General features: G+C 64.7%; 53 protein-coding genes and 1 tRNA gene (2 of these 54 running past the window's edge). 18 read left to right on the top strand and 36 right to left on the bottom strand.

The window, feature by feature from the left end; translation table 11 throughout:
- The 8 genes from JJT62_RS06890 to JJT62_RS06860 form a co-directional block, all read right to left on the bottom strand.
- On the bottom strand, positions 1-476 hold the 5' portion of the coding sequence (locus JJT62_RS06890) for a phosphorylase (protein ID WP_202071959.1). 331 nt of this gene lie to the left of the window's left edge; the window shows 476 of its 807 coding nt (coding positions 1-476); the start codon lies at positions 474-476; its stop codon lies off the left edge, out of view.
- A gap of 90 nt (positions 477-566) precedes the next feature.
- On the bottom strand, positions 567-2,192 hold the full coding sequence (locus tag JJT62_RS06885; protein WP_202071958.1) for an ABC transporter ATP-binding protein: 1,626 nt from the start codon (positions 2,190-2,192) through the stop codon (positions 567-569).
- Positions 2,193-2,222: 30 nt separating this feature from the next.
- On the bottom strand, positions 2,223-2,447 hold the full coding sequence (locus JJT62_RS18970; RefSeq protein WP_210340583.1) for a hypothetical protein: 225 nt from the start codon (positions 2,445-2,447) through the stop codon (positions 2,223-2,225).
- 245 nt (positions 2,448-2,692) lie between these two features.
- A complete protein-coding gene (locus JJT62_RS06880) occupies positions 2,693-2,920 on the bottom strand; it encodes a hypothetical protein (RefSeq protein WP_202071957.1) in 228 nt (75 codons plus the stop codon).
- A gap of 32 nt (positions 2,921-2,952) precedes the next feature.
- Positions 2,953-4,116, bottom strand: coding sequence for an ABC transporter permease (locus tag JJT62_RS06875; RefSeq protein ID WP_202071956.1), 1,164 nt, complete (start codon positions 4,114-4,116; stop codon positions 2,953-2,955).
- A gap of 4 nt (positions 4,117-4,120) precedes the next feature.
- Positions 4,121-5,233 (bottom strand): microcin C ABC transporter permease YejB, encoded by a 1,113-nt coding sequence (locus JJT62_RS06870; RefSeq protein ID WP_202071955.1) that lies wholly within the window; start codon positions 5,231-5,233, stop codon positions 4,121-4,123.
- A 402-nt stretch (positions 5,234-5,635) separates the two neighbouring features.
- Entirely contained in the window at positions 5,636-7,579 is a 1,944-nt protein-coding gene (locus tag JJT62_RS06865) for an extracellular solute-binding protein (RefSeq protein ID WP_202071954.1), read from the bottom strand.
- A gap of 155 nt (positions 7,580-7,734) precedes the next feature.
- The gene (locus JJT62_RS06860) at positions 7,735-9,864 is read right to left on the bottom strand and encodes an exopolysaccharide transport family protein (RefSeq protein ID WP_202071953.1); all 2,130 of its coding nucleotides are present in this window, start codon (positions 9,862-9,864) and stop codon (positions 7,735-7,737) included.
- A gap of 73 nt (positions 9,865-9,937) precedes the next feature.
- Between JJT62_RS06860 and JJT62_RS06855 the strand changes: the two genes are divergently transcribed.
- Positions 9,938-11,122, top strand: a complete 1,185-nt coding sequence (locus tag JJT62_RS06855) for a cellulase family glycosylhydrolase (RefSeq protein ID WP_202071952.1) — start codon at positions 9,938-9,940, stop codon at positions 11,120-11,122.
- On the opposite strand, the gene JJT62_RS06850 is transcribed toward JJT62_RS06855, so the two are convergent.
- A complete protein-coding gene (locus JJT62_RS06850; protein WP_202071951.1) occupies positions 11,029-12,579 on the bottom strand; it encodes a hypothetical protein in 1,551 nt (516 codons plus the stop codon). The two genes, JJT62_RS06855 and JJT62_RS06850, sit on opposite strands and share 94 nt — an antisense overlap.
- A gap of 235 nt (positions 12,580-12,814) precedes the next feature.
- Between JJT62_RS06850 and JJT62_RS06845 the strand changes: the two genes are divergently transcribed.
- Positions 12,815-14,164: a lipopolysaccharide biosynthesis protein gene (locus tag JJT62_RS06845; protein ID WP_202071950.1), complete on the top strand. Its 1,350-nt coding sequence runs from the start codon at positions 12,815-12,817 to the stop codon at positions 14,162-14,164.
- Here the strand turns inward: JJT62_RS06845 and JJT62_RS06840 are convergent.
- Genes JJT62_RS06840 through JJT62_RS06830 form a run of 3 tightly spaced genes read right to left on the bottom strand, consistent with a single transcriptional unit; the run spans position 14,152 to position 17,109 of the window.
- Positions 14,152-14,421 (bottom strand): hypothetical protein, encoded by a 270-nt coding sequence (locus JJT62_RS06840; protein ID WP_202071949.1) that lies wholly within the window; start codon positions 14,419-14,421, stop codon positions 14,152-14,154. The genes JJT62_RS06845 and JJT62_RS06840 overlap by 13 nt on opposite strands.
- A 55-nt stretch (positions 14,422-14,476) precedes the next feature.
- Positions 14,477-16,003 carry a hypothetical protein gene (locus tag JJT62_RS06835; RefSeq protein WP_202071948.1) on the bottom strand — a complete coding sequence of 509 codons (1,527 nt, stop codon included), beginning with the start codon at positions 16,001-16,003 and terminating at the stop codon, positions 14,477-14,479.
- Positions 16,000-17,109 (bottom strand): glycosyltransferase family 4 protein, encoded by a 1,110-nt coding sequence (locus JJT62_RS06830; protein ID WP_202071947.1) that lies wholly within the window; start codon positions 17,107-17,109, stop codon positions 16,000-16,002. The genes JJT62_RS06835 and JJT62_RS06830 overlap by 4 nt, the downstream gene beginning before the upstream one ends.
- Before the next feature lie 296 nt (positions 17,110-17,405).
- Between JJT62_RS06830 and JJT62_RS06825 the strand changes: the two genes are divergently transcribed.
- Positions 17,406-18,854 carry an NAD-dependent succinate-semialdehyde dehydrogenase gene (locus JJT62_RS06825; protein WP_202071946.1) on the top strand — a complete coding sequence of 483 codons (1,449 nt, stop codon included), beginning with the start codon at positions 17,406-17,408 and terminating at the stop codon, positions 18,852-18,854.
- Between the two features lie 7 nt (positions 18,855-18,861).
- On the opposite strand, the gene JJT62_RS06820 is transcribed toward JJT62_RS06825, so the two are convergent.
- The 4 genes from JJT62_RS06820 to JJT62_RS06805 all read right to left on the bottom strand — a co-directional run bounded on the left by JJT62_RS06820 (position 18,862) and on the right by JJT62_RS06805 (position 22,458).
- On the bottom strand, positions 18,862-19,215 hold the full coding sequence (locus JJT62_RS06820) for a hypothetical protein (protein WP_202071945.1): 354 nt from the start codon (positions 19,213-19,215) through the stop codon (positions 18,862-18,864).
- 377 nt (positions 19,216-19,592) lie between these two features.
- Positions 19,593-20,345, bottom strand: a complete 753-nt coding sequence (locus JJT62_RS06815; RefSeq protein ID WP_202071944.1) for a DUF2076 domain-containing protein — start codon at positions 20,343-20,345, stop codon at positions 19,593-19,595.
- A gap of 301 nt (positions 20,346-20,646) precedes the next feature.
- A complete protein-coding gene (proB, locus tag JJT62_RS06810; RefSeq protein WP_202071943.1) occupies positions 20,647-21,777 on the bottom strand; it encodes a glutamate 5-kinase in 1,131 nt (376 codons plus the stop codon).
- A gap of 381 nt (positions 21,778-22,158) precedes the next feature.
- The gene (locus JJT62_RS06805) at positions 22,159-22,458 is read right to left on the bottom strand and encodes a hypothetical protein (RefSeq protein WP_246744749.1); all 300 of its coding nucleotides are present in this window, start codon (positions 22,456-22,458) and stop codon (positions 22,159-22,161) included.
- 167 nt (positions 22,459-22,625) lie between these two features.
- Here JJT62_RS06805 and JJT62_RS06800 point away from each other — a divergent pair, with 167 nt between their 5' ends.
- Positions 22,626-23,543 carry a phytanoyl-CoA dioxygenase family protein gene (locus tag JJT62_RS06800; protein WP_202071942.1) on the top strand — a complete coding sequence of 306 codons (918 nt, stop codon included), beginning with the start codon at positions 22,626-22,628 and terminating at the stop codon, positions 23,541-23,543.
- A 38-nt stretch (positions 23,544-23,581) separates the two neighbouring features.
- Here JJT62_RS06800 and JJT62_RS06795 read toward each other — a convergent pair whose 3' ends face one another.
- The 3 genes from JJT62_RS06795 to pal form a co-directional block, all read right to left on the bottom strand.
- Positions 23,582-23,851 (bottom strand): hypothetical protein, encoded by a 270-nt coding sequence (locus JJT62_RS06795; protein WP_202071941.1) that lies wholly within the window; start codon positions 23,849-23,851, stop codon positions 23,582-23,584.
- 256 nt (positions 23,852-24,107) lie between these two features.
- Positions 24,108-24,183 (bottom strand) — tRNA-Trp (locus JJT62_RS06790).
- 72 nt (positions 24,184-24,255) lie between these two features.
- The gene (pal, locus tag JJT62_RS06785) at positions 24,256-24,786 is read right to left on the bottom strand and encodes a peptidoglycan-associated lipoprotein Pal (RefSeq protein ID WP_202071940.1); all 531 of its coding nucleotides are present in this window, start codon (positions 24,784-24,786) and stop codon (positions 24,256-24,258) included.
- Between the two features lie 329 nt (positions 24,787-25,115).
- Between pal and JJT62_RS06780 the strand changes: the two genes are divergently transcribed.
- Entirely contained in the window at positions 25,116-25,565 is a 450-nt protein-coding gene (locus tag JJT62_RS06780) for a hypothetical protein (RefSeq protein ID WP_202071939.1), read from the top strand.
- Positions 25,566-25,786: 221 nt separating this feature from the next.
- On the opposite strand, the gene xseA is transcribed toward JJT62_RS06780, so the two are convergent.
- From xseA to glmM, 4 genes are all read right to left on the bottom strand, one after another.
- Positions 25,787-27,331 carry an exodeoxyribonuclease VII large subunit gene (gene xseA / locus JJT62_RS06775; protein WP_202071938.1) on the bottom strand — a complete coding sequence of 515 codons (1,545 nt, stop codon included), beginning with the start codon at positions 27,329-27,331 and terminating at the stop codon, positions 25,787-25,789.
- A gap of 71 nt (positions 27,332-27,402) precedes the next feature.
- A complete protein-coding gene (locus JJT62_RS19080) occupies positions 27,403-27,846 on the bottom strand; it encodes a transposase (protein WP_202071937.1) in 444 nt (147 codons plus the stop codon).
- A 183-nt stretch (positions 27,847-28,029) separates the two neighbouring features.
- Positions 28,030-28,902, bottom strand: a complete 873-nt coding sequence (locus JJT62_RS06765; protein ID WP_202071936.1) for an outer membrane protein — start codon at positions 28,900-28,902, stop codon at positions 28,030-28,032.
- A 205-nt stretch (positions 28,903-29,107) separates the two neighbouring features.
- Positions 29,108-30,454 (bottom strand): phosphoglucosamine mutase, encoded by a 1,347-nt coding sequence (glmM, locus tag JJT62_RS06760; protein ID WP_202071935.1) that lies wholly within the window; start codon positions 30,452-30,454, stop codon positions 29,108-29,110.
- Positions 30,455-30,609: 155 nt separating this feature from the next.
- On the opposite strand from glmM, the gene arsC reads away from it, so the two are divergent.
- Together arsC and JJT62_RS06750 are read left to right on the top strand one after the other, a co-directional pair.
- On the top strand, positions 30,610-30,960 hold the full coding sequence (arsC, locus tag JJT62_RS06755) for an arsenate reductase (glutaredoxin) (RefSeq protein ID WP_202071934.1): 351 nt from the start codon (positions 30,610-30,612) through the stop codon (positions 30,958-30,960).
- Positions 30,961-31,114: 154 nt separating this feature from the next.
- Positions 31,115-31,390 carry a PilZ domain-containing protein gene (locus tag JJT62_RS06750; protein WP_202071933.1) on the top strand — a complete coding sequence of 92 codons (276 nt, stop codon included), beginning with the start codon at positions 31,115-31,117 and terminating at the stop codon, positions 31,388-31,390.
- 484 nt (positions 31,391-31,874) lie between these two features.
- Here the strand turns inward: JJT62_RS06750 and ftsH are convergent, their stop codons facing one another.
- From ftsH to ybgF, 3 genes are all read right to left on the bottom strand, one after another.
- The gene (gene ftsH, locus JJT62_RS06745; protein ID WP_202071932.1) at positions 31,875-33,794 is read right to left on the bottom strand and encodes an ATP-dependent zinc metalloprotease FtsH; all 1,920 of its coding nucleotides are present in this window, start codon (positions 33,792-33,794) and stop codon (positions 31,875-31,877) included.
- A 142-nt stretch (positions 33,795-33,936) separates the two neighbouring features.
- Entirely contained in the window at positions 33,937-34,920 is a 984-nt protein-coding gene (gene tilS / locus JJT62_RS06740; RefSeq protein ID WP_210340582.1) for a tRNA lysidine(34) synthetase TilS, read from the bottom strand.
- Between the two features lie 13 nt (positions 34,921-34,933).
- Complete coding sequence (gene ybgF, locus JJT62_RS06735; RefSeq protein WP_202071931.1) at positions 34,934-35,950, bottom strand: tol-pal system protein YbgF; 1,017 nt, start codon at positions 35,948-35,950, stop codon at positions 34,934-34,936.
- A gap of 142 nt (positions 35,951-36,092) precedes the next feature.
- On the opposite strand from ybgF, the gene JJT62_RS06730 reads away from it, so the two are divergent.
- The 3 genes from JJT62_RS06730 (at position 36,093) to JJT62_RS06720 (ending at position 39,422) form a co-directional block, all read left to right on the top strand.
- Entirely contained in the window at positions 36,093-36,962 is an 870-nt protein-coding gene (locus tag JJT62_RS06730) for a thermonuclease family protein (protein ID WP_202072038.1), read from the top strand.
- Positions 36,946-38,415, top strand: coding sequence for a M48 family metalloprotease (locus JJT62_RS06725; RefSeq protein ID WP_202071930.1), 1,470 nt, complete (start codon positions 36,946-36,948; stop codon positions 38,413-38,415). Before JJT62_RS06730 ends, JJT62_RS06725 begins: the two co-directional genes overlap by 17 nt.
- A 119-nt stretch (positions 38,416-38,534) precedes the next feature.
- On the top strand, positions 38,535-39,422 hold the full coding sequence (locus tag JJT62_RS06720) for an RNA polymerase factor sigma-32 (RefSeq protein ID WP_202071929.1): 888 nt from the start codon (positions 38,535-38,537) through the stop codon (positions 39,420-39,422).
- A gap of 67 nt (positions 39,423-39,489) precedes the next feature.
- Here JJT62_RS06720 and JJT62_RS06715 read toward each other — a convergent pair whose 3' ends face one another.
- The 4 genes from JJT62_RS06715 to JJT62_RS06700 form a co-directional block, all read right to left on the bottom strand.
- A complete protein-coding gene (locus JJT62_RS06715) occupies positions 39,490-39,702 on the bottom strand; it encodes a hypothetical protein (RefSeq protein WP_202071928.1) in 213 nt (70 codons plus the stop codon).
- 332 nt (positions 39,703-40,034) lie between these two features.
- On the bottom strand, positions 40,035-40,253 hold the full coding sequence (locus JJT62_RS06710) for a YdcH family protein (RefSeq protein WP_202071927.1): 219 nt from the start codon (positions 40,251-40,253) through the stop codon (positions 40,035-40,037).
- Between the two features lie 83 nt (positions 40,254-40,336).
- Entirely contained in the window at positions 40,337-41,764 is a 1,428-nt protein-coding gene (locus tag JJT62_RS06705) for a protein adenylyltransferase SelO (protein WP_202071926.1), read from the bottom strand.
- Between the two features lie 301 nt (positions 41,765-42,065).
- Positions 42,066-42,662 (bottom strand): TIGR00730 family Rossman fold protein, encoded by a 597-nt coding sequence (locus JJT62_RS06700; protein WP_202071925.1) that lies wholly within the window; start codon positions 42,660-42,662, stop codon positions 42,066-42,068.
- Positions 42,663-42,788: 126 nt separating this feature from the next.
- On the opposite strand from JJT62_RS06700, the gene JJT62_RS06695 reads away from it, so the two are divergent.
- Positions 42,789-44,678: an ABC transporter ATP-binding protein/permease gene (locus JJT62_RS06695; protein ID WP_202071924.1), complete on the top strand. Its 1,890-nt coding sequence runs from the start codon at positions 42,789-42,791 to the stop codon at positions 44,676-44,678.
- 334 nt (positions 44,679-45,012) lie between these two features.
- On the opposite strand, the gene JJT62_RS06690 is transcribed toward JJT62_RS06695, so the two are convergent.
- The 3 genes from JJT62_RS06690 to JJT62_RS06680 all read right to left on the bottom strand — a co-directional run bounded on the left by JJT62_RS06690 (position 45,013) and on the right by JJT62_RS06680 (position 45,995).
- Positions 45,013-45,300: a hypothetical protein gene (locus JJT62_RS06690; protein ID WP_202071923.1), complete on the bottom strand. Its 288-nt coding sequence runs from the start codon at positions 45,298-45,300 to the stop codon at positions 45,013-45,015.
- A gap of 108 nt (positions 45,301-45,408) precedes the next feature.
- On the bottom strand, positions 45,409-45,804 hold the full coding sequence (locus tag JJT62_RS06685; RefSeq protein WP_202071922.1) for a PIN domain nuclease: 396 nt from the start codon (positions 45,802-45,804) through the stop codon (positions 45,409-45,411).
- A complete protein-coding gene (locus tag JJT62_RS06680; protein ID WP_202071921.1) occupies positions 45,801-45,995 on the bottom strand; it encodes a type II toxin-antitoxin system VapB family antitoxin in 195 nt (64 codons plus the stop codon). Before JJT62_RS06680 ends, JJT62_RS06685 begins: the two co-directional genes overlap by 4 nt.
- Positions 45,996-46,138: 143 nt before the next feature.
- On the opposite strand from JJT62_RS06680, the gene uvrB reads away from it, so the two are divergent.
- Positions 46,139-48,712, top strand: coding sequence for an excinuclease ABC subunit UvrB (gene uvrB / locus JJT62_RS06675; protein ID WP_202071920.1), 2,574 nt, complete (start codon positions 46,139-46,141; stop codon positions 48,710-48,712).
- A 9-nt stretch (positions 48,713-48,721) separates the two neighbouring features.
- Here the strand turns inward: uvrB and JJT62_RS06670 are convergent, their stop codons facing one another.
- Positions 48,722-50,026: a hypothetical protein gene (locus tag JJT62_RS06670; protein ID WP_202071919.1), complete on the bottom strand. Its 1,305-nt coding sequence runs from the start codon at positions 50,024-50,026 to the stop codon at positions 48,722-48,724.
- A gap of 474 nt (positions 50,027-50,500) precedes the next feature.
- Here JJT62_RS06670 and infA point away from each other — a divergent pair, with 474 nt between their 5' ends.
- Both infA and JJT62_RS06660 read left to right on the top strand, forming a co-directional pair.
- A complete protein-coding gene (gene infA / locus JJT62_RS06665) occupies positions 50,501-50,719 on the top strand; it encodes a translation initiation factor IF-1 (protein WP_016920926.1) in 219 nt (72 codons plus the stop codon).
- A 25-nt stretch (positions 50,720-50,744) separates the two neighbouring features.
- Positions 50,745-51,383, top strand: a complete 639-nt coding sequence (locus JJT62_RS06660) for a Maf-like protein (RefSeq protein ID WP_165050130.1) — start codon at positions 50,745-50,747, stop codon at positions 51,381-51,383.
- Between the two features lie 7 nt (positions 51,384-51,390).
- Here JJT62_RS06660 and JJT62_RS06655 read toward each other — a convergent pair whose 3' ends face one another.
- Positions 51,391-51,720 carry a hypothetical protein gene (locus JJT62_RS06655; protein WP_202071918.1) on the bottom strand — a complete coding sequence of 110 codons (330 nt, stop codon included), beginning with the start codon at positions 51,718-51,720 and terminating at the stop codon, positions 51,391-51,393.
- A 68-nt stretch (positions 51,721-51,788) separates the two neighbouring features.
- Positions 51,789-52,934, bottom strand: coding sequence for an alanine racemase (alr, locus tag JJT62_RS06650; RefSeq protein WP_202071917.1), 1,146 nt, complete (start codon positions 52,932-52,934; stop codon positions 51,789-51,791).
- Positions 52,935-53,373: 439 nt separating this feature from the next.
- Between alr and JJT62_RS06645 the strand changes: the two genes are divergently transcribed.
- From JJT62_RS06645 to sdhD, 4 genes are all read left to right on the top strand, one after another.
- Positions 53,374-53,586: a hypothetical protein gene (locus JJT62_RS06645; RefSeq protein ID WP_202071916.1), complete on the top strand. Its 213-nt coding sequence runs from the start codon at positions 53,374-53,376 to the stop codon at positions 53,584-53,586.
- A 140-nt stretch (positions 53,587-53,726) separates the two neighbouring features.
- Entirely contained in the window at positions 53,727-54,938 is a 1,212-nt protein-coding gene (locus JJT62_RS06640) for an MFS transporter (RefSeq protein WP_202071915.1), read from the top strand.
- A gap of 197 nt (positions 54,939-55,135) precedes the next feature.
- Positions 55,136-55,543 (top strand): succinate dehydrogenase, cytochrome b556 subunit, encoded by a 408-nt coding sequence (sdhC, locus tag JJT62_RS06635; RefSeq protein WP_202071914.1) that lies wholly within the window; start codon positions 55,136-55,138, stop codon positions 55,541-55,543.
- A gap of 12 nt (positions 55,544-55,555) precedes the next feature.
- Positions 55,556-55,778, top strand: partial view of a succinate dehydrogenase, hydrophobic membrane anchor protein gene (sdhD, locus tag JJT62_RS06630; RefSeq protein ID WP_202071913.1) — the 5' portion only. Its footprint extends 173 nt past the window's final position; only the first 223 of its 396 coding nucleotides appear in the window; its start codon is at positions 55,556-55,558; its stop codon lies off the right edge, out of view.

Raw genomic sequence — 55,778 nt, 5'->3', positions numbered from 1 at the left:
CGCTTGTCATAGGCGTCGTTCATATTGATGACGGCCTTGCCGTCGGCCGGCGCGCCGATCAGCGGGTTGAGGCCGGTGAAATTGATATGGTCGGTCACGAGCACGATGCTGCTCGGCACGAGGTCGGCCTGCACCGATTGAACGAGCCCCGTGCAGAGCACGCTGCGCACGCCCAGAAGCGCGAGGGTCTCCATCGGTCCGGCCATGAGGCTCGGATCGCCGGTTTCGTGGAAGGTCGAGGTTCCCTTCAGCAGCACCGCCGGGGCGCCGTCCACCATGGAGACGATCAGCTCGCCGTCCTCAAGGCCAGGAGCGACGGGAAAGCCCGGCAGCTCGGCATAGGCGAAGGTGGCGACGCGCTCGCCAATATCAGCAGAGCTGAAAAACAAACGGCTCAAAATGATCGCGCTGTCGACCGCGCCGATGTCGCAACGCGATCTGATAATTGCCGCAGCTTCTTCAGCAGGGGCGCTCATAGGAACCTCTATTGTCCAAGAATCGCTTCGAACTCTGCCTGGGATTGTCGCAGCGCCCGCGGCGGCGATCAAGCATGGCGACAGCGGAGATCAAGGGAGCTCTCGATCGGAGAGCGCCGGTTTTTCGCGGAAGGCCGCCGCAAAGAGCGCGCGCGTATAGTCGCTTTCCGGCTCAGCGAAGAGCTTCGCCGCCGGGCCGGATTCGACGACCTTTCCGTGCCGCATCACGATCAGCTCGCCGGCGAGCGCCTTCACCACCCGCAGGTCATGGCTGATGAAGAGATAGGCTAGGCCGCGCCGTCTTTGCAGATCGCGCAGCAGATCGATGATTTGCGCCTGCACGGTCATGTCGAGAGCGGAGGTCGGTTCGTCGAGCACGACGAATTTCGGCTCCAGAACGATGGCGCGGGCGATGGCGATGCGCTGACGTTGGCCGCCCGAGAACTCATGCGGATAGCGATCCATGGTCGCGGGATCGAGGCCGGTTTCCGTCAAGGCGCGCGCGACGATTTCGCGGCGCTCGTCGAGCGTCAGCTCGGGCCGCTGCACGGTCAGCCCTTCCGCGACGATATCGGCGACCGACATGCGCGGAGACAGCGAGCCATAGGGGTCCTGGAAGACCACCTGCATGTCGCGCCGCAGTGGGCGCATTTCCGCAACGCTCTTGCCGTCGATGCGCGCGCCCAGAAAAACGATCGGCCCCTCCGAGCGGATGAGGCGGAGCATGGCGAGCGCCAGCGTGGTCTTGCCGGAGCCGGACTCGCCCACGACGCCGACCGTGCCGCCTTCGCGCACCGTGACGCTGACGCCGTCGACGGCCTTTACGTGATCAACGGTGCGGCGCATGAAGCCGCGCTTGATCGGGAACCAGACGCGCAGATTGTCGGCCGAGACCACGATCGGCGCCTTCTCGTCCTCGACGATGGGATCGCCCTTTGGCTCGGCTGTGAGCAGCGCTTTCGTATAGGGATGGCTCGGCGTCTCGAAGACTTCCGCGACATCGCCGCTTTCGACGATCCGGCCCTTCTGCATGACGCAGACTGTGTCGGCGAACCGCCGCACGAGATTGAGGTCGTGCGTGATGAACAGGATCGCCATGCCATAGGTCTGCTGCAGACGTTCGAGCAGCGCGATGATCTGCGCCTGCACGGTGACGTCGAGCGCCGTCGTCGGCTCGTCGGCGATGAGGAGATCCGGCTTATTGGCGAGCGCCATGGCGATCATGACGCGCTGCCGCTGGCCGCCGGAAAGCTGGTGCGGATAGGCGCCGAGCCGCGCCTCGGGGTTCGGGATGCCGACCTCGGTCAGCAGCTCGACGACGCGCTTGCGCAAGGCCTCGCCCCCGCGCATGCCGTGCAGCTCCAGAATTTCGGCGATCTGCTGCTCGATGGTCTGCAGCGGATTGAGCGAGGTCATGGGCTCTTGAAAGACCATGGTGATCCGCGCCCCGCGGACGGCCCGAAGCGCGCCGTCGCTGACTTTCAGCATGTCCTGGCCGCCGAAAAGCGCCTCGCCGGTCGCCATGGCGCCGGGTGGCAGGAGCCGCACGATGGAGAGGGCGCTGATGGATTTGCCCGAGCCCGACTCGCCGACGAGCGCCAGCGTCTTGCCGCGTTCGAGCGAGAAGGAGACGTGGTCCACGGCGATGGTCTCGCGCCCGCCTTGCAGGAAGGCCACCGAGAGGTCGCGGACGTCGAGGAGGGGGGAGGCGGTCATGGGCGTCGCTTTAAATTCGTTCATCGGCGCTCACGAGTTGTTGGACCAGGCGTCGAGGATGCGGTCGACTCCCGACCGGTTCGGCTCGACGAAAGTCATGCCGTGCGGCGGTCTGATCCTCTTGTCGCCAGACAGGAAGAAGTCGCATTGCGTGTGGATCGCCGTAACGACATGGATAGCGTCTGGCAAGCGATGGGGCGCAGCCTGCCGCAGGTCGGCGGTCTCGATGAGGATTTCTCGGGTTACGGGCCGCAAATCTACGAGGCGGCTCCAGACAAGTAGGTCGAGATACAGGCGACGCCATTACCCCCAAGGGTAGAGTCCCCGCGCGTGAGGTAGGGGCAAGAAGCTCTGCAAGCGTGAGTTCGCTCGTTACAACTGAAAGCGGCCTTTCCCGCAGAGCAAGCAGGAGATTTTGAACAGGCTCGGCCTCAATCTGAGGCAATTCGAACCCGGCGATAAATGCGTTTGTGTCCATATAGACCAGAGGCGCGGGCACGTCAGGGCGCGCCCCATTCGTCCCGCATGGCGTCCATATCCGCATTTATCTCGCGCTGAGACGCATAGACGTCTCGGCGCAATGCGAACATTTCTTCCAAGGACATGACCTTCTCGGGCCGATCCTCGGCTTCCAGCGTGACGGTAACCTGAGAGCACGGGTCCAGGCCGGCTTTCAGCTCTTCTGGCAGTTTCTCCGCCGGGAAGTGCCGTCGCACGATCTTGTTCATGGCCTTGGCCTCCTGAGGCATCCTACCACGGGTCACTGGAAATTCTTCCTCGGATCGAAGGCGTCGCGCACGGCCTCGCCGATGAAGACGAGCAGCGACAGCATGAGCGCGATGATGGCGAAGCCGGTGAGCCCCAGCCACGGCGCCTGGAGGTTGGATTTGCCTTGCAGCAGCAATTCGCCGAGCGAGGGTGAGCCGGGCGGCAGGCCGAAGCCCAGGAAGTCCAGCGCCGTCAGCGTCGTGATCGACGAATTGAGGATGAAGGGCAGGAAGGTCAGCGTCGCCACCGTGGCGTTGGGCAGGAGATGCTTCACGATGATGCGGAAATTCGACAGCCCCAGCGCCCGAGCGGCGTTCACATACTCGAAGTTTCGCGCCCGCAGAAACTCGGCGCGCACCACATGAACGAGCGACACCCAGGAAAACAGCAGCAGGATACCCAGCAGAACGAAAAAGCCCGGCGTCAGGAAGGACGAGATGATGATGAGCAGATAGAGCTGCGGCAGCGACGACCAGACCTCGATGAAGCGCTGGAAAACGAGATCCACACGCCCGCCGAAATAGCCCTGTATGGCCCCCGCCGCGACGCCGATGATCGAAGAGATCGTCGCGAGGATGAGCCCGAACAGCACCGAGATACGGAAGCCGTAAAGAAGCCGCGCCACGACGTCGCGCCCCTGATCGTCCGTGCCCAGCCAGTTATATTCCAGCGCCGCACAGCCCCGGTTGGCTTCGCCCGGGTGCAGGCCCTTGGCGACGGCGGCTTCGCATTGCTTCTGCGTGAGCATCCAGGTCGGCGGCGAAGGCGCCGGCACCGGCAGCTCGAGATTATGCGTGTCGTAGGAGTAGTGGATCGGCGGCCAGAGCATCCAGCCATGCGCCTCGATCTCATTGGCGATCACCGGATCGCGATAATCCGTGCGGGCGAGGAAGCCGCCGAACTTCTCTTCCGGATAGGAGACGAAAGCCGGGAATAGAAGCTCGCCCTTGTACCAGGCGACAATCGGCCGGTCGTTGGCGAGGATGTTGGAGAGGAGCGACATGACGAAGAGCGTCATGAAGATCCAGAAGGACCAATAGCCCCGCTTATTGGCCCTGAAACTGGCCAGCCGGCGTTGGTCGAGCGGCGACAGCCGCAGCAACCCGTTACGGGCGATAGGCGGGGCAAGCCTTGTGTCTGTGTCGATCACGCTCATCGGCTCAAACCTCGCGCGTCTCGAAATCGATCCTTGGATCGATCCATGTGTAGGTGAGGTCGGAGATCAGATTTACGACCAGGCCAAGTAAAGCGAAGATATAGAGATTGGCGAAGACCACCGGATAATCGCGGTTCACGATGCTCTCGAAGGAGAGATAGCCAAGCCCGTCGAGCGAGAAGATCGTCTCGATCAACACGGAGCCAGTCAGAAAGGCATGCACGAAGGCGCCAGGAAAGCCGGCGATGACGATCAGCATGGCGTTGCGAAACACATGGCCGTAGAGAACGCGGTTCTCAGTCAAGCCCTTCATGCGTGCGGTCTGGACATATTGCTTACGGATTTCATCCAGGAAGGAATTCTTGGTCAGGAAGGTCTGCGTCGCAAAGGCGCCGAGCGTCATGGCGCTCACCGGCAGCACGATATGCCAGAGATAATCCTTCGCCTTGTCGATGAGCGAGAGCTGCCCGAAATCATCGGACGTGAGGCCGCGCAGCGGGAAAATCTGCCAGAAGGAGCCGCCCGCGAAGAGCACGATCAGCAGCATGGCGAAGAGGAAGCTCGGAATGGCGTAGCCGATAATGATGACGTTGGAGGTCCAGGCGTCGAACCGCGTTCCGTCGCGCACCGCCTTGGCGATGCCGAGCGGAATGGAGATCGAATAAGAGAGCAGCGTCATCCACAGGCCGAGCGACATGGAGACGGGCAGTTTCTCGCCAATGAGCTTGATGACGCTTTCGTCGCGGAAATAGCTGCGGCCGAAATCGAACATGGCGTAGTTTTTCACCATCAGCAGAAAGCGCTCCCAGGCCGGCTTGTCGAAGCCGAACTGTTTTTCCAATTCCGCGATGAATTTCGGATCGAGGCCCTGCGCGCCGCGATATTTGGACGAGGTGTCGGCTGCGCCGCCCGTCGCCTGTGCGCCGCCCGAATGGCCGACGTCGCCGCCGCCTCCCGAGAAACGCGAGGTTGCGCCGACGTCGAAGCCTTGAAGCTGCGCGATGATGCGCTCGACCGGCCCGCCCGGTGCGAACTGCACGATGGCGAAGGAAATGAGCATTATCCCGAGAATGGTCGGGATCATCAGCAGCACGCGTCGCGCGATATAGGCGCCCATTTGTCTATGTTTCCCGTTCAGATGTCATGCGACATCCGCATGATTGGATCGGTGTCACTCCCGACGCTCGCGCAGCGAGCGATCGGGACTCCAGAGCAGAAACAGCGCTTTTGTGGCTCTGGATTCCCGGTCGGGCTTTCAGCCCGCCGGGAATGACAAGTCCCAATGCGCGCTGTTCAAACGAAACCGTTCCAGCAGGCCGAAAGCCTGGCGCAATCGCGCGAAGGCTGGGCGTGAGCGTCTCCCTCCCCTTTACGGGGAGGGTGGCGCCGCGAAGCGGCGTCGGGTGGGGTCCGCATCCGGTGGCCTTCGGCCGCCGACCTCCCGGTAAAGGGGAGGTATGGGGCGGTGGCGAGCTTCGTCGGTCCTGCTCTGCATTTCCGATCGATCGGCGAACCACGATCACCGTCCCGCGAAGTTGATTTTCTTGGCCTTCTCTTCGTCCCACCACCAGGTGGAGGTATAGCCCACCTCATATTTCGGCGGCTGGTCGGGTCTTCCGAAGACGTCCCAATGGGCGATGCGGTCGACCGGCGTATGATAATGGAAGAGCGTATAATGCCCGGCGCGCAGCACGCGGTCGAGCGCGCGGCAGACGGTGACGAGCTCAGCGCGCGTTTCCACCTTGAGCGCCTTGTCGATCAGCGCGTCGATCGCCTTGCTCGAAACGCCGGCAAGATTGCGCGAGCCGTTGAAGGTCGCGGCCTCGGAGCCGAAATAATTGCGCAGCTCCTCGCCCGGCGAGTGGCTCATCAGCATGTTATCGACCGTGACGTCGAAGTCGAAGGTCTCCATCCGCTGCTTATATTGCGCGCTGTCGATCACCCGGAAGGTGGCGGTCACGCCGAGCAGCTTCAGATTTTTGATGAACGGCAGGGTGAGGCGCTCGAAGAGATTATAGCGGTCGAGGAACTGGAACTCGAGCGGATTGCCGTCGGGCAGAAGCAGCCTGTCGCCCTTGCGCACGCAGCCCGCCGCGAGCAGCAGCTCATTGGCCTTGCGCAGGAGGTTGCGGTCCTGGCCGGAGCCGTCCGAAACCGGCGGCATGGGCGCCGGGCCGAACACTTGCGGCGAGAGCTCGGCGCGAAACGGCTCGAGCAAAGCAAGCTCGGCGGCGTCGGGTTCGCCGGTCGCCGCCAGGTCCGAGTTCTCGAAATAGGAAGTGACGCGCTTATAGGCGTCGTACATCAGATTGTGGCTCGCCCATTGGAAGTCGAAGGCGTAGCCGAGCGCCTCGCGGATGCGGGCGTCCTTGAACATCGGACGGCGGGTGTTGAAACACCAGCCCTGAATGCCGGGGATGCGGTTGTTCTGGAAGGTCTCCTTGAGGACGCGCTTCTCGCGCACGGCGGGGAAGTCGTAGCCGGTCGCCCAGATGCGCGCCGTGTCTTCCACCCGCAGCGTATAGGTTCCGGCCTTGAAGCCTTCGAAGGCGACATTGCTGTCGCCGAAATATTCGAACTTGATGTGGTCGAAATTGTTCTGACCGACGTTCACGGGCAGGTCCTTGCCCCAATAATCGGCCACGCGGTCGAAGCTATTGAAGCGGCCCTGTTCGAAAGCGCCGATCTTATAGGCGCCCGAGCCGAGCGGCGGTTCGAGCGTGGTCTCGTCGAAGGCGCGGTTAGCGTAATAGGCCTTCGAGAAGATCGGCTGTCCGGCGATCACGAGGGGCAAATCGCGCGTGCGGCCCGGCGCCAGCTTGACGACGAGAATGTCCTCCGCCTCGGGCTCCGCCGAGACCAGATCGCGCAGCATCTGCGAAATGATCGGATGGCCCTTGCTCTTGAGGATATTGAGCGAGAAGGCGCAGTCCTCGGCCGTGAGCGGCGAGCCGTCGTGGAAGCGCGCCTCCTTGCGCAGCAGGAACCGATAGGTGAGCTTGTCCGGCGAGACGCGCACGGCGCGCGCGACAAGGCCGTAATAGGCGTCGCGCTCATCGAGGCTCGACGTCAGCAGGCTGTCGAAAATGAGCGAGACGCCCTGCGCTGGCGTGCCGCGCAGAATAAAGCCGTTGAGCGAGTCATAGGTCGACGCCTGCGTCGTGAGCGTGAGCTGCCCGCCCTTCGGCGCATCCGCCCTGACATAGCCGAACTGCGTGAAGTCGGCGGGCAGGGCGAGATCGCCGAAGGTCGAGAGTCCGTGGCTCTCGGTCTCGCCCGGCGCCAGCGCCGGCGCGGCGGAAGCCTGGTTCGCGCCTTTGGCGAAGCCCGGAGGGGCGAAGAGGGCGGCGGCGCCGAGCGCGCCGGATCGGATCAGACCGCGGCGGGAGAGCGGATAGGCGAAGGGACGATCAGCCAAATTGACCTCGGGCAGGGGGACGGGCGCCGCTGGCGCGCGCTTCATGATTCTCCCTGAATTATGTCGGTTTTTGGCGGGGCCGCCAGACTTTATGCCATTCGACCGATAGAGAGAGGGGAGGGGGCTTTGGACCGCGAGCCTTCAGGCTCGCCGTGAGAATGCGAGCCCGAAGGCTCGCGGTCCGCTCTGACCCTTCGGCGCTATGCCGCGGCTGCGAGATCGGTCATCTGCTGCGATTGCTCGGGATCGTATAGACGCAGCCGTTTCGCGTCGACCTTATTGTAAACGACGGCCACCTCGTTCAAATCCAGCCGCTCCAGCGCGGCGTCGACCTCCGCGGCGCTGGTTTTGTCCCATTCGACGAGGAACACGGTTTGATCCGCCTGCGCCGCCAGAAAGCGCGCATGCGGCGCCTCTAACGCCGGCGGGCCGTCGATCACGATGACGTCGAACCAGCGACGGGCGAGATTGAGGGTCGCGCGCAGCGTCAAGCCGCTCATGAGCCCCCCGATCGAGCTTTCGCGCGCCACCGTGCGGCCGCCATAGGGAAGAAAAGTATATCCGGCGGCCGCCTGACGGACGAGCGCGCTTCTCAAGTTTTCGCCGGAATCCAGAATGTCCAGAAGGCCGAAGCCCGGCTTTTGCACATGGTCGGATTTGTCCGCCTCGATGAGCAGAACGCGGTCGCCGCCCTGCGCGAGATAGACCGCGATATTTGCGGCGACGGTCGAGCGCCCTTCGCCCCGGCGCGTCGACGAAATCAGCAAAGTGACGCTCTCGCCGCCGGCGTCCGGGGCTAAATCTGCGCAGATTTCGGCGAGCCAGGGGGTGAGATTTGGAAGTGTGTCGTCGCTTGGCTCCTTGGCCGGCGCCGCGCCCATGAGCGGCAGGAAGCCGAGAACGCCGGCGCCGCCGAGCCGTTCGGCTTGCGAGGCCGTGCGCAGCGTCGTCTGTCGCCATTCGCGCGCGATGGCGTAGGCGAGCCCCGCGATGAGGCCGAGGACGGCGCTGCCGATGGCGAGCAAGATGCGGCTCGGCGACGTCTTCGTCGGCGGCGTCGCGGGCGACACGATGCGGATGTCGCTGGGCTCCAGCCCCTTGACCTGAGCAAGCTCGCGCTGGCGGTTTAGAAGCTCTTCATAGACATCGCGTTCGGCCTTGGCTTCGCGCTCCAATTCACCGAGCTTGACCATTTGCGGACCAAGCTCGCCGCTTTCCGTCTGCGCGGCCTTCAACTGGCGGGAAAGGTCGGCCTCGCGCTCCTGGGCTTCGAGGAAAGCCGTTTTCGCGGAGGCGATCATCCGGGTAAATTCCGCGCTAATCTGCCGCCGCAGGTCGGCCAACTGTGCGTTCAGTCTCAGGACTTCCGGGTGGCGCGGTCCGAGCACGGTCGCTTGATCCGCCGATTGGGCGGAGAGCCGGGCGTAATCGCCGCGCAGCGTGGCGAGCACGGGGGATTGGAGGGATTGCGGCAGGCTTTCGCCGGCGTTCGGCCCCAGTTTTTTCAGCGTTTCGAACCGCGCGCGCGCTTCGGCCGCGCCGGCGCCGGCGAGGACGAGCTGCTGGTTCAGCTCGGCGATGCGGCGTTCGAGAAGCGTATATCCTTGGCCCGCATCGGTGACTTTCAGGCGCGCCTTCAGCTCCGCCGCCGCTTCTTCCGCGCGATTGACGCGCCCGCGAAGCTCGGTCAGCCGCGCTTCGATTTCCTGCGCGGTCTTGGAGCTCGCGCCGGTGCGTAATTCGTTCTGATCGACGACGAGCTGCTTTGCGGCGGCGTTGGCGAGCCGGGCGCTCGCCTCGGCCGAATTCGTCACGGCGGTGACGTCGATGACATAAGTCGTGCCACGGCGCGCGATCGCGAGTTTCGAGGCCAGTTTCTCGACCGTCGAAAGACGCTTCGCCTCCGGTTCGTCGCCTTTTCCGCCGAAATAGGGGTCCTTGGTCAAGTCCAACGCATCGACCAGCTCGGCGAGAAATCCTTCGCCCTTGGCGACCTGCACGAGGCTTTCGATCGCGATGGCGTCGCCGCCGATGTTGGAAATGACGCCGCCCGATTTCGTGACGCGCGCGCTGCGCGGGTCGACCATGACAATTGCGGTCGCCGTATATTTTTTGAAGATAAAAATCGAGGCGCCGAACAGCACTGCGGAGGCGATTGCCGACGTCGTCAGGATGCGAAGCGCATTGCGACGCAGGAAAAGCCAGACGGCGCCGGGATCGATGATCGCATAGGCGCGCCGCGACGGTTCGCGCCAAAGATCCAGAACGCCGTCGGCGGCGCCCGCGCGACCCGTAGATTGGCTGTTTTTTGTCGCGCGCAAATTCGTCATCTAAACCAGTTCACCCAGAGACGCGGGCCCAATAGAATATGCAACTCATTAACCATGAGTTACGGAAGCGATTGTGAAGACGCGATTGTCGAGGCGCGAGGCCCTGCTTCTCCCGCTGGCGGCGGGCCTTTCCACGGCAAGCGCCGAGACCGGCAAGCGCGCCGGCGCGCTTGCGCCAAATCTGGCCAAAGGCTTCAATCTTCCCGATCAGGCGCCCGCGCGCGCCGGCCGATCGCCCAGGGAAGAGACTCTGCGGCGATTGCGCGCGCTCGGCATGAGCCATGTCAGGCTCCCCGTCATCGCGGAATATGTGCTGGCGCGCTTCTCGGGGCCCGCCACGATCTCGAGCGCGCTCGACGATCTCGATCGGTCGATCGAGCGTCTACTCGGGATCGGCTATTCGGTGAGCGTCGATCTGCATCCGGGATCGGATTTCAACGCTTTGCATCAGCGCGATCCGCAGAGCGCCCATCAGGCGTTGCTGGAAGGCTGGCCGATGCTGGCGAAGCGTATCGCAAGATGGCCGCAGGAAAGAATTTTCGCCGAGCTGCTGAACGAGCCCGCGACCACAGACGACATTTGGCGGCCATTCGTCGAGCAGCTCGCGACGGCGGTGCGGGCCATCCTGCCGAAAACATATATTCTCGCCGGCCCCGCGCCTTATCACCGGATCGAAGCGCTCGCCGGCTGGAGTCCGTTCGCCGATGACCGGATCGTGTATGTCTGTCATTTCTACGATCCGATGATGTTCACCCATCAGGGCGCGACTTGGGAGCAAGACGCGCCATGGGGGCGTGGAGGGGGCGTTCCCTTTCCCAGCGCCGCAGGCGATCCAACGCTATTGGCCCTCGCGCGCGCGGCGGAGAAGAAGGGCGACGCCGGCCTCGCCAACGAGCTGAGCAACATGGCCGCGCAAGCCTGGAACGCTAACGCTATCTCGACGCAATTCGCCGCGCTCGGGCGCTGGAGCGCGCAGCATTCGGCGCCTGTGATCGTCAATGAATTCGGCGTCCTGAAAGGGAAGGCGAAACGCGCCGACCGTTTGGCCTGGCTCGCGGCGACGCGGGCCGCCGTCGAGGCCCAGGGCTTCGGCTGGGCGCATTGGGATTACGACACATCCTTCGGCCTGCTCGACGATCAGGGCGAGATCGATCAGGGCGTCATTCAGGCGCTGCTCGGCGACAAAGCGCGATCCGTGGCGCCGAGCGTCAGCGCGACGAGCCCCATGATGACGGGCAGCGACAGCGGGACGAAATAAGCCTCCTCCTGATAGAGGCCGTTGACGAGGCAGATCAGTAGTCCGCCTGCCGCGAAAGCCAGCGCAGGCGCGCGCGCGACAAGAAAGAGCCGCCAGCTACAGCGGGCGATCCAGAGATAAAAGCCAATCACGAAGACGATGCAAACGCCCATCTGAAACAGCAGCACGCCGAAAGCGCTTTCGACCGCGACTTCCGACGCGCCCGCGCTTTGGAAGGCGCTCCAATCGAGCTTGGAAAAATCCTCGATCGACAGATTGCCGCCTTCGCCAAGGGTGTGGCCGATCGGCAGCTTGAGGAAGCCGTTGAGGCCGCCCAGCAAGCCGATGACGTGGTAATCGCCGCTCCCATAGCCGGTGATGAAGACGAGGATCGCGTAGACGGCGAGCGCCGCTCCCAACGCGAGGATCGGCGCGTTGGAGCGCGCGCGCTTGGCGGCGGCGACGAAGCCGATGCATCCCACCGCAAGAATGAGCGGCCCTTTGGCGCTTGTCGCGAGCAGCAGCGGCATGGCGAGCGCGGCCGAGAGCGGAAAGCCATTCACGGCAAGGAAGGCGATAAGGATCGAGAGAAGATAGGCGAGGCTGATCGTGTTGAAGTTCGGCCCGTTCAATCGCTGCACCTGAAAGCCGAGATCGGCGGTCAGCGACGTGTTGAAAAGATTTGTGCGGCCATAGTCGAGCGGGCTCGTGATGACCATGCCCTGTTGGGCCGCGGTTCTGATCTCATCGACATTGAGCATGCGCTTCTCGGTGAAGAGATCGAGATAGTGAAATCCGTTGGTCAATGTGAGCCACGCGTCATTTGCGAGCAGCTCGACATAGCAGCAGGCCATGATCAGCCAGAGAAGCACGAACAATGTCTGCGGCAGGGGAATGCGGTGCCGGACGCCGACGATCAGGAAGCTCTGAAAGATAAAGAGCGGCAGGCTGATGTTGCGCAGATAAATGACGGCGCTGCGCGGGTTGATCGCCAGGCCGAGAATGAAATAGACGCCGACGATCGCAAGAACGCCTGCCGACGCCAGTATCATGCGCGTCACAAAGGGCGAGAACGCGCCAGGCTCGCGCAGATAACCATAAGCGACCACCGCATAGCAGACGATCGTCGTGACGAAGTTATAGCTTTTCAGAAGCTCGATATCGGAAAAGCTCGAGTAGTTCACCGAAGCCAGAGAAATGAAGACGTTCTGAAAGATATTCGCGACCAGGACGATGATCGGCACGTCCTGCTCGAAGACCCGCGCAGCGAGGATCGAAGCCACGATACAGAAAACCAGCGCGACCGGTTGCGAGGCGATGTGGAGCGCAATCGGCGCGCCCGTCAGCAGGAAGGCGATCGCAAAGCCGCGAAGCACATCCTCCCAGGGAGCCTGCGCGGCGGCTGGACGGCCGCCGGCGCGCGGCCGGGTATGGCGGTGTTTAGTGGAGACAGTCATCGCGGGGCTGGACGCGCGCATCGAACATCCCCCGATCCCAGGCCGGCCATCAACTGCCGATATTTTCCTGAGCTCAGCTAAGATCGCGTAAACAGCCGACAAGAGGGAGCTCTGGCGCCACAGCATTCTGAAAATGCAAACGATCTGTTCACGGGTATAGCTTACCCATCCTGGGCGGTCGGCTGAAACGCCTGGGCGGAGGCTTTGAAACGGACGCGCCGCTTACTGGACCTATCGCCCTCGAGGTGCGTCGCTAATGGCTCTTTCTCTCCGGTCTCTGGCGGCGCGGTTTCTGGCGCGCAAGACCGCCGTGTCGGCCGTCGCCGCCATGGCGATCAAAGCTTCTGGCGCGCTGTTGACGGTGGCCGTGTTCACCATGGCCGCCCGGGGCATGACGTCGGACGACTTCGGACGCCTCGCCATCTGGTTCAACGCCCTGAGCTTCCTCGCCGTCGCCGCCTGCTTCGGGCAGGATACGCTGATCGCCCGATCCTTCGGCGAATATGCCGGCAAGGGCGATTATGCGCAGGCCTGGGGCGCCTATCGCTACGGCTGGTTCATGATCGTCGCTTCGGCGCTCGTGTTTGCTTGCGGCATGCTGGTTCTGGCGCCCGTCTTCTTTCCCAGCCTTGCGCGAACGGCGCTGCTCGCGGGCGCGTTTTTCCTGCTCACTCAGACGCTGCTTCATTATTCCTCCCACTCCACGCGCGTGATCGTGAACTTCGTCGTGTCGGAAGTGACGCGGGAGCTCGTCTGGCGCGTCGTGCTCCTCATCGTCGTCATCTGGTCGGTGCTGCATCAGGGGCTCACCCCGGCGGAATTTTTCACCGCGGCGGGGATAGGGCAGATATTGTCTTTCGCAGCCGCGCTACGCTACGTGCGCGCCGCCTATAAAGCGCATCCCGTGGAGCATACGAACCAGGACGATCGGCGCCAGTGGCTGCCGCGCGGCCTTGTGATGTGGCAATCGGCGGTGGTCGAGGCCGGCAGCGCCAATTTCGACGTTATGATCATCGGCTATCTCGCCTCGCCCGAGGCGGCGGGCGATTATTTCGTCGCCGCGCGCATCGCCAATGTGTTCATCATGGTGCTGACGGGTTTGAACACCTATTCGATGTCGCAAAGCGCCAGCCTGCATTTCTCCGGACAGACGCAGAAGCTGCAGGATATTCTGCGCTCGCTCGTGCTGGTCTCGACGGCGATGCTCGCGCCGCTGCTGTTGTTGATCTACGTCTTCGGGCACGAGATCCTCATGATCTTCGGCGAGCGTTTTTCGGCCGTTTATCCGACGCTGGTCGTGTTATCGACCGCTTGCTTCATCATGTCGTCGAGCGGATCGGCGTCGGTCATCCTGCTGACCACCGGGCACGAGAAAATCTATTCGCGCATCATCACCGCTGCGACATTGCTGCGATTCACGCTGACGGCGATGCTGTCGTTTCTCTTTGGGAGCCTCGGCGCGGCATGGGCCTTTGCGCTCGTCAATGCGCCATTGTTCATGGCGCTGTCCATCATCTGCAAGCGCGCGGTCGGCGCCGACACCAGCGTGATGAGCGTCTTCCCTTATCTGCGGGCGCGCATCGCGCGCCGCGCCTATTCGGCGTAATGCGGGTTCCGCTTGATTGGTTTGGTGTTGATCCCGACGCTCGCGCCGCGAGCGATCGGGAATCGAGAGTCATTAGAAGCGCTGCGCTCAGACCCCGTCATTGCGAGCGAAGCGAAGCAATCCAGGGCGGCGATGCGGCGCTGGATTGCTTCGTCGCTTTGCTCCTCGCAATGACGGCGGTAATTCCGATCGCTCGTTTTGCGAGCATCGGGATCAACACCAAACCAATCAAGCGGAGCTCGTATGACGAGCGCCAATGCGAGCTATTCAAACGGAAATGATATCAGGCGTCGCGCTCGCAACGCGCGCGTCTCACGCATCCAAGCCGCGACCGTCGATCGCCCGATGCAGCGCGCGCCGTAACGGCATGTATTTCGGCGTGAGGATCGCGCCGTCGATCACTTCCAGGCGGCCGCAACGGTTCAGCGTATGCAGGCGGTTTCCCGGCCAATCTCTGCCCGGCCCGAGATGGGCGACAAGCGTTTGCCGGAAGGTGCGCGGGTCGAGCGCGTTGATGCGCATGATCGCCATCTCTTTGCCATAGCCGCGCGAGCAGTCCTGCACGGGCCGCAACAGCGCGCCATTATGCGAAACGACCGCGCCAGCGGGACGCGCCACGCGCGAATCGACCAGCACGGGCGACAGCTCATGGGCCTCCCATGGCCCAAAGAGGCTCGGCGCGTGATGGATGGCGAGCGTGTCGGAGTAGCCACCGTAGCCGTCGCGCACAACGGAGGTCATCCAATACCGACCGCCGTGGCGGAAAATCGTAGCGTCGGCGGCCTCGACGCCTTCGACCAGCGTCGCGACAGGCTCCCATTTCGCCGGAAATTCCACGCAGCGGTAGAGTGTGATCGCGCCCGAGGCCGAAGCCTCTGGGATCATATAAAGCGCGCCATCCTCCTCGATGAGGAAGGGATAGGAGAGATGCCAGGATTCGCTCAGGGCCTCGACGGGCGCGCCAGCAGGGCCGGTGTCGTCGAAGGGCTGGAAGCATATGTCGCCAACGCCCCGGCGGTAATCGAGACGCTCGTAGAACACGCCCCTTTGGCCGCGCCAGTCGATCGGGAAGGGATCGGCCGCGAAGCTCGTCGTCTCATCCGGCAGGGCTCGCCATTTGCTCCCGGAGAGATCGCCGGTTTCGATGACGCCGGGACCGTCGACAAAGCGCCAGCCGATCCGCCAATGCGGCGAGTGGCAGCAAAGATGGTAGAGCCAGCGCGCGCATTCATGGGCGAGGTTGCATGCGGCGAAGGCCGCGAGCGCGCGGGGGCGTCTCTTGCTGTGGCTAGCGGAAGTCGCGACGGCGCTGTCCGGCGTCGCCAGCGCTTTTTCGATCAGCACGCAGATGCGTGAGTAAACGGCTTCCAGGCCGCCGATGAGACCGTCGGCGGCTTCGAAAGACGGAAGGCCCTCAACGAGTATAGCCCCCGTCGCGGCGTCCTCGACGGCGAGGGTCGGCGCGGCGCCCGAGAGTATGGCGGCGACGGCGCCTTGGTCCGTTTTCTGTCCGTCGTAAAGCGGGCGCAGAACGCGCGCGGCGCAGGTCGAAGAGGCGTCGCCGACGAGATCAATGGCAATATCGGCTCCGGCTTCCAGAGGCGCGTTCTGCGGCATTACGTGCAGAAGGTCGCAGAGCGTCTCTTTGTTACGGCGCAGCAGCATGCGCTCGAGCGCGAGGAGCTGCGTCTGCGCGGCTGGACGATCATCCTCCCGAGGGTCGAAACAAAAGGCGATTTCCGCTTGCGGCCAGCGTTGCGCCAGGGCATCCCGCAAACGCTCGTGCCAGCGCATGAAGCGCGAGGCGGCGACGACGATGAGAATGCGACGATAGGTCATGCCGAAGCTGCGAGGCGCACGTAATCCTCGATCATGGCGTCGAGGGGGTAGCGCTCGGTCAGGCGCCGCCCGACGGCGGTGAGCTTCGCGGAGAGTTCCGCGTCGGAGAGAAGACGCCGCGTCGCTGCCGCAAAAGCCTTCGTGTCGCGCGCGTCGACAAAGATGGCGCAAGGCTCGCCGTCTACTGCGAGCACCTCGCGCAGAACCTCGATGTCATTGACGACGACCGGGACGCCGGCCTGCGCCGCCTCTACCGGGGCGAGGCCGAATGTCTCGGCGGCGCTGGGGAAGACGAAACAGTCGAGCGACGCGAGAAACGCGCCCATTTGCGAGGTTCCGAGCTCGCCGAGGAAATGCGTGCGATCGGCGACGCCGAGCGCGGCGGCGAACGCCTCCAGATTTTCGCGCTCCTGTCCCTGGCCGGCGAGCGCGAGATGCTGATCCGGGTTTTCAACGAGCGTGCGTATGGCGAGATCGAGCTGTTTCAAATGATGCAGCCGCGCCGCGCAGCCGAGCAAGGGAACCTCTTGCGGCAAACCGAGCCGCGCGCGCGCTTGGGATTTGGCAAGCGTCGACGATTTGTCGAAGAACCCATGATCGACGCGCGTCAGCAGCTTCGCATAGGACGACGGATAGTCACGATACTCCGCCTCGGTCTGCGCGGAATTGACCACAATATGGTCGTAGAAGCCGACCGCGCCCATGAGTTTGTCGGCGAGCGCGACAGGGCCGGGGACGAGCTGCGCCGAGGTCAACTGGTTGGCGATAACGACGGACTTGCCGGCAAGACGCGCGATTGGCGCGCCGATCAGATTGCCATAGTGCTGAAGGGTCACGACGGCGTCCGGCTTCTCGCGGCGAAACTCGCTATAAAGCGCGCCGATCAGCTTCAACACGCCAAAAGCGGTCGACGGCCGTTCCTTGGCGCAGAAGAAGACGTTGGGGTCGGCGTCGAAGCTCTCGGTGCGTCGAAAGAAGAAAATCTGCCGCACCCGCCAGCCGCGCGCCGCAAAGCCATTGGCAAGTTGGCGGGCGATCTCCTGCGCGCCGGCGTTCTCCGCCTGTGTCTGGACGATGGCGACGGTCTTCTCTCGGGTGGGGCTCAAGAAATTTCGCTCGGTTGCATCGCGCGCGCTCGGGCGCAATCTGCCAGGGATGGACGCCTCTTTCGGGCGGGGGTGAGAAATCTTGGAAAAATTGCTAATTCACGAAGATGTATTTTTTCTTGAAAACGGACCCCTTCTGTCCTGTATCAGAGGCGCTGAGCAGGCTCACGGAAAAGCGCCTTCCGCATTTTCAGGGAAATTCCTGCTAGATCGACGAATCTGACCAGCCCTTCGTATGGCGAGGCAACGACTGGCTGCATATGCGCCATCTGGCGCGAGGACGAAGGTTGCGGCGTATGAAGGTCGACGAGCTCTCTTTGAAACAGCGCGCTTTTATCGGCGGCGAATGGGTCGCAGCCAATGACGGCGGGGTTTTCGCGGTGACCAATCCCGCCACGGGCGAGACGCTCGGGACCGTGCCCGATATGGGCGCCGCCGAGACGCGGCAGGCGATCGAGGCTGCTTCCTGGGCGCTGCCGATCTGGCGCGATCGTCCGGCGAAGGAGCGGGCGCAGATCATGCGCCGCTGGTTCGATCTGGTCATGGCCGATCAGGAGCGCCTCGCGCACATCATCACGGCGGAGCAGGGCAAGCCGCTCTTCGAGGCGCGCGGCGAGATCGCCTATGGCGCTTCCTATATCGACTGGTTCGCCGAAGAAGGCCGCCGCGTCTATGGCGACATCGTGCCGGGCGGGATGGACAGGCGGCTCCTTGTCCTGAAGCAGGCCATCGGCGTCACGGCGGCCATCACGCCCTGGAATTTTCCCTCGGGGATGCTGGCGCGTAAGGTTTCGGCGGCGCTCGGCGCCGGCTGCACGATGGTTGTGAAGCCGGCGGAGCTGACGCCCTTTTCTTCGCTCGCGCTGGCGGAGCTGGCTGAGCGCGCGGGCGTGCCGGCGGGCGTCATCAATGTCGTGACCGCGCGTGACCCTGTTCCCGTCGGGCAGGAGCTGACGCGCAATCCGATCGTGCGCAAGCTCACCTTCACGGGCTCGACGGAGGTGGGCAAGATTCTCCTCCGCCAGGCTGCCGACAATGTGCAGAAGTGCTCGATGGAGCTCGGCGGCAATGCGCCGCTCATCGTCTTCGAGGACGCCGATCTCGATCGCGCCGTGAAGGGCGCCATCGCCACCAAATACCGGAACTGCGGGCAGACCTGCGTGTCGGCCAACCGCTTCCTCGTGCAGAGAAGCGTCGCCGACGCCTTCTCGCAGAAGCTCGCCGAGGCGGCGAGCGCATTGGAGGTGGGCGCGGGCGTGCAGGAGGGCGTCGACGTGGGTCCGTTGATCGAGGAGGCGGCGGTCGAGAAGGTGGAGCGCCATATCGCCGACGCCGTGGCGCATGGCGCCAAAGTGCTGACCGGCGGCGCCCGACATGCGCTCGGCGGTCTGTTCTTCCAGCCGACGGTGCTGGGCGGCGTTTCTGCCGACGCGCTGATCTTCCGCGAGGAGACCTTCGGCCCGGTCGCGCCGGTGATCGCCTTCGAGACGGAGGAGGAGGCGATCCGGCTGGCCAACGCCACGCCCTACGGCCTCTCGTCTTATTTCTACAGCAACGACGTTGCGCGCATTTTCCGCGTCGCCGAGAAGCTCGAATTCGGCATGGTGGGGGTGAACGAAAGCATCCTCACCTCGGAAGCCGCGCCTTTCGGCGGGATCAAGCATTCGGGCATGGGCCGCGAGGGCTCGCGCTATGGCATCGATGATTATCTGGAGATGAAATACGTCTGTATCGGCGGCATGTAAGCCGCCCTTACAGCGCCTTGCGGCAGACGATGCGGGTGACCGAGCCGCGCACGCCATAGCCGTCGTCGGTCTGGGTCAGCACCTCGTGGCAGCTCGCGGCGCTGGCGACGGCCACGGGCTGCGGGGCGGCTTCCGGGCGGACCTCCGCCTTTTCCTCGACCGGGAGGATGAAGGGCGCGACCGCCGAGACGCTGGCGCCGACAGCCGGGGCGGCGGGCGCGTGAAAATAGGCCTTGGCCGCTGCGAAGCTCACATCGGCGCCGAGGATCAAGAAAGCGATCTTCACCGCGACGGCGGCGCGCATCGGGCGCGAGGCGAATTTGCGGGAAAGCATCTCGCGGGTGGTTTCGGTGCGGTTCATGTCCAGGCCCCTTCTGTCTCTCATTCGATGAATGAGGTTTAGGGGCTCTGGAGCGGAAAGTTCGTGCGATGGCGCACAGGGCTTTTAGCCGGTCGGCCGGCGGATCAGGCTGGCGCCGCCCCTCGTGCTTCGAGACGCCTGCTGCGCAGGCTCCTCAGCATGAGTGGCTTTTTTTGCATCTGCGCCAAACACTTAGGCATCATCCGGAGGGGCGAGCGACGCTCGCGTCTCGAAGGAAGAGGCCGCCTCGGAGGTTTGTAAACAAAAAGACCCGCCGGTCGCCCGGCGGGTCCGTATTTGCGAGGGCCGCAGGGCCCGACCAGGAATCCAGAGCCAGTAAAGGTCCGCCTCAGGCCCTGGGTTCCCGTCGGCGTGGCTCAGACGTCGAAGCCGCCGTCGCCGCCGTCGTCGTCGAAGCCGCCCCCGTCGTCATAGCCGGGGTCCGAGCTATAGCCCGCGTCGCTGACATTGCCCGAGTCGTCGTAGCCCGGGTCGTAGCCGGCGTCATAGGCTCCGGGGGCTCCGGGCTCGTCGCCGTAATAATTGTTGACGATGGTCGTCTCGCCGGTGGGCGTGAAGCCCGAGCCGATGCCGAGATTGGCCATCCCGCCGGCGCCCGAGCCATGGCTGAACAGGCTGCGGATGCCGTCAGCGAGCAGCACGCCGCCCGCGACGCCCGCCGCCGTCCCCAGCGCCCCGTGCAGGAAGCTGTTGCCGCCGCCGGCCGGCGCCTGCGGCTGCTGCTGGCCCCATCCCTGCGGGGCGTAGCCGCCCGCAACGGGATTGCGGCCGCCCTGAGGCGGCGCGCCCCACGGTCCGCTCGGCGCGGCCTGAGGCGGCGGCGGAGCCTGACGCTGCTGACCGCCGCCGAAGAGGCCGCCGAGAAAACCGCCGGCGGGCTTCGACTGCAATTCCTTCACCTGTGCTTCGAGCGCCTGGATGCGCGCATTGGCGCCCTGCAGGGCCTGGTCCTGCACGATCACCGTCTGCGCCAGAAGATAAGGCGCGGCCGGCTGCTGCTTGACCTGCTCGCTGATGAAAGTTTCCGCCTCCTGGTCGCGTGGACCGTTGGCGGCGCTCTTCGTGCGCTCGAACAGCCCGACGAGCAGTTGACGTTCTTCCGGTGACATCAGTCTCTCCACATAGGAACCGGCCCGAAAGGCGCGGCGAGTCGAATATGGGGGAAGGCGGCGCGCCCGCCAAGTGCGGCCGCCAGCGCCGCCGTGTTAAAGTTTTGCAAGATGGCGGGGCTGAAAGCCCGACCGGGAAGCCAGAGCCACAAAAGCGCTGGTTTTGCCCAAAGCCCGTCATTGCGAGCGAAGCGAAGCAATCCAGGGCGGCGATGCGGCCCTGGATTGCTTCGTCGGCTCCGCCTTCTCGCATGACGGCGGTGGTTTCCTGCGTGTCCAAACGGCGCGAGCGTCGCGAATATCACTCGCCCGCAAGCGCCATATCGTCCCGGTGGATGATCTCGTCCGGGCCCTTGAAGCCCAGGATCGACTCGATGTCCCTGGTCGAGCGGCCGATGATTTTCGCCGCGTCGAGGGCGTCATAGGTCACGAGGCCCCGTCCGATCTCGCCGCCGCGATGATCGCGGATCACAATGCAATCGCCGCGCGCGAAGCCGCCTTCGAGGCGCGTGACGCCCGCCGGCAGCAGGCTCGCGCCGGCAAGAAGCGCTCTCGCCGCGCCCTCGTCGATATGCGCCGCGCCCTTGGGCTCGAGCGAGCCGGCGATCCATTTCTTGCGGGCCGTCACCGGGTTCGACGGCGTGAGGAACCAGGTGCAGCGTTCGCCCTTGGCGATGCGCTCGATCGGCGCCTCGGCGCGCCCGTCCGCGATGACCATATGCGCGCCGCCAGTGGTGGCGATCTTCGCCGCTTCGATCTTGGTGCGCATGCCGCCGCGCGAATATTGCGACGCGGCGCCGCCGGCCATGGCCTCGATTTCCGCCGTCACACGCGGCACGACCGGAATATGCCGGGCGCTGGGATCGGAGGCGGGCGGGGCGGTGTAGAGACCATCGACGTCCGAGAGCAGCACGAGAAGATCGGCGCTCGCCATTGTGGCGACGCGGGCTGCGAGCCGGTCATTGTCGCCGTAGCGGATTTCCGCGGTCGCGACCGTGTCATTCTCATTGATCACCGGCACGGCGCGCAGCGACATGAGCCGGTTGAGGCATTCGCGCGCATAGAGATAACGGCGGCGCTCTTCCGTATCGCCGAAGGTGACGAGCACCTGTCCGGCGATCAGGCCGCGCTCGTGCAGCGCCTCGGCCCAGAGGCGGGCGAGGGCGATCTGCCCGATGGCGGCCGCCGCCTGACTGTCCTCCAGCGGCAGCGCGCCGTTCGGAAAGCCGAGCACGCTGCGTCCCAGCGCCACCGCGCCGGAGGAAACGACCAGAACGTCGGCGCCGCCGCGGTGCAGGGTCGCGATGTCGTCGGCGAGCCGCGTCAGCCAGCGCCGCTTGGCCGCCGCTTCCTTGGGGTCGACGAGGAGGGACGAGCCGACCTTGACGACGATGCGGCGGAAGGAGGCGATGTCGGGCGCGCGATAGGTCATAGGCTCAGGGAACGATGCCGCGGGAAGCGCGAGAGTTAGCTCAAGGGGCGGGTGGCTGCAAATGGGCGAGACGGGGCAGCGCTCCGAATTGGGGTTAACCAGCAGAGATGCTCCGCTCCGCCGTCATGGCCGCGCTTGTCCCGGCCATCCACGCCGCGCCGACCCGGAAAGCTGAGAGCATGAGCCGGAATAACGCCGCGTCTTCTTCTCCCCGCGTGTCGCAATGTCCTGGCGTGGATGCCCGCGAAGCGCGGGCATGACGCGGTTGCGCAGTTTGTTAACCCCGATTCCGAGCGCCGCGGCGGGCGGCGCGCACCCAAAACGAGGACGGCGGCTTGCGCCGCCGTATGTTCCAAATCTTGGTTTCGCGAGCGACTCAGGTCACTGCGGCTTTTTCTCGGTGGCGTCTTTCACGCATTTTTTCGTGAAGCTCGACTTGGCGGCGCCGGCGAGCTTCTTCTCCGCGGCCGCCGTGTTGCAGGAGGCGGTCGCTGCGTCGCGTTCGCACTTCTTCAGGAAGCTGTTGAGCGCCGCGCCAGCCAGTTTCTTGGCGGACGCCTGCGCCGGGCAATCGGGCGCGGCGGGCGCCGCTGGCGCTGGCGCCGGCGCCTGGGCGAGAGCGAGCGGCGCCAGCACGGCGGCGCCGAGGGCGCAGGTCGTGGCCAATACGAATTTCTTCATCGGCAACCTCCCAAAATTTCGTAGCTCTTGCACTGGGATAACGCTTCCCGAAGATAGGATCGCCCCTTCCTGGAGCAAGCCCGCGCCCGGGTGGCGGGGGAGGGTTGGGCGGGAGGGCGCCGCCCTGCTAGGATGGCGCAGTTTCATTTACGGCGACGAGATCAGCGATGTTGACGAAGGACTTATTGCCGGGCGTGCCGTTGATCGAGAGCCCCTTTTTCGCCCGGGACATTTCGTCGCTGCCGAAAAGCTATCAGCTCATCGCGCAGCAATTGCACGACCATGGTTTCGCGGTCATCGACTTTCCCGACGCTCGATTCGACGAAAAAGCCGAGGCGATCAAAAACCGTCTGGCGGCGCGTTTCGGATGGTCAGACCCCGCCGCCTGCCCGATGAGCGCGCGCATCCAGGACGCCTGGGAGTTCGACCGGGACGTGCGCGACATCGCCTGCAACGACGCCATTCTCGATCTTCTTTCCGCCCTCTACGGAAAGAGGGCGTTTCCCTTTCAAACGCTGAATTTCCCGATCGGCACGCAGCAGCCCGCGCATAGCGACCATATTCACTTCAGCGCCATCCCCGAGCGCTTCATGTGCGGGGTCTGGGTCGCCCTCGAGGACGTGGGTGCGGATGCGGGGCCGCTTTACTATTATCCCGGCTCGCATGTCTGGCCGAGCTACGGCAATGAGCACATCGGCGTGTCGCTGGCGAATGACCCGCCCGACGCCGCAGTGCGGAAGTTCGTCCATCTGCATGACGCGCTGCCAAAAGCCCTGGGCGTCGAGCGGCAAACCTTTCTCGCGCGCAAGGGACAGGCGCTGATCTGGGCCTCGAACCTCCTGCACGGCGGCGCGCCGCGCGTTGACGCCGCCCGATCGCGCTGGAGCCAGGTCACGCATTATTTCTTCGAAGGGTGCCGCTATACGACGCCGCTGAAAAACGACGCAATGGTCGGGACGACCATCAGGCGGCGGGTGAAAGATGTGCGAAAGGAGAGCGGGCTCTCCGGCGTGCGCGTCGACGGACGCTCGCTCGTGCAACAGATCATATCGGCATTCGCGAATAGGCGAAATCCGAAGGATTAGAAGAAGAAGAAGCCCCAAACGAGACCACGCGCGGCCATTCAAGCCGTGGAGGATGGGCCGCCCTGGGCAGCCTGAAACTGGACGAGATCGGCCGTCGAATATTCGCTTTGCACGTCGCAGTTCGGGCAGGCCGTCGTGAAGGACGCCGAGCCCGATAGTTCGAGCGGCGCCCCATCGGACGGGTCATTGAGTACGGCGAAATGCTGCCGGCAGCGCTTGCAGGCGAAGCCGAGATACCATCCCCCCGGAACGAGGCCCGGCAATGCGATCGGCGCATAGGCGCCTGTGAAGTGGATGCCTTGGGCCATGGGGACGCCTTTCGTCTTGCCGCCTGCAAGAAATCTGGCGCTCCGCGCGCGGGGCGCAATATGCATGCGCCCTGCTTCGCCAACACGCGCCGCCTGGCCGGGCGCAGCCGGATGTAAGTTGAGGCAGAGAGATTGCCAGCCCCATGCGAGGGCCGGGCGCAGTGTCGGTCTGGATGGGGAGGCGAGGGCGGGGCATTACCCCGAGGACGCATTGGGCGCCGCTACTGTTGGGCCGCCGCGCGCATATTTGATTTAATGGCAGGAGTGGAGGGGCTCGAACCCCCAACCCCCGGTTTTGGAGACCGGTGCTCTACCAGTTGAGCTACACTCCTGCGTGCGCCAGTCGGCGCGCGCCTCTCATGCCGCAACAGCGCCGCCGACGCAAGCGCGTTTTGATCTTATGATCAGGAATTTCCGCCTGCGAGCAAAGTGACGGCCCGGCGGTTCTGCGACCAGCAGGAAATATCGTCGCACACCGCGACCGGTCGCTCCTTGCCGTAGCTCACCGTGCGGATGCGCGAAGCGGAGACGCCGCGCGAGATCAGATAGTTTTTGGCGACCTCGGCGCGGCGGGCGCCCAGCGCGAAATTATATTCGCGCGTGCCGCGTTCGTCGGCGTGGCCTTCGACGGCGAAGCTGTAGCGGCCGTAGCGATTGAGCCACTCCGCCTGACGGTCGAGCGTGGATTGGGCGGTTGCCGTCAGATCGGTCGAGTCCGTCTCGAAGAAAACGCGATCGCCGACGTTGGTCGCAAAGTCCTGCGCGCTGCCCGGGGTCGCGACGCCGTTGCGGGCAATCCCGCCGCGGCCGCCCGCGCCCCCCGCGAGGTCGGCGCCGGCCTCGTCCGCCGCATTTTTCGCGCAGGCCGCCATGGCCAGGGCCGCCGTCATGGCGACAGCGAATTTGGCGCAGCGGGCGCCAGCAGAAAGGATCATCGAGGAACTCCTGTTACGGTAAACCAACTGCGGATAGTGCTAGTCCCGCATGGTTAAGCGAAGGTTCCGGCAACCTTAATCGAAGGTGTGGAAATCCCGTGGCATTCGATCGAATTCGCCTCATCCTTACTAAAAAGTTAAATGGTTAACGAAATATGAACGGCCGCGCTCGGGCTCGCCGCGGCCATCGCCCGGCCCTCGGCGCGCGACAAAGTCACGGTGACTTTTGTCAAAAAGCCCCAGTGTCCCTGCCTAGAACCCGCCATCGTTCTTGCCGGCGGCCCCGGTCTGACTATCATTATCCATCGGCGGCGAGTCGGGAGGACAAGATGAATGAGGGAATAGCGCCGTTCTTCACGCCGCTCACCCTGATCCTGGGCGGCGGCCTGCTCGTCATCGGCGTTTTCTCGCTCTTCGATGTCCATTTCCTGAAGTCCAAGACACAGGAAAGGCTCGCTCTTGTTTTCGGCCTCGTCTTTATTCTCGCCACGGAAGCGATGTTCGTCACCAGCGACATCAGCGGGCGCTATTTCGAAGGTCAGAAGATCGACGTCACGGACTGCGAGTTCCAGGTCGAGCGCGATAATCCACTGGAACGGCGCGATAATCCCCGGTTGATCCACCAAAAGATCAGAGCCTGCATGGATACTCTCGGCTACGACTGGACCGACGTCCACGAGCATTGCCAGGAGGCTAAGGTTTCCACCAATGTCTTCTGCTATTTGCCGCGGTCGGCCATGCAGCGCGAGATCGTCGCCTTCCAGATGCGCTTCGAATAGCTTGAACACTCGGGCGTCTGTCATTCCCGACCGCTCGCTTCGCGAGCGTCGGGAATGACGCGAGATGCGCTCGATTGGTTCGGCGCCATTCCCGACGCTCGCGCCGTTTGGACACGCAGGAAACCACCGCCGTCATTGCGAGGAGGCGGAGCCGACGAAGCAATCCAGGGCCGCATCGCCGCCCTGGATTGCTTCGCTTCGCTCGCAATGACGGGCTCAGCTCAGAAGAGCGAGCCCTGATCGCCGCCCGGCGTCTTGCGCGGTTTCTTCCGGGAGGCGGGCGTTATCGTCGGCGCGTCGGCTTCTCCGGCCCGCGCGGCGATGCGGCCGTCGGCGAATTCGATGGTCAGCGCGGCGCCGGCCGGGGCCTGCGCGACGCTGCGGACAAGCGCGTCGCTCTCGTCGCGCACCAGCGCAAAGCCTCGGGCCAGCACGGCTTTGTGGCTGAGGGAATCCTGCAGGCGCGCAAGCCGCTCCAGGCGCTCATTCTTGCGCGCGATCAGCGCTGCGATCGCCTGCGGGAGCCTTGCGGCGGCGCTTTCCATGCGCCGCCTTGCCCCCTTGTTCTCGTGATGCGCCAGCGCCACGCGCGCGTCGAGCCCGGCTTTTAGCCGCGCGCCGAGGCCCCTGAGTTTCTCTTTCTGGCCCGCAAGCTCCGCCTGTGGCGAGTGTCTGGACAGCACATGCGCGAGCCGTGCGAGCTGGAGACGCTGGCCGTCCTGGCGCGCCCGCAGCGTCGCGCGCAGGCGTTCCGAGGCGCGGTCGAGCCGCTGGCGCGGCGTCTGCAGCAACTGCTCGGGCGCCGGCAGCAGGCGCGCGAAGGTCGCAAGCTGCAGGCGGCGCTGCTCGACGGCCCGCGTCTTCGCCATCGCAAGGCGCCGCGCCCGCGCCGCGAGATGCTCGGCCAGCTCGGCGCGCACCGGCACGGCTTTCTCGGCCGCGCCGGTGGGCGTCGGCGCGCGCAGATCGGCGACGAAGTCGATCAGCGTGGTGTCGGTCTCATGGCCAATGGCGGAGATCAGGGGAATGGCGCTGGCGGCGGCCGCGCGCACGACGATCTCCTCGTTGAAGCTCCACAAATCCTCGAGCGAGCCGCCGCCGCGCGCGACAATGAGAACGTCCGGGCGCGGAACCGGGCCGTCGACCGGCAGGGCGTTGAAGCCGTCGATCGCCGCCGCCACCTCGGCCGCCGAGGTCTCGCCTTGCACCCGCACCGGCCAGACCAGCACATGGCGCGGAAAGCGGTCGTTCAGCCGGTGCAGAATGTCGCGAATGACCGCGCCGGTCGGCGAAGTCACGACGCCGATGACCTTGGGCAGAAAGGGCAGGGGGCGCTTGCGCGCTTCGTCGAACAGCCCCTCGGCCGCGAGCTTCTTGCGCCTCTCGTCGAGCAGCGCCATCAGCGCCCCGACGCCCGCCGGCTCCAGCGATTCGATGACGATCTGATAGGAGGATTTGCCGGGGAAGGTGGTGATGCGTCCCGTCGCGACGACTTCGAGGCCTTCCTGCGGCCGGGTGCGCAGGCGCATGAAGGTCCCCTTCCAGATCACGGCGTCGAGCCGCGCGCCCTGGTCCTTCAGGCAGAAATAGGCGTGGCCGGAGGCGTGCGGCCCGCGATAATTCGAGATTTCGCCGCGCACCCGCACCCGCCCGAAACGGTCCTCGACCGTGCGTTTGAGCGCATTGGCGAGTTCCGTGACGCTGATTTCCGGGGCGTTTGTCAGGCCGGCGTCGGATGCCGGGGCGGGGATGTCTGGATTGAGCATATCGGGAGTATAGCCGGGTCGGCAGCGCGCCTGAAGGCGCGCGGTCCAATGGGCGCCCGGACCGCGCGCCTTCAGGCGCGCATCACGCTCGCAGAAGACCAGGGCCAATCACCGGGAGTCGAAGCCAACCCCGCGACGACTGGATTATTCTCCACGTAGTCGATCGTCGCCGCCAAGTCCGTCTCATCCCTGACATAACGGTCGAAATAGTCAGGCGCCCAAAACGCCCCGCGCCTCGCTAGCGCGCGGTTGATTTGTGCAGCGCTGAACGCCTTCCAGCTACGAACCAGTCCGCCGAGCGGGAAGCCTGCAAAGGCTTCCACGACGACATGGACATGATTGGGCATGACGCACCAAGCGAGCAGGCGGTAGCGGTCTCCATCAAAATGGAGGATCGCGTTTTGGACGGTTTTCGCCGCTTGCGGGTCGGCCAATGGCCGGGGGCCATCGCAGCGGTCGAGCGCGGCGTCGATTTCACGCCTGCGATCCACGCTGGCGGGGAGGGCGTCGACCACGGTTTTTGGGAGGGCTGGATGCTTTCGGGACAGTCGAAATGCGGAAGATAGCCGCGCGAATGCCAGCCTTTGTGATCGTCGGTCATGACAATAGCTTTTTGCAGCGCGCCTGAAGGCGCGCGGTCCAAATTGGCGCGCACAACAAAAAACGGCGCGGGGAGCGCCCGCGCCGTTTGAGGAGGATCAGTATTTCCGCACCAGCGGGGGCATCGGCGGCGGCGCCATCATCGGCACTGGCGTGAGCGAGGGAATGATGTAGCGGAAGCCGACCCGCACGTCGTTGGAGGCGACGTTGAAGGAGTGGCGCTCGCCGAAGCAGGGCAGGGCGTTGCAGGAGATCGGACCGCTCGTGATCTTGCCCATGTCGAGGTAGCGATACGCCACTTCCAGCCGCAGGTTCGGCGTCACCGCGAAGGCGAGGCCGCCTGTCACCTGCCAGGCGAAATTCGTCGCATTCGTATCGGCGGCGACGCCATAGCCGCCATTGGCGACGCCGAAGCCGACATCCGTGAGGCCGGAGAAATTGTGGAAGGCCGCGCCGACGCCGCCGCCGATGAAAGGCGTCAGCCCATACCAGGTGCCCAGATCGACATAGGCGTTCGCCAGGAACAGGGCGGTGCCCAGATTGGCGTTGTAATTGTCGAAGCCGCTACACGCCGAGCCGCAGCCCGGGAAGGCGAAGAAATTCGTGGCGCGATAGGCCGATTGAATGCGGTATTCGCCGGTCAGATCGAAGCGAACCCAACTGTTGAACTGGTAGCCGACGCCTGCGCCCGCGAAGGCCGTGTCCCCGATGCTTCGGTGAGTGTTCCAGACCGGACCGGCGGGGATCACCACATTTCCGGCGCCGTCGATGCCCGGGCGTAGCGAATAGTTCCAATCGGAAATCTGTGTCGCGCCGACGCCCACATCGCCGCGCAGGTACCAGCCTCCGAGATCGACGGGCGGCGGCGGTTCGATCGGCGGTGGCGGCGGCAGCAGATCGGCGGCGTTTGCGCCAGCGGTCGCGCCGGCGAGAACTGTGGCCGCAAAAAGGAGGGCGAATATACGGCCCATGATTACTTCCCCTTTACGTAAAGAGGGCCGCGAAGCGGACCCGTGGCGCGTAGCCATCGGGCGTAAACATGACCGAAACCGCTTAAAGGCGAGTTAACCTTACCACTTAACCCAAAATACCGGCAGTTTGGCTAATTCTGTAAAGCATAACGGCTTTTGAAAGGCGGCGCGGGGCGTCTCCCACGCCCCGCGCCCGCTTTTTCTCTCAGGCCGCTTCCGCCGGCTCCTTCAGCGCGTCGCAAACCTGCGCGACGAGCGTCTCGACGAGATCGCGATCGTCGCCCTCGGCCATGACGCGGATGACCGGCTCCGTGCCGGAGGGCCGCACGATGAGGCGTCCGGCGTTGCCGAGCCGCGCGCGCGCCGAGTCGATCGCGACGACGACCGACTTCTTCTCGAGCATCACCTTCTGCGCGCGGACATTCTTGAGCACCTGCGGCAAGGGCTCGAAACAATGGCAGATTTCGCTCACGCGCCGGTTCTTGCGCTTGACCTCGGCGAGCACCTGCATGGCGGTCACAAGTCCGTCGCCGGTCGTCGAATAATCGGAGAGGATCACATGCCCCGACTGTTCGCCGCCGACATTGTAGCCCTCCTTGCGCATGCGTTCGATCACATAGCGGTCGCCGACGGCGGTGCGCTCCAATGTCAGCCCCATGGCGCCGAGATGGCGCTCGAGGCCCAGATTGGACATGATCGTCGCGACGATGCCGGGCTTTGCGAGCAGCCCCTGGTCGCGCCAGCTTCTAGCGACGACGGCCATCACCTGATCGCCGTCGATCACGGCGCCGGTTTCGTCGACGAGGATCACGCGGTCGGCGTCGCCGTCGAGCGCAATCCCGACGTCGGCGCGCAATTCGCGCACCTTCTCGCGCAGCGCCTGCGGGGAGGTGGAGCCGACGTCGCGGTTGATATTGAAGCCGTCCGGCTCGACGCCGATCGAGATCACTTCGGCGCCCAGCTCCCAAAGCGCTTCGGGGGCGACCTTGTAAGCCGCGCCATTGGCGCAATCGACCACGACGCGCAGGCCTTCGAGGCTCAGATTGCGCGGCAGCGTGTGTTTGGCGAATTCGATGTAGCGCGCCCGCGCATCGTCGATGCGGCGGGCGCGGCCGAGCTGGGTGGACGCCGCGAGCTTGCGGCCGAGATCGCTGTCGAGGAGCGTTTCGATCTCGCTCTCGATCTCATCGGAGAGCTTGTGCCCGTCCGGCCCGAAGAGCTTGATGCCATTGTCCTCGAAGGAATTGTGCGAGGCGGAGATCATCACGCCGACATCGGCGCGCATGGAGCGGGTGAGCATGGCGACGGCGGGCGTCGGCATCGGGCCGAGCAGCAGCGTATCCATGCCGACCGAGGCGAAGCCGGCGACCAGCGCATATTCGATCATATAGCCGGAGAGCCTTGTGTCCTTGCCGATGACCACCCGATGGCGGCCCTCGCCGCGCTGGAAAATGAGGCCGGCCGCTTGTCCGACCTTGAGCGCCAGTTCGGGCGTTATTTTGACGTTGGCGAGGCCGCGAATGCCGTCCGTTCCGAAATAATGACGCGCCATCTGTATTCCTTTTCGTGGGATAAGCGCACAAGGTCACGCAAAGTTGGGCTTCGATGTGGCCAAAACATTCTGCCCGATACCGTATTCAACGGTATTCCACAATTTGGACCATCAGGTAAATTTAGGTCGCTCTTGACTTCGAGAAGGATGCTTGAATGCGGGTCGTTATTTACCACAACCCTTCCTGCGGCACGTCGCGCAAAGTCCTCGCCGCTCTGCGCGAGGCCGGGCACGAGCCCGAGGTCGTCGAATATCTCAAGACGCCGCCGGATCGAAAGACCTTGCAAGGGCTGCTGAAACGCATGGGCAAGAGCGTGCGCGACATTCTCCGCAAGCGCGGAACGCCTTATGAGGAGCTTGGCCTCGATAATCCTGCCGTGTCGGAGGACGAGATTTTTGCCGCGATCGAGAAAAATCCGATCCTCATCGAGCGGCCGATTGTCCTCTTCGGCGAGAGGGCGGCGCTCTGCCGTCCGGCGGAGACAGTGCAGGAGCTGATCGGGTAAGCCAAGGATCGTTAAGGGCCGTTAGGGTTAAGAAAGTCTTTCGCTCTCTCCCTCCCGAGGAGCCGCTAAGGTGACGTAGGCGTCTTTTTGTCGGATTCCGACGAGGCCGCCTTCGTTTCACTCTGGGCCACTCGTGATTTGAGAGGATGAATTGATGGAAGAGCGGCGGACATCTTTGCGACGGCGCACTTTGCTGGGAGGGCGGATCGAGTTTTTCGAGCGATCGACATTCGACTGCGTCGTCCGCAACCTCAGCGAGGGGGGCGCGCGCGTGCAATGCGACCAACAGATTGCGCTCCCGGATGTCTTCGATCTTGTGATCGACAAGTCCGAAGAGCGGCGCACGGCGCGCGCCGTATGGCGGCAGGAGCGCGATATCGGCGTCCGCTTCTTCGCCAATGTCGTGACATTGCGGCCGGGAAGGGTTTGACGCCATTTCCGTTTGAACAGCTCGCACTGGCGCTTGTCATTCCCGGGGGCAAAAGCCCGACCGGCAAAAGCGCTGGGGAACCCGTCATTGCGAGCGAAGCGAAGCAATCCAGGGGCGGCGATGCGGCCCTGGATTGCTTCGTCGGCTCCGCCTCCTCGCAATGACGGAGTTCTATGTCCAAACTGCAGCGCGTCCGGCGATGACGCCGAACTAATCGAGCGGATCTCGTATGAACACTTCGGCGCTCAAAGGAAAAGGCCCGGCGACGTCTCGCCGGGCCCTCAGTTTGTTAACAAACCTCCGAGGCGGCCCCGTCCTTCGAGACGCGAGCGTCGCTCGCTCCTCAGGATGAGGCCTAAGTGTTTGGTGCAGAAGCAGAAGCCCCTCATGCTGAGGAGCCTGCGCAGCAGGCGTCTCGAAGCGCGAGGGGCGTCACCGCCACTTTCTCAGAGGCCCGGCGAGAATCTCGCCGGGCCTTTTTATCTTAGACCGGGTTGGGCGACAGTCCGCCGACATCCGGCTCCGGCTTCTGCCCGGTCGTGGGCACAGCCGAGCCGCGCGGGGGCTGCGGCGTCGGGGCGCTCGTGTCCTCGCGCACGGGGCGCTTGCCGGTGAGTAGACCCTTCATCTCCTCGCCCGTCAGCGTCTCGAACTCCAAGAGGCCATTGGCCAGCATGTCGAGCTGCGCGCGCTTCTCGGTCATGATCTGCGTCGCCTTGTCGTAAGCCTCCTGCACCAGACGCCGCACTTCCGCGTCGATCGTCTGCTGCGTCTGCTCCGACAGGCTCTGCTGGCGCCCGAGCGAATAGCCCAGGAACTGCTCCTGCTGCGGCTCGGCGTAAGCCACCGTGCCGAGCTTATCGGAGAAGCCGAGCTGCGTGATCATCGCGCGCGCCACTCGCGTGCACTGCTGAATGTCCGAGGCCGCGCCCGACGTCACCTTGTCGTGGCCGAACACCAGCTCCTCCGCCACGCGGCCGCCCATGGCGATGGCCAGCATCGCCGTAAGCTGCTCGAAGGTCTGCGAGACCTGATCGCGCTCGGGGAGGCCCTGCACCATGCCCAGCGCACGGCCGCGCGGGATGATCGTCGCCTTGTGGATCGGCATCGCGCCGGGAACGGTGAGCTGCACCAGCGCATGGCCGCCCTCGTGATAGGCCGTGAGCTTCTTCTCCTCCTCGGTCATCGACAGGGTGCGGCGCTCCGCGCCCATCATGATCTTGTCGCGCGCGTCCTCGAACTCCTGGTTCGTGACGATGCGCTTCGAGCGCCGCGCCGCAAGCAGCGCCGCCTCGTTGACGAGGTTCATGAGATCGGCGCCCGAGAAGCCCGGCGTGCCGCGCGCCACCACCTTGAGGTCGACGTCCGGCGCCAGCGGCACCTTGCGGGCGTGGACCTTGAGGATCTTCTCGCGGCCGATGAAGTCCGGGTTCGGCACCTGGATCTGGCGGTCGAAGCGGCCGGGACGCATCAGCGCCGGGTCGAGCACGTCCGGGCGGTTGGTGGCGGCGATGAGGATGATCCCCTCATTGGCCTCGAAGCCGTCCATCTCGACGAGCAACTGGTTCAAGGTCTGCTCGCGCTCGTCGTTGCCGCCGCCAAGGCCGGCGCCGCGATGGCGGCCGACCGCGTCGATTTCGTCGACGAAGATGATGCAGGGCGCGTTTTTCTTGGCCTGCTCGAACATGTCGCGCACGCGGCTCGCGCCGACGCCCACGAACATTTCGACGAAGTCGGAGCCCGAGATCGAGAAGAAGGGCACGCCCGCTTCGCCGGCGATGGCGCGGGCGAGCAGCGTCTTACCCGTGCCGGGCGGGCCGACGAGCAGCACGCCGCGCGGGATGCGTCCGCCGAGCCGCTGGAACTTGCCCGGATCGCGCAGAAACTCGACGATCTCCTGCAAATCTTCCTTGGCCTCGTCGACGCCGGCGACGTCCTCGAAGGTGACGCGGCCCTGAGACTCGGTGAGGAGCTTGGCCTTGGATTTGCCGAAGCCCATGGCCCGGCCGGCGCCGCCTTGCATCTGGCGGGAGAGGAAAATCCACACGCCCAGGAAAGCGACCAGGGGCAGCGCGTTCAACAGCAGCGTCATCAACCAGCTCGAGCCGTCGGAAAGCGGCTTGGCGCTGATCGAGACATTATGCTGCTGAAGGCGCGGAATGATGTTGGCTTCGTTCGGGATATAGGTCGTGAAGGGCCGATTGTCGTTGAAATGGCCCGCGACCTCGTTTCCGGCGATGGTCACGTCATGAACGCGGCCCTGATCGATCTGCGTCAGCAGCTCGCTGAAGGAGATGTCCCGGATCGGCGTGCGCTGGCCGGGCTGCTGAAACAGCATGACGAGCGCCACCACCAGCAGGCCGATGATGGCCCACAAGGCGAGGTTCCTGAAGTTTGCGTTCATTTGGTTATCCGTGACGGGAGCGCCTCGCGCGGGTGGATTCCCCCGAGAGGGACGCGCTTCCCAAGTTCGAATTAATCTAGGCGCGCCCATGTTTCTTGCCAAGGGAGGCCCCGTAAAGGTCGAGCGTCTTTACGGTTCCGGCCTAGGCGGAACGCCTGGGCGGCGCCGGCCGCAAGGTGACGTTGTTACCGTCCGATTCGATCAGAAGATCGGCGATGGTGAGCCGAAGTGGCGCCTTTTCGCGAAGCGCCCGGGAGAGCCGATCGGCCGCCCGCTCCAGCCTGTCGAGGCGTAGTTGCGCCTGCGGCGCGAGCCTTGCGATCTCGCGCGCCAGGAGGCGTTGCAGGATGTCGAGCGGCAGCGCCGTGAGAGCGCCCGCATCGAAACCGGCGAGCGCCGGGGCAGTTTCCGTGAGCGCGCGCTCATGAGCGGCGGCGGCGCAGGAGGCGAGCGCGGCCTCGGCGCGGGCGGCGCGTTCGCCCAGGCGCAGAAGCGCCGTCCGATCGAGCCCCTGTTCCGCAAGCAGCGGCATGAGCTTGCGCAGCCGGGCGCGGGTGTAGGCTTCGTTGGCGTTCGAGGGATCGGAGAAAAAGCGATGGCCGGCGTTCTCGCATATCTCGACCAGCTCGGACTTGGTAAAGCCCAGTAGCGGGCGCAGAAGCGGGGCGCCATGCGTGTTCGATCGCGGCGCCATCCCCGCCAGTCCCGAGACGCCCGAGCCGCGCGTCAGGCGAAACAAAATCGTTTCCGCTTGGTCGTCGGCGTGATGCGCCGTCACAATGGCGCCGGCGCTGACGGTCTTGGCGCAATCGGCGAGCAGGGCGTAGCGCGCGGCTCTGGCGCGCTCCTGAATGCGGGTCTGGGGCTTTTCGCCCTCCCAGCTCAAGAGATGATGCGCAAAGCCGAGAGTCCGGGCCCATTCGCCAACCTGTTCGGCTTCCGCGCGGGCGTCGGCGCGAAGGCCGTGGTCGACCGTCGCCACTGCAATCTCATGGGACGCGCGCTCCGGCCATTGCGCGCACAGCAGCATCAGCGCGATGGAATCCGGCCCTCCGGACACGGCGAGCAGCAGCCTCTCATAGGGCGCCAGCAGCGCGAAGGCGCCGGCAGCTTTATCCAAGGTCAAGGGCGGCCGCGCGTCAGCATTGCAGCTTCTTGCTTTCCCGCTGCGCCGCGTCTCGAATGCGCGGCGCCGAGCCCGGATATTTCATGCCGATCTCGCCGAAGGAGGCGCAAGCCTGTTCCTTCGCGCCCATGGCGCCGAGCGATTGGCCGAGCCGCAGCAGAGCGTCCGGCGCCTGCGCCGACTGCCCATATTTCTGCGAAATCTCGAGATATTTCTCGGCCGCCTCACGATGGCGTCCGCGCAGGAAGAAGCTCTCCCCGAGATTGAAGGTCGCCGCAGGGGCGAATTTGCTCTTGGGGTTTTTGGAGAGAAAAGATTCCAGCGATTTCTCCGCCGCTTCGAACTTGCCGGCCTTGAGCGTCGCCACCGCCTCTTCATATTCCTCCTTGGGGCCGGGTGGGGCGGCCGGGGGAGCGGGCGCGATTTCGGGCAAGGTCGAGGGCTGGTCGCCGACGAGGCGCCCATGGGCGATGTCGAGCGGCTGCCCGGCTTCGCGCACCGGCGGCGCGCTGCTGACCGAGCCCGCCACGGTCTTTGGCGGATTGGCGAGGGGCGCGGAAGGCGTGGTCGTCCCGAGCGGCTTGGGCGCGCCGGGCGCAGAAGGATCATTCGCCGGATCGAAAGCGTCGCTGCGGCGCATGCCTGTCGTCGCCGGGCTCGGCGCCCCGGCGACGGGCGGGAGCGCGGCGGCGGGATGCGTTGCGGTGGGGTCGGCGGGACGCGGCGCGGCCTCCTTGGCGGCGCGTAGTTGCTCCTCCAGCAATTGCACCTTGTGCTGCAGCTCTTCGTTTTGGCCGGTCAGGCGGCGAATGTCGCGTTCGAGCCGATCGATCCGCGTAACCAGCGAGCCTGGCTCGGCGGCGCCAGTGTCGATCTCGCCGGGCGGCAGATCGATGTCGGCGGGCGGGCGGTTGTAGCCCTGCGCAAGGGTGAGGTCCGACTCCGGCCGCGCCGGCCCAAAGGGATCATAGGCGCGCGCGGCGCCCGCGCTGAGAAAGAGGACGGCGAAAAGGGCGATGCGAGAGATCATGGGCGAGATATGGGGGTGAAACGGCCGCGCTGAAAGCCGGCGGAGCTGGCTTTCTGGCGCCGCATCATAGACCCTCTTTGGGCGTAATTGCGGCGGGCGTTGCCGTTGTTCGAGCGTAAGCTAATCTGGCGCCATGAGGCTTATGAAACAGAACGTCAGCGGCCGTCGCCGCTTCGCCTTTTCTCCGCCATGCGCGGCGGCGGCGTTCTGCGTCGTTTTTCTTGTGCCGCGCGCCTGGGCGCTCCCGCCGGCCCCCGAATCCGGCGCCTGCTCGCTCGAAAACGCGACGCCCGCAACCGTCGCTTTGGTCGACGAGGACTTCGACCTTCTCCTCGACGACGGCCGCCGCGCCGCGCTCGCAGGGCTCGAATTCCCGGGGCCGCCCGCCAAGGACGTCCGCGCGCGTCGCGCCGCGGCGCATAAGCGGCTATCAGAATGGCTCACCGGCAAAGACATCTTTCTCGGCGCCTTTGCCGGCGCGGCGGATCGCTGGGGCCGCTTTCCAGCCCGGGTCTTCGCCGCGAGCGGGGCAGGGGCCGAGGCGCCGCTCGTCTCGGTCGGGGCGGCGCTGCTGGAGGAGGGCCTCGCGCGTTTCCGGCCCGATCCGCCCGCCGCGCCCTGCGCTCGGGCTTATCTTACGGCCGAGGCCCCGGCGCGCGATGCATCGCGAGGTCTCTGGGCCGATCCGGAGATGCGCCCGATCGACGCCGGCGCCAAAGAGAGCGGCGCGGCGTTGCTGCACCGCAAGGGAATGGCGATCGTCGAGGGCAAAATCCACGGCGTCGGCCAAAGTGCTGGCGCTATCTATTTGAATTTCAGTAAAAAACGGTTCGACGATTTCTCGGTCGTGATTTCGCGGCGCGATTTGGCTATTCTTGCCGCATCGGGAATCGAACCCCCAAAGCTGATCGGGCGGCGGGCGCGCGTGCGAGGACTTATTGAGACAGGCTTTGGGCCGCGTATGGCGATTTCAACGCCCGCCGAGATCGAAATCCTTGACGCGACGCCGTGACCTCCTGAGGCGGGCGGCCCTGGCCGTCGCTTGCGCGGTCGCGCTCGCCAATTGCGCCGAGCTCGAGCGGCAGGGCCAGCTCTTCGGGCCCACGCCGACCCCGCCCACGCGGCCGGCGCTCTCCAAGACGGATAACCGCTCCTCGGTCCAGCACAAGGAGCTGCTCGCGCAATTTGGCGGCGAATATCAGGCCGTCGCCGCCGAACATTATCTCAACGATATTCTCGTCAAGCTCGCGCAGGCCAGCGAGACGCCCGGTCAGACCGCCTATAAGGTGACGATCCTCAACACGCCGGTCGTCAACGCCTTCGCGCTGCCCTCGGGCAATCTTTACGTCACGCGCGGGCTCCTGGCGCTTGCCGGCGACGCCTCCGAGGCGGCGGCGGTCATGGCGCATGAAATCGGCCATGTCACGCTGCGCCACAGCGCGCTGCGCGCCGAAAAGGAGCGCGAGGCGGCGCTGATCTCACAGGCGGCGACCGTGATCCAGAGCCGGCAAAAGGGCGAGGAAGAGCGCTCGAAGCAGCGCCTGTCGGTGGCGAGCTTCTCCCGCCAGCAGGAGATCGACGCCGACGAAACCGGCGTCAGGGTGATCGCCCGGGCGGGCTTCGACCCTTACGGCGCGGCGCGCTTCCTGACGGCGCTCGGCCGCTCGTCCGAGCTGCGCGCGGCGCTTTACGGGAAGCGGAAAGATTCCGGCTTCGACATCACTTCGACCCACCCTTCCACCCCCGAGCGCGTGACGCGCGCCATTACAGTCGCCCGACAGATCGGCGCGCCGGGCATCGGGAACCGCGACCGGGCCGGCTATCTCGCGGCGATCAACGGCGTGGCTTTCGGCGACGATCCGATGGAGGGCTTCGTCCGAGATCGGAAATTCACCCATCCGCGCCTGCGCTTCGCCTTTGCGGCGCCCGAGGGCTTCCTGCTGGAGAATTCCAGCGAGGCGGTCTTCGGCGTCCGGCAGGCCGATAATGAGGCGCTGCGGCTCGATACGGTCCGTAATCCGCCATCCGAGAGCTTAGAGGCCTATGTGGCGTCCGGCTGGGTGGATGGTCTGCTGCCGTCCAGCGTGCGGAAGATCGACGTCAACGGCCTGCCGGCGGTCACCGCCGTGGCGCGCGCCGGGGAGTGGAACTTCCGCCTCGCCGTGATCCAATCCGGCGAATATCTCTACCGCTTGATATTCGCCGCCAGGGCTCTCACCGACCAGGCGGAGAAGGAATTCATGGACTCGATTGCGACTTTCCGGCGGATCACGCCGGAGGAGGCGCGCGAGGCGCATGGGCTCAAGCTCTCCATCGTCACGGCCGGGACCGCGGATACGGCGGAAAGCCTTGCGGCGCGGATGACGACGCCCAACCGCCCGCTCGAATATTTCAGATTGCTCAATGGTTTGGACGAAAGCGAGCCGGTTGTGGCCGGAGAACGTTACAAAATCGTAACGGAGTGATCGCCGCTCCTGGGGGAACAGGACCGGGGCGCCGCGTGTTGAACGCCTAGAGTTGTTCAAAATGCGCGGATATCTCGCGAAATGATGCCCGAGAGATAGCGCGCTGTGGAGATTTGACCATGGCGTATCTTCCCGGTCTTGGCAGAGAACTTATGAAGGCGGCGGCGGACGCCCCATTCCTCGAAAGGGAAGAGGAGAGGGGGCTCGCGGTCGCCTGGCGCGACCATGGGGACCCCGTGGCGCTGCACAAGCTCACAGCCGCCCATATGCGGCTCGTCATCGCCATTTCGGCGAAATTCCGCCACTACGGCCTGCCGATCGCCGATCTGGTGCAGGAAGGCCATGTCGGGCTTCTCGAAGCGGCCGCGCGTTTCGCGCCGGAGCGCGACGTGCGCTTCTCGACCTACGCCACATGGTGGATCCGCGCCTCGATCCAGGACTATGTCCTGCGCAATTGGTCGATCGTGCGCGGCGGCACGAGTTCGACGCAGAAGGCGCTCTTCTTCAACCTGCGCCGCCTGCGCGCCCGCCTGTCGCGGGAGCCGGGAGCCGCCACGGCGGGCGACGCCTATGAGAGCATCGCCGAGACGCTGGGCGTGTCGGTCGCCGATGTCGAGATGATGGACTCGCGTCTCTCCGGCTCCGACGTGTCGCTCAATGCGCAGCTCGTCGACGACGAGTCGGCGGGCTCCGCTCAGCGCATGGATTTCCTTGTCGACGACGCGCCGCTCCCCGACGAGGTGGTCGAGCAGACGCTCGACTCGGACCGCCGCGCCCGCTGGCTGCGCGATGCGCTCGCGATCCTCTCGGAGCGTGAGCTGCGGATCGTGCAGGAGCGCCGTCTGACCGAAAATCTCGTGACCCTCGAAACGCTGGGCGACAAGCTGGGCATCTCGAAGGAGCGCGTGCGCCAGATCGAAAGCCGCGCCCTGACGAAGCTGCGCCGCGCGCTCTCGCGGCTGAAGGACGACGATGCGCCGGAGGATGCGGCGTCGCCGATGGCCTAGCGCGCGAGCGATGAGAAATCCCATCCCCGGCTGGGCTTTCGCCCAGCCGGGGATGATTGTTTGCGCGTCAATGCGGGAAGGCGAAGAGGCGCCAGACGGCGATGGACGTGGTCGCCGCGGCGAGAAGGGCGAGCGCCAGGGCGACTTTGACCAGGAGCGGAAGGAGCTGGCTTTCGCCGATGACGTGGACGCCTTCCACACGCCGGATGCTCCGACCATAGCGATCGGCTGCTACTGGGCGCCGGTAGGAATCATTAATCGAAAGACTGAAACGAGACATGGCTTAATTTCCCAGGTTTGACCAAGAGCGGCTCGCTTCCGTCTCGAAAAGAGACAAGGGAGCGCCGCTGATGGCTGGGCTTCAAGCCGTGTGCCGTCTCCATATGGGATCCGCTTTAATTGGTTCGACGTCATTCCCCACGCTCGCAAAGCGAGCGATCGGAATTACCGCCGTCATTGCGAGGAGGCGGAGCCGACGAAGCAATCCAGCGCCGCATCGCTGCTCTGGATTGCTTCGCTTCGCTCGCAATGACGGCTCTGAGCAAAACCAGTCGGACTTTAGCCCGCCGGGAATGACACGTCCCCATGCAAGCTATTCAAACGGAAGTGGCGTCAGGCGATGATGTCGGGGGTGAGCTGGTCCTCGAGGAAGGCGATGCGGTCGCGCAGAACCAGCTTGCGCTTCTTGAGCCGCTGAATTTGCAACTGGTCGGGCGGGCCTACGGCGATCAGCGCGTCGATCGCCGCTTCGAGGTCATGGTGTTCGAGGCGCAGGCGCTCGATTTCGGCGCGGATCGCGTCCTGCTCCGCCTTGCTGGCATTGTCATTCATCGCCGCAACACTGGCCCCGCAAAGCGTCTAGAATCGTGCGGATTATCGCGCCGCACACAAGGGGCGTTCAAGAAGAAAACGCTCTAGGCCGAGGCAAAGCCATAGGCCTCGCGCATCTCGCCGATCTGCGCGATTTTGGCGCGCAGCAACGACCAGTCGTCGCTTTCGGCGATCGCCGCCCAGATCGACTCGACCTCGTCGATGAGCATGGCGCAGGGCGCCGAGAGGCGGAAATAAGGATGGTCGAGCCGCGCGTCGGCCATCGCCTCATGTTCGGCGAAAGCCGCGCGGACGGGCGAGAACTCCGGCGTGTCGTAGAAGGCCGCGGAAGGGCTCGCCTTTGCCCGTTCGCTGCTCGCAAGCCCGCCGCGCCAATCGAAAAACGTCTGCTCGAATGGCGCGCGGGAGGCGATCAGAAAGTCGGTGAAGGCTTTCGCCAGCCGGGCGTCGGCGTCTTCTCCCGCGGGAGCGAGCGCCAGGCGGCGCAGCAGGATGGCGCGAAATTCCTTCTGGATAGCGCCCGCGAAACTGTCGAGCGTGCGTTGGGCGAACTCCAGCCCGGTCAGATGCAGCAGGCATTCGGCGAGGCGCGCAAGATTCCAGCTCAGCGCCGAGGGCTGACGGCCGAAGGAATAGAGTCCGCTTTCGTCGAAATAAGCGGCGGTGAATTGCGGATCGTAACTCGGGGCGAAGCGCCAGGGTCCGTAGTCGAAGCTCTCGCCGGTGACGTTGATATTGTCGGAATTGAGCACGCCATGAACGAAACCCGCCGACATATAGCCGGCGCCGAGCTTGGCGACGCGCGCGACGACCGTCTCGAAAAAAGCGCGCGCCTTGGCCTGGCCGGAAAGGTCGGCGAGCGCAGGGAAATAATGGGCGCAGACGTAATCGAGCAGCCGATCGATCGCGCCTTTGTCATCATGATAGGCGAGCCGCTGGAAGGTGCCGATGCGGATGTGCGAATGCGAGAGCCGGACGAGCACGCTCGAACGGGTCGGCGAGGGCTCGTCGCCGCGCTGGAGCGCCTCGCCCGTTTCGATGAGGCTGAAGGTTTTCGAGGTGTCGACGCCGAGCGCTTCCAGCATTTCGGTCGCCAGAATTTCGCGCACGCCGCCCTTGAGCGTGAGGCGCCCGTCGCCGCGCCGCGACCAGGGAGTCTGGCCGCTGCCCTTGGTGCCGAGATCGAGCAGGCGCCTGTCGGCGACGTCGCGCAATTGCGCGAAGAGAAAGCCGCGTCCGTCGCCGAGCTCGGTGTTGTACACGCGGAATTGATGGCCGTGGTAGCGCAGCGCGAGCGGCTGCGCCAAGCTGCCGGGCAGGGGCTCGAAACGGCCGAAATGCGCAACCCATTCGTCGTCGGTCAGCCCGTCGAGGCCGACGCGCGCCGCCCAGCGCTGATTACGGAAGCGCAGGATCGTCTGCGGGAATTGGGCGGCGTCGACGCGGTCGAAAAAAGGATCGCCCAGGCTCTCGTGCAGGGCTTCGGGGCGGTAGGCGGCTGTGACGGGCATTTGTGGGTCTCTTCTGGGGCGCGTGCGACCACGGAGCAAGGCTTGCGCCATAACACGGACCGCGCGCCTTCAGGCGCGCTCTGACAAAGCGCCGGTAACGCCCCACATGCTTCGAGACGCCTGCTGCGCAGGCTCCTCGGCATGAGGAGCTTCTGAAACTGTGCCAAACACTTAGGCCTCATCCTGAGGAGCGAGCGACGCTCGCGTCTCGAAGGACGAGGCCGCCTCGGAGGTTTGTCAACAATCTGCGCGCGCTTTGATGCGCGCCTGAAGGCGCGCGGTCCAAGTCCGGATTACGGCGTCACATCCTCTCCGTCACCGCCGTCTCTTCGATCTGGGGCGTGCGGCGCGCCGTCGACGCGATCATCGGCAGAATGTCCTCCACACGCTCGGCCACAGCGTAGCGCACGTCATATCCTTCGCGGATGAAGCCCGCATTGTGCATATGGGCGAAGAGCGTCAGCAGCGGCCGCCAGAATCCCGCGATGTCGGCGATCACGAGCGGCTTGGTGTGGCGCCCGAGCTGAATCCAGGTGAGCTGCTCGGTGAGCTCCTCGAGCGTCCCGACGCCGCCGGGCAGCGCCACGAAAGCGTCGGACTTTTCGAACATCAGCCGCTTTCGCGTATGCATGTCGTCGACGACGATCAGCTCCGTCATGCCCTGCAGGGCGATCTCGCGTTCGTCGAGGAAGCCCGGGATGATGCCGGTCACGCGGCCGCCGGCGTTCAGCGTCGAGCGCGCCACCACGCCCATCAGACCGCAGGAGCCGCCGCCGAAGACGAGCCCGATGCCGGCTCTGGCGAGCGTGCGCCCGAAAGTTTCCGCAGCGACGGCGTAGCGCGGGTCGTCCCCCTCAGCAGAGCCGCAGTAGACGCATATGTTTTTGATTTTCTGCATAACTCTCTTCCGTCAACTGGCGCCTTCGCCTCGCCCGTCAAGCGGGGTGCGCGAAGAGGCTAAAGGTCTTATATGACGCCCAGGCCTCGCCGCCGAGGCGCCCTTTCATCCATCACCGGACCTCGAATGCTCAGAATTGGTCAGCGCGTCTCGGGCGCTCAGCCGCCCGATCCGCAAGACGCTTCCCTTTCCGAAGCCTCGCTTTTCGCCACCATCCCCCGCCTGTGGCCCTATATCTGGCCGCGCGGAAGGCGCGATCTGGAGCGGCGCGTCGCTTTGGTGTTTCTGCTGCTTGTCGTCAGCAAGCTGTTCAACGCGCTCACCCCCTATGCCTTCAAATGGGCCACGGACGCGCTGGCGGAAAGCGGAGCAGATGCGCTTCCTGCGCTGGGCGCGGGGGCTGTGGGCTTTACCCTGCTGATGGGCGCTATCCGCATTGTCTCGGTCATTCTCATGCAGACGCGCGATGGCGTTTTCGCCGCGGTCGCCATGCACGCCGTGCGGCGTCTCGCAACCGACCTTTTCGTCCATATGCATGAATTGTCGTTGCGCTTTCACATCGGCCGCAAGACTGGCGGCCTCACGCGCGTGCTGGAGCGCGGCCGCAACGCCATCGAAACGCTCTCGCGCCTCGTCATGTCGACCGGCGCGCCGACGGCGCTCGAAATGGCGCTGGTGCTCGGCGTGTTTCTCTATCAATTCGACTGGCGCTATGGCGGCGTGCTCATTCTCACCCTCGCCGCCTATTTCGCTTATACGACGCTCGCCACCAATTGGCGCATCGCCATCCGCCGCCAGATGAACGAGAGCGATACGGACGCCAATCAAAAGGCAATCGACAGCCTGCTCAATTACGAGACGGTCAAATATTTCTCGGCGGAAGCGCGCGAGGCGGCGCGCTACGACAAATCCATGATCCATTACGAGAAGGCGTCGACGCATTCCTATGTCTCGCTCGCCGTTCTCAACGCCGGGCAGACGGGGATCTACATTGTCGGCCTCACCGTGATGATGGTGATGTGCGTCTATGGCATTCGCGAGGGGCGCAACACGGTCGGCGATTTCGTGCTGATCAACGCGATGATGATACAACTCTCGCAGCCCTTGCACTTCATGGGCACTTTTTATCGCGAGGTGCGTCAGGCGATCATCGACATCGAGACCATGTTCTCGATCCTCTCGCAGCATCCGGAGATTTCAGATAAGCCCGACGCCGAGCCGCTGGTGGTGCGCGAAGGCCGCGTCGTCTTCGACGACGTGCGCTTTCATTATGATCCCGACCGGCCGATCCTGAAGGGCGTGAGCTTCGAGGCCGAGCCCGGCCAGACCATCGCCATCGTCGGGCCTTCAGGCGCCGGCAAATCGACCATCTCGCGGCTGATGTTCCGCTTCTACGAGCCGCAGGGCGGGCGCATCACCATCGACGGGCAGAACATCCTCGATGTGACGCAAGCGAGCCTGCGCGCGGCGATCGGCATGGTGCCGCAGGATACGGTGCTGTTCAACGACACCATCGGCTACAACATCCGCTATGGCCGCTGGGACGCGAGCGACGAAGAGGTGCGCGAGGCCGCGAGTCTGGCGCAGATCGACGATTTCATCCGCAGCGTGCCGGGCGGCTATGAGGCGCAGGTGGGTGAGCGCGGGCTGAAGCTTTCCGGCGGCGAGAAGCAGCGCGTCGCCATCGCCCGCACGATCCTGAAAGGGCCGCCGATCCTCATCCTCGACGAGGCGACCTCGGCGCTCGACAGTTTCACCGAGCACGAAATCCAGGAGGCGCTGCGCCGCGTCGCCAAGGGCCGCACCACGCTGGTGATCGCGCACCGCCTGTCGACGGTGGTGGAGGCCGACGAGATCCTCTTCCTCGACCACGGCCGCATCGTCGAGCGCGGCCGGCACGCGGAGCTGCTGGAGCGTGGCGGCCAATACGCCGCCATGTGGAACCGCCAGCGCGAGGCCGCCGAGGCGCGCGCCAAGCTGCTGGAGACGGAACGGGAAGAGGCCGAGGCGGAGTAGGGGGGGCGGGGGGCCGCGCGCGAGTGGCGCGGTTGCTTGGCGCCGATCCCTTCCTTTTACGGCTAAGGGGAGCCACCCATCTTGGGAGCCGTCATGGCCGGGCTCGTCCCGGCCACCCACGCCGAGGGGCGCAGCCCAACAAGACGCGTAATCCGGACTCGGTTCTGGCGACTGCCCAGCATAGCCGCGTTTGCGCGGCGTGGATGGCCGGGACGAGCCCGGCCATGACGAGGGCGCAGCCATATTGATTACGCGCCGCCCCTCTCCGGTTAAAAGAGAGGGGCGGCGCGACCCCGTCGCCCCCGGGATCGCGCGCCTTGCGGCGCGCCCAAAATCAGCCGCCCGTCAGCCGACGCAAATTGCGATCCACCTTGCGCTTGTAGACCGCCACGGCGCGGCCGGCCGCGTGATGGGCCTGGCCCATAGCCACCGCCCGCGCCGCCGCGAAAGTCGCCTCGGCGGCGGCGTCGATCTTCTCGGAGACCATCAGACTGCTCTCATGCTTGGGATCGACCGCGCCGAGCGCCATTTTCGTCAGCCTGACCGCGATGACCGCATTCGCGGCGACGCTCAAAGCGAGCGTGTCGGCGAAAAGCGTGGCGAGGCTCGATTTGTCGGTCATCCGCTTGAGTCTCCGGCGTTTAAAGGCCGAGTTTGCGGCATATGCGACAGAATTGTAAAGCCCCCGCCGTGATGTAGGTCAAACTATCGTTGTTGCGGCGCGGGAGGGTCACCGCATGGCGGAGCGCAGGCCCAGCCTCTCGACGAAGGGATCGAAGTCGCGGTCGCTGTAAAGCAGGGGCAAGTCGCTCTCGATGCAGCGCGTGGCGATAATCGTGTCGATTGTCTTGCGCGTGGTCACGCCCATGGTGCGCAGCTTCCGGTAGTTCTGCGCAGCGCGAATAGCGATCTCACGCCCGCCGAGCCCGACGATCGTCAAGGACGTGAGGAGCTTCTGCGCCTGGGCGAAATCGCGCTCCTTATCGAAGCCCTGGAGGACTTCCGTCAGGATGAGATCGCCGGTGGCGATTGGCTCCTCGCCGAGAAGCCAGTCGAGACGCTGGGCCTGCGGGGTCTCGGCGCCGCGGAAATAATCGATCCACACGCTGGAATCGACGAGGATCATTTGTCGGTCCGCATGGCGTCGAGATCGCCGCGCCAATCAAGCTTGCCGCGAAAGCGCTTAATCTCCTTCTGGCGTTCGAGCCGGAGCAGCGTGCGTAAGGCCAGATCGACCGCCTCGCGCTTGGACTTCAGGCCGGTGGCCTCGAGCGTTTCCTTCATCAGGGCGTCGTCGATGACGATGTTGGTCCGCATGTGTATAATCCGCTCTTGTAATACACATCTTAGCAGGCCCTCTCGGGCCCGCAAGAGCGGCCTCACATAACGGCGCAAAACGCCGGCGCCGATAGCCCACAACTCCGCTTCCATCCCGCCGCCACACCCCCCATATTGCCGCCATGGCGACGTCTCCCGAGAAACCCAAGAAAACCGCCCCCAAGAAAGACCCCGCGCGGCCCACCCGCGCCAAGGCGTCAAAGCCCGAGCTGGCGCCGCTTGCGCCGCATCTGGCGCAATTGCTCAATCCGGCGCTAGCGCCCGGCTTCAGCGATATGGGGCAGGCGGCCTATGACGCGGATGGCGCGCCGGTCGACGACGAGGAGGTCCAGAAGTGGTTTCTGGGCCCCCAGCCGCCGTCCGGCGGGGGCGTGCAGGCTACCTCTGACTCGCTCGCCGAGCTGCTGCGCCTTGGCGATCCCAATCTGCGCGACACAAAGCCCTGGGTTCCGCACCGTCCCGAGCGGCCGGCGAAATCCGAGGGCGGCGTCAAATTCGAGCTCGTCTCCGAATATACGCCCAAGGGCGACCAGCCGGCGGCCATCGACGAGCTGGTGAAAGGCATTCAAGCCAATGAGCGCGATCAGGTGCTGCTCGGCGTCACCGGCTCGGGCAAGACCTTCACCATGGCCAGCGTCATCTCCGCGACGCAGCGCCCGGCGCTGATCCTTGCGCCCAATAAGACGCTGGCGGCGCAGCTTTACGGCGAGTTCAAGAGCTTCTTCCCCAACAACGCCGTCGAATATTTCGTCTCTTACTACGACTACTACCAGCCCGAGGCCTATGTGCCGCGCTCCGACACTTACATCGAGAAAGAGTCGAGCGTGAACGAGCAGATCGACCGCATGCGCCACGCCGCGACGCGCGCGCTGCTCGAGCGCGACGACGTCATCATCGTCGCCTCGGTGTCTTGCATCTACGGCATCGGCTCGGTCGAAACCTATACGGCCATGACCTTTTCGGTGCAGCTCGGCGAGAAGCTGGAGCCGAAGCAACTGGTGACGGATCTTGTGGCGCTGCATTACCGCCGCGTGCAGGCGGATTTTACGCGCGGCACGTTCCGCGTGCGCGGCGACACGATCGATATTTTCCCGGCCCACTATGAGGATCGCGCCTGGCGCATTTCCTTTTTCGGCGACGAGGTGGAGTCGATCTCCGAATTCGATCCGCTCACCGGCAAGAAGACGGTCGATCTCGAATTCGTGAAGGTCTACGCCAATTCGCACTATGTCACGCCGCGCCCGACGCTGCTGCAATCCATCAAGGCCATCAAGGACGAGCTGAAGCACCGTCTCGACGAGTTGAATCGTTCCGGCCGTTTGCTGGAAGCGCAAAGGCTGGAGCAGCGCACGCGTTTCGATCTCGAAATGATGGAGGCGACAGGCGCCTGCGCCGGCATCGAGAATTATTCGCGCTATCTCACCGGCCGCAAGCCCGGCGAGCCGCCGCCGACGCTGTTCGAATATCTGCCGGACAATGCGCTTGTGTTCGCCGACGAAAGCCATGTCTCGATCCCGCAGATTGGCGCGATGTACAAGGGCGACTTCCGCCGCAAGGCGACGCTCGCCGAGTATGGCTTCCGGCTGCCGTCCTGCATGGATAATCGTCCGCTGCGCTTCGAGGAGTGGGACGCGATGCGCCCGCAGACGGTGAGCGTCTCGGCGACGCCCGGCAATTGGGAGCTGGAGCAGACCGGCGGCGTCTTCGTCGAGCAGGTCATTCGCCCGACGGGCCTCATCGATCCGCCAGTGGAGATACGTTCGGCGCGCACGCAGGTCGACGATCTTCTCGACGAGGTGCGCGCCACCAGCGACATCGGCTATCGCACGCTCGTCACTGTGCTGACAAAGCGCATGGCCGAAGACCTCACCGAATATCTGCATGAGAGCGGCGTGCGCGTGCGCTACATGCACAGCGACATTGATACGCTGGAGCGCATCGAGATCATCCGCGACCTGCGCCTCGGCGCCTTCGACGTGCTGGTGGGCATCAACCTGCTGCGCGAGGGCTTGGATATTCCCGAATGCGGCCTCGTCGCAATCCTCGACGCCGACAAGGAAGGCTTCCTGCGCAGCGAGACCTCGCTGGTGCAGACCATCGGCCGCGCCGCGCGCAATGTCGATGGCCGCGTGATTCTCTACGCCGATCACATCACCGGCTCGATGAAGCGCGCGATGGACGAGACCGATCGGCGCCGCGCCAAGCAGGTGGCCTACAACCTCGAAAACAACATCACGCCGGCGTCGATCAAGCGCGGCATCGCCGACATTCTCGGCAGCGTGGCCGAGCAGGATCATGTCACTGTCGATACGGGTTATGACATCGCGCCCGGCCATAATCTCGCGATGACGATCGCCGATCTCGAAAAGCGCATGAAGGAGGCGGCAGCCGATCTCGCCTTCGAGGAGGCGGCGCGGCTGCGCGACGAAATCCAGCGGCTGCAAAAGGCCGATCTGCTCGCCGAAGCGAGCCCGATGCTGCGGATCTCGCTCTCGCGTCAGGCGCGGGCAGGGGCGCCGTGCGATGGCGAGGGACTCGCGACCCGAGCGCGCAAACCGACCGACGCCGACATGGGCCCCCATAATTTCGGCGGCGGCGAAGCGCGGCCAGTGGGCCGCATGCCGCCGGCGCGTCCGGCCGGGCGGTCGAGCGGCGGCAAGCCCGGGACGCGGACGCTGAAGGGGAAGCCGAAGTAGGCGGGGCGGCTAAGGGGGAGACGAGGATTGGGCCTCCTTGGAGATGTCCGTGACGTGGACTCGATAAATATCGAGTCCATGCTTCTTCTCCATCAGAGCCGCATATTGCGCCTCGCTCGGCGAACCCAAAAGAATCATTGCGATCGGGGCGGCGATGAGCGCCGACGCAAATGCTGTGTGCAGCCGCGACTTGCGCAACGACGCCAGTACCAAGAGACAGGCCAAGGGAACGATCGCGCCGAGAGGCATGTAATATCTCGGATAGGCGTCTGGCGAGTAAGAGTAGGTCGGAACGCCATTGACGAAGGCGTATTCGATATGGTGGCGATAGCTGAAAACCATATGAATTGTCGCTGTTATAAAAGCGACGGCGAGCCCCACGACGACGAGAATATCTGTTGACGAGGGGGCGTTGCGCCATAGGCGCGCCGCCGCGCTTCTTGCGCCTGCGAGCGCGCATATGAGGGCGAAAACCGGGGCCGCGAGCGTCGCAATTTGCAGAGGCGTCCGCTCCGTAGCGACAGGCTCCCATTCCCTGATGAAGGCTTTGGCAAAGGCGACGGCATAGGCGGGGAAAGAGAGCGTGGTTGTCGCGCCTTTCGTTAGCTCGTCGAAGGGCAGAGGATTGGTCAGCAATCCGATCTGACCCGGGGAGGCCGGGGCGGGTGAGCCATATTGCGCAAAAAACACGAGATAAGGGGCGCCTCCGACGAGCGCAGCCGCGGCCGCCACGGGCAGCCACCAACGCTGGCAGCTTTGCCGCCAAACCATGACGGCGAGGACGCCAGCGACGAGTCCGCCGACCATGATAAATCCCGTGAGCTTTGCGAAACCAGCAGAGATCATGGCGGCAGTCGCGATGAGTAGCCAATGCGATTGTTGGGTCGTCGCTAGGCGATGGAGCGCAAAAACGGCGACGGAGCCGGAGGCGATCGCGAGATTGTCGGCGTTGACGGAGCCCGCGAGCGGCATAAACACGGGAGCGAGAAGAAGAGGAACGATCCAGGCGTATTCCTCGATGCGGGAAAGCTCGAGCGATGCGCCGAGGCGGACGAGGGCGCTAACGCCGATCGTCGCGATCAGGACGTTCAGGAGCCTCAAGCCGAGCACCGAGCCGGGATTGCCCTCGATCGTTGGGCCGAGTTGCGCGAGCGCAAAATAATAGGTTGGCGGATGACTGAGATAGCTCGCCGAATCGGTGAACTGAAAAGTGCGCGAATCGAGCAGCCGCAGCGACTCTAATCGCGGCCAAGCGTCGCCCGTCGACTGAATGTGCGCAATATAAGAGATGTGCGCCATTTCGTCGAAACCCATCGTTACGTCTCTTCCGATGGCCCCGACAACGCTTGCAAAGACAAAGCTGAGTAGGAGGATGGCTCGTAATCTGGTAGATTCGATCGAGGCACCGTCAAGTTTAGGTAAGATATTCAGAATTAACTGCACGGCCATAGGAAATTCTTTGGGTTAAATCGTTGAAAGCTTGCCACTCCAACAGCGGGGTGAAGCTGGGCCCACGTGAATTACAACCAATGGCGGGTTTTCCCCGCTAAGAGGCGTCTTCGGGCTAAAAACGCTGCGGTGACGCTACGGGCGGTTTTTACCCGGTCGTCCCGCGAAAGGGAAGGTGGTTTCCACCGTTCGGCGCCCCGGCAGAACTCTCCGGTTCACAAATTCGTCTTTCTCGATTAGGGTCCGCGCCAATCCGCCGTCCGTCCCGGGCGCTGCGGCATTTTTGCTTTGCCGCGCTAACTGTCTTCTCCAGTCGGGAGGCGCCACTCAAGGAACCACATGGCCAAGGAAGAACTGCTCGAATTCCCAGGAATCGTCACCGAACTGCTGCCCAGCGCAATGTTTCGGGTAAAGCTCGAAAACGACCACGAGATTATCGCTCACACCGCCGGCAAGATGCGCAAGAATCGCATCCGCGTGCTCGAGGGCGACAAGGTGCTCGTCGAAATGACGCCCTACGACCTCACCAAGGGCCGAATCACCTATCGTTTCCGCTAATCCCTTTCCGGCGGAGCCGCTTTAAATGACAGCCGAACCCGCCGCTCCCAAGTCGAAGCTCATTCTCGCTTCGGCGTCGCCGCGCCGTCTCGCGCTCCTGCAGCAGGCGGGGCTGGAGGCCGACGCGCTTCTGCCGGCCGATATCGACGAGACGCCGCACAAGGGCGAGTCGCCCCGCGCTCTGGCGATCCGCCTCGCGAGCGAGAAGGCGGCCGCCTCGGCGAAGGTTCGGGCGGCGCATGACGATCTGAAGCAATCCTATCTCATCGCCGCCGATACGGTCGTGTCCGTGGGGCGCCGCACCCTGCCCAAGCCCGAGACGGCCGAGGAGGCGGAGGAGTGCCTGCAGCTTCTCTCCGGCCGCCAGCACCGCGTCTATACGGCGGTGAGCCTGATCACCCCGCGCGGCTTCGAGCGCAAGCGGCTAGTCGAGGCGCGACTGCGTTTCAAGCGGCTGTCCTCGATGGAGATCGACGGCTATCTCGCCTCCGGCGAATGGCGCGGCAAGGCGGGCGGCTATGCGATACAGGGCCTTGCCGGGACTTTCGTGGTGAAGCTTGTCGGCTCTTATACGGCGGTCGTCGGCCTGCCGCTTTACGAGACCGTGTCGCTGCTCGCGGGCGAAGGGTATCCGGTGCTGCAGCCCTGGTTCGCCAAGGCGTAACCTCGTCTCAATGCGCGTCGTGCGGGGGCAGCTTCAAATGCTGTTCGAGGCGGCGCACGCGCTCTTCGAGCTCCGTGATCAGCACGCCATGGCCGATGATCGAGGAATGATATTCGATCACCGAGCGGCGCAGGCCGGTGATTTGCTCGCTGAGTTTCTTTTCCAGCGTCATGAGATCGGAAGCGACGTCGGCGCGCAGTGAGTGCATATCGCTTTTAAACTCGGCGCGGAGTTCGGCGATTTGCCCTTTGGTAGCCATATCGCCCCGCATCGACGACATCTCGCCACGCATGTCGCGCAGCAACTGCAATACGAGATTTTCCGGTTCGCCGCTCATTTGATTTCCTGCTGGAATGGCCTCGACGAGCGCCGATCCTAGCGCGGCCATGGGCGGCTGTCATTCCGCTATCCGATATACCGCCGGGCGAAGCGCCGTCCCAGTCGGGTCAGCACCTCATAGCCGATCGTTCCGGCCCGAGCGGCCAGCTCCTCGATCTTGATCGTCTCACCCAACAGCTCGACCCACTCCCCGCGCCGCGCGGCCTCCTCAGGCGCATCGGTCACGTCGAGCACGACGTAATCCATCGACACGCGGCCGACGAAGGGGCAGCGCACGCCGCCGACGATCGCCTCGCCTGCCGGCTTCCCGGGTGCGGCCGTGGCCGCGACCGGCAGTCCGTCCGCATATCCGACGCCGACGGTCGCAACGCGGGAGGGGCGGGGGGCCGCCCATATGCCGTCATAGCCGACGGTCTCGCCCGCGGCGAGGTCGCGCGCCGAGATAATGCGCCCGCAAAGCCGCGCCACAGGCTTCATTGGGTTCTCCGCGCCGGGCGTCGGATTGCCGCCATAGAGCCCATAGCCGGGGCGCACCAGATCAAAATGCGGCCGCTGCGGCAGGAAGATGCCGGAGGTATTGGCGAGCGACGCCGGAACAGCGGGGAAAGCCGCGCGGACGGCGAGGAAATCGCCGATCTGCCGGTCGTTGATTGGCGAAGCCGGGAGCTGCGCGCTGACGAAATGGCTCATCACCAGGGTCGGCGCGATCGCCTGGGCGCGCAACGCGATTGCGCCGGCGTCTTGCGGCGCGAAGCCCAGCCGGTTCATGCCGGTGTCGAAATGAAGCGCCGCCTCCAGCTTGCGGCTGAGAGTGACGCCGGCCGCAGCCCATTCCTCGAGCTGCGCAAATGAGCCGAGCGCCGGCCGCAGCCCTGCCGCGGCGAGGCGCGGCGCGCAGCCCGGCGCGACGCCGTCGAGCACATAGATGGTCGCGTTGGGCGCCAGCGCCCGCGCCGCCTCGCCTTCGATCAGATTGGCGACGAAAAAGGTCCGGCACCCGGCGCCGGCGAGCGCGCGCAGCGCCGCCGCCTGGCCGAGGCCATAGCCGTCAGCCTTGATGACGGCCCCGCATTCGGAGGCTCCCGCCATTGAAGCGAGCTTGCGCCAGTTCGCGACCAAGGCCGAAAGATCGACGGACAATAGCCCGCTCTCCACCGGCTCCGACGGATCGGCGCAGGCCAGCAGACGTTCTGTGGGCGAAATGATTCCCATACGGCCATCTTATCTCAGGAAACGCGGCGTTCGCATGGCGCATTGGCGACGGCGCGCGGGAATAATAATTCCGCGCCTGCCACGACGTTTCCCGATCATCGACGAGCGCGCTTTCTCGGCGCGGCTGGCCGCCTGATTCGATGGGCAGGGGCCGCGACAATCTCGAGCTCGACTTACAGGCCAGGTTTCCACTGCGTGAGCCAGATATTTATCCAGACAGAAATAGCTGAAACATCGAACCGATTTTTGGTCGCCCGCGCAATTCGCCGCACGGCCGCGCAAAAGCAATAACGCTGCGAGACCCGCTTATAAAATCCTACGAGAGCCGCTTGATTGGTTGGGCGTCAATCCCGACGCTCGCTTGAGCGAGCGTCGGGAACCCAGCGGGGAGTCTCCCGCTCGATCGAAATATTAGGGGCGTCGAGTTGGGGGGCTTTTGGTGACGAAGGAACAACTCATTCTCGCCAACCAGCGAGAGATATTGGAGACTCAGGCCGATCTCCTCAAAATTCAAGAGCAGCTCAGGCAGAGCTATGAGGAGATAACTCTCACCTTGAAAGAGATGCAGCGGTCGCAGGACAGGCTTGTTGCAAGCCAGGAGTGCGTCCGTGTGCTGCTGGAAATCAAAAATCGGCGTTTCTTCGCAGCGTGATTTTTCCGGGCGCGGCGAGCGGAGCGTTCGGGCCGATGGGCTTAAGCTCGCGCCCGATTCCATGCCGGCAGAAAGCAGGCTAAGCTCGCGCGAACGCGTCGGAGCTCTTCTCCCCAATTGGCGTTATGCGAGGCTAACTCATGAGCGACGGCGCCATACCATTCGGCCGGCTGCGTCTTATTCCGTCGAGCGTCTGGGCGTTGGGAGTCGTCTCTTTGCTCATGGATTTCTCGTCCGAGATGATCCATGCGCTTCTGCCGATCTATCTGGTGGGGACGATGGGCGCCACGATGGCCCAGGTCGGCGCCATAGAGGGGGTGGCCGAAGCGACGGCCTCGGTCGTCAAGATTTTTTCGGGCGCCGTGTCCGACTGGTTCGCGAGCCGCAAGCTGCTCGCCATTCTGGGCTATGGTCTCGCGGCGGTGACAAAGCCGCTGTTTCCGCTGGCTCCCAATGTCGACTGGGTGATGGCGGCGCGTTTCATCGACCGCGTGGGGAAGGGGATTCGCGGCGCGCCGCGCGACGCGCTCGTCGCCGACGTCACGCCGGCGGAACTGCGCGGCGCGGCCTTCGGCCTGCGCCAGTCGCTCGACACGGTCGGCGCCTTTCTGGGGCCCGCCGTCGCGGTGTTGGTCATGTGGGCGACGCTGGACGACATCCGCGCCGTCTTCTGGGTGGCCTGCATTCCCGCCATTCTCGCCGTGGCTGTCCTCGCCTTCGGGGTCAGCGAACCAGCCGAGACGCGTCCCCAGCGCCCGGCGCGCTTTCCTCTCCATTGGAGCGAGATTCGGGGCTTGAGCGGGCGTTTCTGGCTGGTGGTCGCGATTGCCTCCATCTTCAGTCTGGCGCGCTTTTCGGAAGCCTTTCTGATTCTCAAGGCGCAGGCGGTCGGCCTGCCGGAGGCTTTGGCCCCGCTGGTGCTGGTTGCAATGAATGTCGTCTATGCCGGCGCGTCCTATCCCGTCGGCGCCTTTTCCGATCGCGGCGACCGGATCACGCCGCTCGCAGCCGGCCTCGTGATGCTGATCGGCGCCGACGCCGCCTTGGCTTACGCCGAACATCTCCCGCTCGTCTGGGGCGGCGTCGTCCTCTGGGGTCTGCATATGGGCCTGACTCAGGGGCTTTTCGCCGCTCTGGTCGCCGATACGGCTCCCGCCGCGCTCCGGGGCACGGCCTTCGGCGTCTTCAATCTTACCGGCGGGCTGGCTCTTCTTGTCGCGAGCCTTCTCGCCGGCTGGCTCTGGGACGTCTACGGACCCTGGGCCGCCTTTGCGGCCGGCGGCGGGGCCGCGCTGCTGTCGCTCGGCGTTCTTCTGATTGCGTCCAGATCGCTTTCGGCTCCGGCCGAATAGCGACCCGAAACGAGCCAGTGCGCGAGAGCGCAGCCGGCGCCGCGACAAAAGCTCCTGTGGATACAGGCTTGTGTCTTTATTGCGACACAATCCGGCGTCTTTGCGCCATTGAGCCGGTTGCGGCGCCGCACCAATTGAATTATCCATCCATAAGCGTCTTCGGAACCATTTCGAACTGACGCGCGAGAGGGATACGCATGGCAAACGCCTCAACGGACGAGCGCGCCGCAACGCGCCCGTTGTCGCCGCATCTGACGGTCTTCAAGCCCTGGCTCACAATGGCGATGTCGATCGCCCATCGCATCACCGGAGCGGGGCTTTATGTCGGCATGGCGCTGATGGCGCTCTTTCTGCTCGGCGCAGGCTTTGGCGGCTGGCTTCATGCGCTCACCGGCTGGCTTGCCTCGGGCTTCATCGGCGGGCCGATCGTCTTCCTCATCACCTGGGCGATTTTCCACCATCTGCTCGGCGGCGTCCGTCACGCGCTTTGGGATCGTGGTCTTTATATGGACCCGCAGGGCCGCGAGCTTCTGGCGCAGGCCTCCCTCTATGGCGGCGTCGGCCTGACCGTGCTGCTCTGGATCATCAAGTCTCTCGCCGGCTAACGGAGGCCTCGAATGTCGGTTCCGACTCACTTCACGAGCGGGCGGAGCGGCCAGGGCGCCGCTTATGTCTCGGATCACGAGGGCTCGACTCACGCCCGCTTCATGCGTCTTTCGGCTTATGCGCTGGCGCCGCTGGGCGTGCTTTCGGCCTGGTGGTTGGCCGGCCTTGTCGGCGAGACGCCCGAGGGCGTGCGCGCCGAGATCGGCCATCCCTTCCCGGCGATCGTGCTGATTC

Origin of the sequence: Methylocystis sp. Sn-Cys (genome assembly GCF_016745395.1) — a bacterium.
In the GTDB taxonomy this organism is placed as follows: Bacteria; Pseudomonadota; Alphaproteobacteria; order Rhizobiales; family Beijerinckiaceae; genus Methylocystis; species Methylocystis iwaonis.
Note: the sequence above shows the minus strand (reverse complement) of the source record. Positions and strands in the feature narration are given on the sequence as shown.

Coding starts and splice junctions, on each gene's coding strand:
- JJT62_RS06885 (WP_202071958.1), bottom strand. CDS start 2,192: ATGACCGCCTCCCCCCTCCTCGACGTCCGCGACCTCTCGGTGGCCTTC.
- JJT62_RS06880 (WP_202071957.1), bottom strand. CDS start 2,920: ATGAACAAGATCGTGCGACGGCACTTCCCGGCGGAGAAACTGCCAGAA.
- JJT62_RS06875 (WP_202071956.1), bottom strand. CDS start 4,116: ATGAGCGTGATCGACACAGACACAAGGCTTGCCCCGCCTATCGCCCGT.
- JJT62_RS06870 (WP_202071955.1), bottom strand. CDS start 5,233: ATGGGCGCCTATATCGCGCGACGCGTGCTGCTGATGATCCCGACCATT.
- JJT62_RS06865 (WP_202071954.1), bottom strand. CDS start 7,579: ATGAAGCGCGCGCCAGCGGCGCCCGTCCCCCTGCCCGAGGTCAATTTG.
- JJT62_RS06860 (WP_202071953.1), bottom strand. CDS start 9,864: ATGACGAATTTGCGCGCGACAAAAAACAGCCAATCTACGGGTCGCGCG.
- JJT62_RS06850 (WP_202071951.1), bottom strand. CDS start 12,579: ATGCGCGCGTCCAGCCCCGCGATGACTGTCTCCACTAAACACCGCCAT.
- JJT62_RS06845 (WP_202071950.1), top strand. CDS start 12,815: ATGGCTCTTTCTCTCCGGTCTCTGGCGGCGCGGTTTCTGGCGCGCAAG.
- JJT62_RS06835 (WP_202071948.1), bottom strand. CDS start 16,003: ATGACCTATCGTCGCATTCTCATCGTCGTCGCCGCCTCGCGCTTCATG.
- JJT62_RS06825 (WP_202071946.1), top strand. CDS start 17,406: ATGAAGGTCGACGAGCTCTCTTTGAAACAGCGCGCTTTTATCGGCGGC.
- JJT62_RS06820 (WP_202071945.1), bottom strand. CDS start 19,215: ATGAACCGCACCGAAACCACCCGCGAGATGCTTTCCCGCAAATTCGCC.
- JJT62_RS06815 (WP_202071944.1), bottom strand. CDS start 20,345: ATGTCACCGGAAGAACGTCAACTGCTCGTCGGGCTGTTCGAGCGCACG.
- proB (WP_202071943.1), bottom strand. CDS start 21,777: ATGACCTATCGCGCGCCCGACATCGCCTCCTTCCGCCGCATCGTCGTC.
- JJT62_RS06805 (WP_246744749.1), bottom strand. CDS start 22,458: ATGAAGAAATTCGTATTGGCCACGACCTGCGCCCTCGGCGCCGCCGTG.
- JJT62_RS06800 (WP_202071942.1), top strand. CDS start 22,626: ATGTTGACGAAGGACTTATTGCCGGGCGTGCCGTTGATCGAGAGCCCC.
- JJT62_RS06795 (WP_202071941.1), bottom strand. CDS start 23,851: ATGGCCCAAGGCATCCACTTCACAGGCGCCTATGCGCCGATCGCATTG.
- pal (WP_202071940.1), bottom strand. CDS start 24,786: ATGATCCTTTCTGCTGGCGCCCGCTGCGCCAAATTCGCTGTCGCCATG.
- JJT62_RS06780 (WP_202071939.1), top strand. CDS start 25,116: ATGAATGAGGGAATAGCGCCGTTCTTCACGCCGCTCACCCTGATCCTG.
- xseA (WP_202071938.1), bottom strand. CDS start 27,331: ATGCTCAATCCAGACATCCCCGCCCCGGCATCCGACGCCGGCCTGACA.
- JJT62_RS06765 (WP_202071936.1), bottom strand. CDS start 28,902: ATGGGCCGTATATTCGCCCTCCTTTTTGCGGCCACAGTTCTCGCCGGC.
- glmM (WP_202071935.1), bottom strand. CDS start 30,454: ATGGCGCGTCATTATTTCGGAACGGACGGCATTCGCGGCCTCGCCAAC.
- arsC (WP_202071934.1), top strand. CDS start 30,610: ATGCGGGTCGTTATTTACCACAACCCTTCCTGCGGCACGTCGCGCAAA.
- JJT62_RS06750 (WP_202071933.1), top strand. CDS start 31,115: ATGGAAGAGCGGCGGACATCTTTGCGACGGCGCACTTTGCTGGGAGGG.
- ftsH (WP_202071932.1), bottom strand. CDS start 33,794: ATGAACGCAAACTTCAGGAACCTCGCCTTGTGGGCCATCATCGGCCTG.
- ybgF (WP_202071931.1), bottom strand. CDS start 35,950: ATGATCTCTCGCATCGCCCTTTTCGCCGTCCTCTTTCTCAGCGCGGGC.
- JJT62_RS06730 (WP_202072038.1), top strand. CDS start 36,093: ATGAAACAGAACGTCAGCGGCCGTCGCCGCTTCGCCTTTTCTCCGCCA.
- JJT62_RS06720 (WP_202071929.1), top strand. CDS start 38,535: ATGGCGTATCTTCCCGGTCTTGGCAGAGAACTTATGAAGGCGGCGGCG.
- JJT62_RS06715 (WP_202071928.1), bottom strand. CDS start 39,702: ATGTCTCGTTTCAGTCTTTCGATTAATGATTCCTACCGGCGCCCAGTA.
- JJT62_RS06710 (WP_202071927.1), bottom strand. CDS start 40,253: ATGAATGACAATGCCAGCAAGGCGGAGCAGGACGCGATCCGCGCCGAA.
- JJT62_RS06705 (WP_202071926.1), bottom strand. CDS start 41,764: ATGCCCGTCACAGCCGCCTACCGCCCCGAAGCCCTGCACGAGAGCCTG.
- JJT62_RS06700 (WP_202071925.1), bottom strand. CDS start 42,662: ATGCAGAAAATCAAAAACATATGCGTCTACTGCGGCTCTGCTGAGGGG.
- JJT62_RS06695 (WP_202071924.1), top strand. CDS start 42,789: ATGCTCAGAATTGGTCAGCGCGTCTCGGGCGCTCAGCCGCCCGATCCG.
- JJT62_RS06690 (WP_202071923.1), bottom strand. CDS start 45,300: ATGACCGACAAATCGAGCCTCGCCACGCTTTTCGCCGACACGCTCGCT.
- JJT62_RS06685 (WP_202071922.1), bottom strand. CDS start 45,804: ATGATCCTCGTCGATTCCAGCGTGTGGATCGATTATTTCCGCGGCGCC.
- JJT62_RS06680 (WP_202071921.1), bottom strand. CDS start 45,995: ATGCGGACCAACATCGTCATCGACGACGCCCTGATGAAGGAAACGCTC.
- uvrB (WP_202071920.1), top strand. CDS start 46,139: ATGGCGACGTCTCCCGAGAAACCCAAGAAAACCGCCCCCAAGAAAGAC.
- JJT62_RS06670 (WP_202071919.1), bottom strand. CDS start 50,026: ATGGGTTTCGACGAAATGGCGCACATCTCTTATATTGCGCACATTCAG.
- infA (WP_016920926.1), top strand. CDS start 50,501: ATGGCCAAGGAAGAACTGCTCGAATTCCCAGGAATCGTCACCGAACTG.
- JJT62_RS06660 (WP_165050130.1), top strand. CDS start 50,745: ATGACAGCCGAACCCGCCGCTCCCAAGTCGAAGCTCATTCTCGCTTCG.
- JJT62_RS06655 (WP_202071918.1), bottom strand. CDS start 51,720: ATGAGCGGCGAACCGGAAAATCTCGTATTGCAGTTGCTGCGCGACATG.
- alr (WP_202071917.1), bottom strand. CDS start 52,934: ATGGGAATCATTTCGCCCACAGAACGTCTGCTGGCCTGCGCCGATCCG.
- JJT62_RS06640 (WP_202071915.1), top strand. CDS start 53,727: ATGAGCGACGGCGCCATACCATTCGGCCGGCTGCGTCTTATTCCGTCG.
- sdhC (WP_202071914.1), top strand. CDS start 55,136: ATGGCAAACGCCTCAACGGACGAGCGCGCCGCAACGCGCCCGTTGTCG.